The 55,074-nt window shown below is 73.6% G+C and carries 55 protein-coding genes and 5 tRNA genes (2 of these 60 only partly in view); 38 read left to right on the forward strand and 22 right to left on the reverse strand.

Going from position 1 to position 55,074, the window contains the following annotated elements; translation table 11 throughout:
• Positions 1–487, forward strand: partial view of an MBL fold metallo-hydrolase gene (locus MJ876_RS11560; protein WP_240236442.1) — the 3' portion only. The gene continues 290 nt to the left of window position 1, outside the view; only the last 487 of its 777 coding nucleotides appear in the window; its start codon lies beyond the left edge, outside the window; it ends in the stop codon at positions 485–487.
• Between the two features lie 78 nt (positions 488–565).
• Positions 566–1,012: a hypothetical protein gene (locus MJ876_RS11565; protein ID WP_240236443.1), complete on the forward strand. Its 447-nt coding sequence runs from the start codon at positions 566–568 to the stop codon at positions 1,010–1,012.
• Positions 1,013–1,081: 69 nt separating this feature from the next.
• On the opposite strand, the gene MJ876_RS11570 is transcribed toward MJ876_RS11565, so the two are convergent.
• Together MJ876_RS11570 and MJ876_RS11575 are read right to left on the reverse strand one after the other, a co-directional pair.
• Complete coding sequence (locus tag MJ876_RS11570) at positions 1,082–1,777, reverse strand: response regulator transcription factor (protein ID WP_308192597.1); 696 nt, start codon at positions 1,775–1,777, stop codon at positions 1,082–1,084.
• The gene (locus MJ876_RS11575; RefSeq protein ID WP_240236444.1) at positions 1,774–2,952 is read right to left on the reverse strand and encodes a sensor histidine kinase; all 1,179 of its coding nucleotides are present in this window, start codon (positions 2,950–2,952) and stop codon (positions 1,774–1,776) included. Before MJ876_RS11575 ends, MJ876_RS11570 begins: the two co-directional genes overlap by 4 nt.
• Before the next feature lie 142 nt (positions 2,953–3,094).
• On the opposite strand from MJ876_RS11575, the gene MJ876_RS11580 reads away from it, so the two are divergent.
• The 4 genes from MJ876_RS11580 to MJ876_RS11595 are packed head-to-tail and all read left to right on the forward strand — an operon-like array spanning position 3,095 to position 6,262.
• The gene (locus MJ876_RS11580; RefSeq protein ID WP_240236445.1) at positions 3,095–4,030 is read left to right on the forward strand and encodes an ABC transporter ATP-binding protein; all 936 of its coding nucleotides are present in this window, start codon (positions 3,095–3,097) and stop codon (positions 4,028–4,030) included.
• Positions 4,027–4,878, forward strand: a complete 852-nt coding sequence (locus tag MJ876_RS11585) for an ABC transporter permease (protein WP_240236446.1) — start codon at positions 4,027–4,029, stop codon at positions 4,876–4,878. The genes MJ876_RS11580 and MJ876_RS11585 overlap by 4 nt, the downstream gene beginning before the upstream one ends.
• A gap of 23 nt (positions 4,879–4,901) precedes the next feature.
• Entirely contained in the window at positions 4,902–5,642 is a 741-nt protein-coding gene (gene rph / locus MJ876_RS11590) for a ribonuclease PH (RefSeq protein ID WP_240236447.1), read from the forward strand.
• Positions 5,639–6,262 (forward strand): non-canonical purine NTP pyrophosphatase, encoded by a 624-nt coding sequence (locus tag MJ876_RS11595; RefSeq protein WP_240236448.1) that lies wholly within the window; start codon positions 5,639–5,641, stop codon positions 6,260–6,262. The genes rph and MJ876_RS11595 overlap by 4 nt, the downstream gene beginning before the upstream one ends.
• 52 nt (positions 6,263–6,314) lie before the next feature.
• On the opposite strand, the gene MJ876_RS11600 is transcribed toward MJ876_RS11595, so the two are convergent.
• Positions 6,315–6,725, reverse strand: a complete 411-nt coding sequence (locus MJ876_RS11600) for a GNAT family N-acetyltransferase (RefSeq protein WP_240236449.1) — start codon at positions 6,723–6,725, stop codon at positions 6,315–6,317.
• Between the two features lie 56 nt (positions 6,726–6,781).
• On the opposite strand from MJ876_RS11600, the gene MJ876_RS11605 reads away from it, so the two are divergent.
• Together MJ876_RS11605 and MJ876_RS11610 are read left to right on the forward strand one after the other, a co-directional pair.
• Positions 6,782–7,168, forward strand: a complete 387-nt coding sequence (locus tag MJ876_RS11605) for a pyridoxamine 5'-phosphate oxidase family protein (protein ID WP_240236450.1) — start codon at positions 6,782–6,784, stop codon at positions 7,166–7,168.
• A 12-nt stretch (positions 7,169–7,180) separates the two neighbouring features.
• Positions 7,181–7,262, forward strand: a tRNA-Leu gene (locus MJ876_RS11610).
• 24 nt (positions 7,263–7,286) lie between these two features.
• Here MJ876_RS11610 and bcp read toward each other — a convergent pair.
• Positions 7,287–7,757, reverse strand: coding sequence for a thioredoxin-dependent thiol peroxidase (gene bcp / locus MJ876_RS11615; protein WP_240236451.1), 471 nt, complete (start codon positions 7,755–7,757; stop codon positions 7,287–7,289).
• Positions 7,758–7,817: 60 nt separating this feature from the next.
• Between bcp and MJ876_RS11620 the strand changes: the two genes are divergently transcribed.
• The 11 genes from MJ876_RS11620 to MJ876_RS11670 all read left to right on the forward strand — a co-directional run bounded on the left by MJ876_RS11620 (position 7,818) and on the right by MJ876_RS11670 (position 18,576).
• The gene (locus MJ876_RS11620) at positions 7,818–8,525 is read left to right on the forward strand and encodes an energy-coupling factor ABC transporter permease (protein ID WP_240236452.1); all 708 of its coding nucleotides are present in this window, start codon (positions 7,818–7,820) and stop codon (positions 8,523–8,525) included.
• Positions 8,522–8,857, forward strand: coding sequence for a PDGLE domain-containing protein (locus tag MJ876_RS11625; RefSeq protein WP_240236453.1), 336 nt, complete (start codon positions 8,522–8,524; stop codon positions 8,855–8,857). Before MJ876_RS11620 ends, MJ876_RS11625 begins: the two co-directional genes overlap by 4 nt.
• Complete coding sequence (cbiQ, locus tag MJ876_RS11630) at positions 8,854–9,534, forward strand: cobalt ECF transporter T component CbiQ (protein ID WP_240236454.1); 681 nt, start codon at positions 8,854–8,856, stop codon at positions 9,532–9,534. Before MJ876_RS11625 ends, cbiQ begins: the two co-directional genes overlap by 4 nt.
• On the forward strand, positions 9,531–10,310 hold the full coding sequence (locus tag MJ876_RS11635) for an energy-coupling factor ABC transporter ATP-binding protein (RefSeq protein ID WP_240236455.1): 780 nt from the start codon (positions 9,531–9,533) through the stop codon (positions 10,308–10,310). Before cbiQ ends, MJ876_RS11635 begins: the two co-directional genes overlap by 4 nt.
• Positions 10,311–10,360: 50 nt before the next feature.
• Entirely contained in the window at positions 10,361–10,609 is a 249-nt protein-coding gene (locus MJ876_RS11640; RefSeq protein ID WP_240236456.1) for a DUF3618 domain-containing protein, read from the forward strand.
• Between the two features lie 32 nt (positions 10,610–10,641).
• On the forward strand, positions 10,642–10,944 hold the full coding sequence (locus tag MJ876_RS11645; protein WP_240236647.1) for a co-chaperone GroES: 303 nt from the start codon (positions 10,642–10,644) through the stop codon (positions 10,942–10,944).
• A 68-nt stretch (positions 10,945–11,012) separates the two neighbouring features.
• Complete coding sequence (locus MJ876_RS11650) at positions 11,013–14,213, forward strand: M14 family metallopeptidase (protein ID WP_240236457.1); 3,201 nt, start codon at positions 11,013–11,015, stop codon at positions 14,211–14,213.
• 150 nt (positions 14,214–14,363) lie between these two features.
• Positions 14,364–15,140 carry a DUF427 domain-containing protein gene (locus MJ876_RS11655; RefSeq protein WP_240236458.1) on the forward strand — a complete coding sequence of 259 codons (777 nt, stop codon included), beginning with the start codon at positions 14,364–14,366 and terminating at the stop codon, positions 15,138–15,140.
• Positions 15,141–15,164: 24 nt separating this feature from the next.
• Positions 15,165–16,610, forward strand: coding sequence for a glucose-6-phosphate dehydrogenase (zwf, locus tag MJ876_RS11660; RefSeq protein WP_240236459.1), 1,446 nt, complete (start codon positions 15,165–15,167; stop codon positions 16,608–16,610).
• Positions 16,607–18,442 (forward strand): glycoside hydrolase family 15 protein, encoded by a 1,836-nt coding sequence (locus tag MJ876_RS11665; protein WP_240236460.1) that lies wholly within the window; start codon positions 16,607–16,609, stop codon positions 18,440–18,442. The genes zwf and MJ876_RS11665 overlap by 4 nt, the downstream gene beginning before the upstream one ends.
• A gap of 61 nt (positions 18,443–18,503) precedes the next feature.
• Positions 18,504–18,576: transfer RNA gene (locus MJ876_RS11670), tRNA-Lys, on the forward strand.
• Between the two features lie 52 nt (positions 18,577–18,628).
• Here MJ876_RS11670 and MJ876_RS11675 read toward each other — a convergent pair.
• The 4 genes from MJ876_RS11675 to orn form a co-directional block, all read right to left on the reverse strand.
• The gene (locus tag MJ876_RS11675) at positions 18,629–18,901 is read right to left on the reverse strand and encodes a hypothetical protein (protein ID WP_240236461.1); all 273 of its coding nucleotides are present in this window, start codon (positions 18,899–18,901) and stop codon (positions 18,629–18,631) included.
• 174 nt (positions 18,902–19,075) lie between these two features.
• On the reverse strand, positions 19,076–20,674 hold the full coding sequence (locus MJ876_RS11680) for an NAD(P)/FAD-dependent oxidoreductase (protein WP_240236462.1): 1,599 nt from the start codon (positions 20,672–20,674) through the stop codon (positions 19,076–19,078).
• 73 nt (positions 20,675–20,747) lie between these two features.
• Positions 20,748–20,820, reverse strand: a tRNA-His gene (locus MJ876_RS11685).
• Positions 20,821–20,871: 51 nt separating this feature from the next.
• On the reverse strand, positions 20,872–21,540 hold the full coding sequence (gene orn / locus MJ876_RS11690; RefSeq protein ID WP_240236463.1) for an oligoribonuclease: 669 nt from the start codon (positions 21,538–21,540) through the stop codon (positions 20,872–20,874).
• A 77-nt stretch (positions 21,541–21,617) separates the two neighbouring features.
• On the opposite strand from orn, the gene MJ876_RS11695 reads away from it, so the two are divergent.
• From MJ876_RS11695 to MJ876_RS11710, 4 genes are all read left to right on the forward strand, one after another.
• Complete coding sequence (locus MJ876_RS11695; RefSeq protein WP_240236464.1) at positions 21,618–22,370, forward strand: DsbA family protein; 753 nt, start codon at positions 21,618–21,620, stop codon at positions 22,368–22,370.
• 56 nt (positions 22,371–22,426) lie between these two features.
• A complete protein-coding gene (gene gndA / locus MJ876_RS11700; RefSeq protein ID WP_240236465.1) occupies positions 22,427–23,893 on the forward strand; it encodes an NADP-dependent phosphogluconate dehydrogenase in 1,467 nt (488 codons plus the stop codon).
• A gap of 73 nt (positions 23,894–23,966) precedes the next feature.
• Positions 23,967–24,452, forward strand: coding sequence for a PGPGW domain-containing protein (locus MJ876_RS11705; protein WP_240236466.1), 486 nt, complete (start codon positions 23,967–23,969; stop codon positions 24,450–24,452).
• A 187-nt stretch (positions 24,453–24,639) separates the two neighbouring features.
• Complete coding sequence (locus MJ876_RS11710) at positions 24,640–25,332, forward strand: hypothetical protein (RefSeq protein ID WP_240236467.1); 693 nt, start codon at positions 24,640–24,642, stop codon at positions 25,330–25,332.
• A gap of 4 nt (positions 25,333–25,336) precedes the next feature.
• Here the strand turns inward: MJ876_RS11710 and MJ876_RS11715 are convergent, their stop codons facing one another.
• Together MJ876_RS11715 and MJ876_RS11720 are read right to left on the reverse strand one after the other, a co-directional pair.
• Positions 25,337–27,124 (reverse strand): pilus assembly protein TadG-related protein, encoded by a 1,788-nt coding sequence (locus MJ876_RS11715; RefSeq protein ID WP_240236468.1) that lies wholly within the window; start codon positions 27,122–27,124, stop codon positions 25,337–25,339.
• A complete protein-coding gene (locus MJ876_RS11720) occupies positions 27,121–27,744 on the reverse strand; it encodes a TadE/TadG family type IV pilus assembly protein (RefSeq protein ID WP_240236469.1) in 624 nt (207 codons plus the stop codon). Before MJ876_RS11720 ends, MJ876_RS11715 begins: the two co-directional genes overlap by 4 nt.
• A gap of 175 nt (positions 27,745–27,919) precedes the next feature.
• Here MJ876_RS11720 and MJ876_RS11725 point away from each other — a divergent pair, with 175 nt between their 5' ends.
• Complete coding sequence (locus tag MJ876_RS11725; protein WP_240236470.1) at positions 27,920–28,861, forward strand: hypothetical protein; 942 nt, start codon at positions 27,920–27,922, stop codon at positions 28,859–28,861.
• Positions 28,862–29,016: 155 nt separating this feature from the next.
• On the opposite strand, the gene MJ876_RS11730 is transcribed toward MJ876_RS11725, so the two are convergent.
• Both MJ876_RS11730 and MJ876_RS11735 read right to left on the reverse strand, forming a co-directional pair.
• Positions 29,017–29,613, reverse strand: a complete 597-nt coding sequence (locus MJ876_RS11730) for a hypothetical protein (RefSeq protein ID WP_240236471.1) — start codon at positions 29,611–29,613, stop codon at positions 29,017–29,019.
• Positions 29,614–29,649: 36 nt separating this feature from the next.
• Entirely contained in the window at positions 29,650–29,931 is a 282-nt protein-coding gene (locus MJ876_RS11735) for a hypothetical protein (RefSeq protein ID WP_240236472.1), read from the reverse strand.
• A gap of 102 nt (positions 29,932–30,033) precedes the next feature.
• On the opposite strand from MJ876_RS11735, the gene MJ876_RS11740 reads away from it, so the two are divergent.
• Positions 30,034–30,723, forward strand: coding sequence for a response regulator transcription factor (locus MJ876_RS11740; RefSeq protein WP_240236473.1), 690 nt, complete (start codon positions 30,034–30,036; stop codon positions 30,721–30,723).
• Positions 30,720–32,123, forward strand: coding sequence for a HAMP domain-containing sensor histidine kinase (locus MJ876_RS11745; protein WP_240236474.1), 1,404 nt, complete (start codon positions 30,720–30,722; stop codon positions 32,121–32,123). Before MJ876_RS11740 ends, MJ876_RS11745 begins: the two co-directional genes overlap by 4 nt.
• 18 nt (positions 32,124–32,141) lie before the next feature.
• Here the strand turns inward: MJ876_RS11745 and MJ876_RS11750 are convergent, their stop codons facing one another.
• The 3 genes from MJ876_RS11750 to MJ876_RS11760 all read right to left on the reverse strand — a co-directional run bounded on the left by MJ876_RS11750 (position 32,142) and on the right by MJ876_RS11760 (position 34,499).
• A complete protein-coding gene (locus tag MJ876_RS11750) occupies positions 32,142–32,798 on the reverse strand; it encodes a LysE family translocator (protein WP_240236475.1) in 657 nt (218 codons plus the stop codon).
• A gap of 41 nt (positions 32,799–32,839) precedes the next feature.
• Positions 32,840–32,913, reverse strand: a tRNA-Arg gene (locus tag MJ876_RS11755).
• Between the two features lie 119 nt (positions 32,914–33,032).
• Positions 33,033–34,499: an aminopeptidase P family protein gene (locus MJ876_RS11760; RefSeq protein ID WP_308192598.1), complete on the reverse strand. Its 1,467-nt coding sequence runs from the start codon at positions 34,497–34,499 to the stop codon at positions 33,033–33,035.
• Positions 34,500–34,579: 80 nt separating this feature from the next.
• Here MJ876_RS11760 and MJ876_RS11765 point away from each other — a divergent pair, with 80 nt between their 5' ends.
• The 3 genes from MJ876_RS11765 (at position 34,580) to ettA (ending at position 39,881) form a co-directional block, all read left to right on the forward strand.
• Entirely contained in the window at positions 34,580–36,388 is a 1,809-nt protein-coding gene (locus MJ876_RS11765; protein ID WP_240236476.1) for a dynamin family protein, read from the forward strand.
• Positions 36,389–36,485: 97 nt separating this feature from the next.
• Positions 36,486–38,150, forward strand: coding sequence for a GTPase (locus MJ876_RS11770; protein WP_240236477.1), 1,665 nt, complete (start codon positions 36,486–36,488; stop codon positions 38,148–38,150).
• A 48-nt stretch (positions 38,151–38,198) separates the two neighbouring features.
• Positions 38,199–39,881 carry an energy-dependent translational throttle protein EttA gene (gene ettA / locus MJ876_RS11775; protein ID WP_240236478.1) on the forward strand — a complete coding sequence of 561 codons (1,683 nt, stop codon included), beginning with the start codon at positions 38,199–38,201 and terminating at the stop codon, positions 39,879–39,881.
• 64 nt (positions 39,882–39,945) lie between these two features.
• On the opposite strand, the gene MJ876_RS11780 is transcribed toward ettA, so the two are convergent.
• The 3 genes from MJ876_RS11780 to MJ876_RS11790 all read right to left on the reverse strand — a co-directional run bounded on the left by MJ876_RS11780 (position 39,946) and on the right by MJ876_RS11790 (position 42,657).
• Positions 39,946–40,635: a DUF1097 domain-containing protein gene (locus MJ876_RS11780; protein WP_240236479.1), complete on the reverse strand. Its 690-nt coding sequence runs from the start codon at positions 40,633–40,635 to the stop codon at positions 39,946–39,948.
• Positions 40,636–40,887: 252 nt separating this feature from the next.
• Positions 40,888–41,388, reverse strand: a complete 501-nt coding sequence (locus MJ876_RS11785; RefSeq protein ID WP_240236480.1) for a MarR family winged helix-turn-helix transcriptional regulator — start codon at positions 41,386–41,388, stop codon at positions 40,888–40,890.
• A gap of 51 nt (positions 41,389–41,439) precedes the next feature.
• Positions 41,440–42,657 carry an acetyl-CoA C-acetyltransferase gene (locus tag MJ876_RS11790; protein WP_240236481.1) on the reverse strand — a complete coding sequence of 406 codons (1,218 nt, stop codon included), beginning with the start codon at positions 42,655–42,657 and terminating at the stop codon, positions 41,440–41,442.
• 74 nt (positions 42,658–42,731) lie between these two features.
• Between MJ876_RS11790 and MJ876_RS11795 the strand changes: the two genes are divergently transcribed.
• Positions 42,732–43,643, forward strand: a complete 912-nt coding sequence (locus tag MJ876_RS11795) for a thioesterase family protein (protein WP_240236482.1) — start codon at positions 42,732–42,734, stop codon at positions 43,641–43,643.
• A gap of 9 nt (positions 43,644–43,652) precedes the next feature.
• Here the strand turns inward: MJ876_RS11795 and MJ876_RS11800 are convergent, their stop codons facing one another.
• Together MJ876_RS11800 and MJ876_RS11805 are read right to left on the reverse strand one after the other, a co-directional pair.
• On the reverse strand, positions 43,653–44,054 hold the full coding sequence (locus MJ876_RS11800) for a globin (protein WP_240236483.1): 402 nt from the start codon (positions 44,052–44,054) through the stop codon (positions 43,653–43,655).
• Entirely contained in the window at positions 44,051–45,064 is a 1,014-nt protein-coding gene (locus tag MJ876_RS11805) for a mechanosensitive ion channel family protein (RefSeq protein ID WP_240236484.1), read from the reverse strand. Before MJ876_RS11805 ends, MJ876_RS11800 begins: the two co-directional genes overlap by 4 nt.
• An 88-nt stretch (positions 45,065–45,152) precedes the next feature.
• On the opposite strand from MJ876_RS11805, the gene MJ876_RS11810 reads away from it, so the two are divergent.
• Both MJ876_RS11810 and MJ876_RS11815 read left to right on the forward strand, forming a co-directional pair.
• Positions 45,153–45,491: a hypothetical protein gene (locus MJ876_RS11810; RefSeq protein ID WP_240236485.1), complete on the forward strand. Its 339-nt coding sequence runs from the start codon at positions 45,153–45,155 to the stop codon at positions 45,489–45,491.
• A complete protein-coding gene (locus tag MJ876_RS11815) occupies positions 45,481–45,843 on the forward strand; it encodes a DUF5130 family protein (protein ID WP_240236486.1) in 363 nt (120 codons plus the stop codon). Before MJ876_RS11810 ends, MJ876_RS11815 begins: the two co-directional genes overlap by 11 nt.
• A 562-nt stretch (positions 45,844–46,405) precedes the next feature.
• Here the strand turns inward: MJ876_RS11815 and pepN are convergent.
• Positions 46,406–48,958, reverse strand: coding sequence for an aminopeptidase N (pepN, locus tag MJ876_RS11820; RefSeq protein WP_240236487.1), 2,553 nt, complete (start codon positions 48,956–48,958; stop codon positions 46,406–46,408).
• 59 nt (positions 48,959–49,017) lie between these two features.
• Here pepN and MJ876_RS11825 point away from each other — a divergent pair, with 59 nt between their 5' ends.
• The 6 genes from MJ876_RS11825 (at position 49,018) to MJ876_RS11850 (ending at position 54,538) form a co-directional block, all read left to right on the forward strand.
• Complete coding sequence (locus MJ876_RS11825) at positions 49,018–49,620, forward strand: DsbA family protein (protein ID WP_240236488.1); 603 nt, start codon at positions 49,018–49,020, stop codon at positions 49,618–49,620.
• 234 nt (positions 49,621–49,854) lie between these two features.
• Complete coding sequence (locus MJ876_RS21750; protein ID WP_275694849.1) at positions 49,855–51,060, forward strand: N-acetylmuramoyl-L-alanine amidase; 1,206 nt, start codon at positions 49,855–49,857, stop codon at positions 51,058–51,060.
• A gap of 79 nt (positions 51,061–51,139) precedes the next feature.
• A complete protein-coding gene (gene metG, locus MJ876_RS11835) occupies positions 51,140–52,972 on the forward strand; it encodes a methionine--tRNA ligase (protein WP_240236489.1) in 1,833 nt (610 codons plus the stop codon).
• Positions 52,972–53,847: an alpha/beta hydrolase gene (locus MJ876_RS11840; RefSeq protein ID WP_240236490.1), complete on the forward strand. Its 876-nt coding sequence runs from the start codon at positions 52,972–52,974 to the stop codon at positions 53,845–53,847. The genes metG and MJ876_RS11840 overlap by 1 nt, the downstream gene beginning before the upstream one ends.
• Positions 53,848–53,926: 79 nt before the next feature.
• Positions 53,927–54,412 (forward strand): ribose-5-phosphate isomerase, encoded by a 486-nt coding sequence (locus MJ876_RS11845; protein WP_240236491.1) that lies wholly within the window; start codon positions 53,927–53,929, stop codon positions 54,410–54,412.
• 55 nt (positions 54,413–54,467) lie between these two features.
• Positions 54,468–54,538, forward strand: a tRNA-Gly gene (locus MJ876_RS11850).
• On the opposite strand, the gene MJ876_RS11855 is transcribed toward MJ876_RS11850, so the two are convergent.
• Positions 54,538–55,074 carry the 3' end of an efflux RND transporter permease subunit gene (locus MJ876_RS11855; RefSeq protein WP_240236492.1) on the reverse strand. Its footprint extends 1,557 nt past the window's final position, so only the last 537 of its 2,094 coding nucleotides appear in the window; the start codon falls outside the window, past its right edge; the stop codon is at positions 54,538–54,540. The two genes, MJ876_RS11850 and MJ876_RS11855, sit on opposite strands and share 1 nt — an antisense overlap.

Here is a 55,074-nt window from a genome sequence, read left to right on the forward strand (position 1 = left end):
GGGGCCCGCGGGCGTCGCCGACCGGATCGCGCGCGGCTACGACCTCGACCCCGACCCGGGCATGCACGAGGACTTCGCCTTCGCCGAGTACGACGCCGCCGGCCACGACCTCGAGATCGGCCCGTTCGCCGTCCGGGCCGAGCCGGTGCTGCACCCGGTCACGGCCTTCGCGCTGCGGGTCACGGCCGGTGGCCGGACCCTGGCCTACTCCGGCGACACCGCCCCCTGCGACGGCCTCGACCGCGCCGCGGCGGGCGTGGACCTGCTGCTCGCCGAGGCCTCGTTCCGACACGCCGACGACAACCCGCCGGGCATCCACCTCACGGGGCGTGAGTGCGGGGAGCTGGCCGACCGCGCCGGAGTGCCTCGTCTGGTGATCACGCACGTCCCGCCGTGGTACTCGGGTCCCGCCGCCCGGGACGAGGCCCTTACGGTGTACGCCGGTGACGTCCAGGTGGCGGCCGTCGGCCAGGTGCACGACATCTGAACATCCCGGTGAACAAGCGTTTCGTGCCCTACCTTTTCTCCTAGGACCCACCCGGGTCCACTTCCCCAAGGAGGAAAGATGTCCTCGTACGCCCCCGGCAGGGCCTCCCGGCCGAAGTCCGTCCAGACCGCTGTGATGCTCATCTGGGCGAGCATCGTGCTCGGCCTGATCAGCGCCGTCATCACCTTCCTCAACCTCGACGACTCGGCCACGTCCGCCGCAGGCAGCGCGATCGACCAGCAGGACGCGGGAGGCGCCGTCCTCGTCGGTGGCCTGATCGGCCTGCTGATCGGCGTCGGCATCCCGATCATCCTCGCCATCTTCATCGGCCGGGGTCACAACTGGGCGCGCATCGTCTACACGGTGCTCGCGGCCATCGGCATCCTGTTCGGGCTGTTCGGCCTCATCGGTGCGGCCGCCCTCGGGACGGTCACGCTCATCGTGCAGATCATCAGCCTGGTGCTGTCGATCGCCATCCTGTTCTTCCTGTTCCGCCCCGACGCGAACGCCTACTTCAAGAGCTGACGCTCCACCCCGCGACGGCGCGGGCCCGCCCTCGGGCGGCCCGCGCCGTCGTGCGTCCCGGCGGTGCGGCTACAGCAGCCCCGCGTCGTGGACGACCATCGCGATCTGCACGCGGTTGGTGGCGCCGAGCTTGTCGAACAGCCGCGACACGTGGGCCTTGACCGTGGGCACCGACAGGAACAGCTCCGCGCCGATCTCGGCGTTGGACAACCCCCGGCCGACGGCGACCGCGACCTCCCGCTCCCGCTCGGTCAGCCCGGCGAGGGCGGCCTCGGCCTCCGCCTGGCGGTTCGGGCCCTGGGCGGCGGCCTCCTCGCGCACGCGGCGCACGAGCGTGGCCGTGGCGGAGGGCGACATCATCGGCTCGCCCGCGGCCACCCGTCGTACGGCGGCGATCAGGTCGGTCGGGGCGGTGTCCTTCATCAGGAAGCCGTCGGCGCCGGCGGCGACCGCGCCGACGACGTACTCGTCGGCGTCGAAGGTCGTCAGGACGACGACCCGTGGTGGCGGGACCGCCCGGTCGTCGGCGTGCAGCGCGCGCGTCGCCTCGAGCCCGTCCATGACGGGCATCCGGATGTCCATCAGCACGACCTGCGGCCGCAGGTCGCGGACCCTGGCCAGGGCCTCGCGCCCGTTCTCCGCCTCGCCGACGACCCGCAGGTCCGGCTGGCCGCCGAGCATGAGGGCGAGCGCCTGGCGCACCAGCGGGTCGTCGTCGACCAGCAGGACGGAGACCTCCCCGCCCTCGCGCGCACCGTCGCTCACCCCGGCCACGGCACCCACCCTCGCAGGACGAACCTCTCGCCGTCGCCGCGGTGCGTCAGCCGTCCGCCGCGCAGCGCGGTGCGCTCCGAGAGGCCGAGCAGCCCCAGGCCCGAGCCCGGCGGCCGCGGCCCGGCCGGACGCCCCACCGGCCGCGGGTTGCAGACCTCCACGGTCACCCCGTCCTCCGGGCCCCCGGTGACGGTGACGGTGACCGTGGTGCCGGGCGAGTGCTTCGCCGCGTTCGTCAGGCCCTCCTGGACGATCCGGTAGACCGTGCGGCCGACGCCCCCCGGCACGGCCGCGGGCTCCGCGACCCGGTCGTCCAGGTCGACCCGCAACCCGTCCTGTCGTGCCCGGCTGACCAGCTCGCCCAGGTCGGCGTACGTCGGCTGCGGGCGGCCGGTGAGCTCCCCGGACTCGGCGTCACGCAGCACGCCGAGGACGTCGCGCAGGTCGGTGAGCGCCTCGTTGGCGCGCTCGCGGATGGTCGCGGCGCCGTCGCGGAGCTCGTCGGCGCCGAGGTCGTCACGGATGGCGAGGGCGCCGGCGTGCATGGAGATCTGGGAGATGCGGTGCGCGAGCACGTCGTGCATCTCCCGGGCGATCTGGGTGCGCTCGCCGACGCGGGCGCGGGAGACCCGCAGCTCCTGCTCCGCCTCCGCCCGTTCGGCGCGCTGCCGCAGGGTCCAGAGCAGCTCGCGGCGCGACCCGATGTACATGCCCCAGCCGAGGATCGCGGCCGTCGCGACCAGGTTGGCCGAGCTGGTCAGCCACTGCGGCTCGTCACCGGCGGGGGTGAGCAGCGCGTAGACCTCGGCGGAACCGAGCGCGACCACGGCGACCACCACGAGCTCGCGGGGGATGCGCCGGGTGGCCACCGACACCGTGGCCAGGACCGCCGGGCCGGCCGCGATCCCGGAGACCATCGCCAGCACGTTGGTGAGGACCGCCACCGTCATCGGGGCCCGTCGTCGCCAGAACACCGCGACGTACGCCGCGACGCCGGCGGTCACCTCGGCCAGGACGGTCCACAGGGTGGCCCGGTCGCCCTCGGCGACGGCGCCGCCCAGCGCGACCGCGCTGATGGCCAGCACCCCGAGCGCGCGGCCCGCGTGGCCCCACGCCGAGATCGGCGGCGGGGGTGGCGGCACGCGCGCCTCGGGCTGGGTCTCCATCGCAGGTCACGGTAGCCGCGGCCACGCCTCCGGCGATGCCGTCCGCGGTCGCGCGGCACCCCCTACTTTGGTCGCGCGCGGCGCCCCCAGGTGCAGACCCCGGACCGATGCCGGGCGGCGCCCGGGCCGACAGGCTGGAGCCATGATCACAGTCGACCACCTCACGAAGTCCTACGGCGGGTTCACCGCCGTCGACGACGTCAGCTTCACGGCCCAGGCCGGCCGGGTCACCGGCTTCCTCGGCCCCAACGGCGCCGGCAAGACGACGACCATGCGCGTCATGACGGGCCTCACCCCGCCCACCGGTGGCTCGGTCACCATCGGCGGCCACCGCTACCGCGACATCCCCAACCCGGGCCGCCACGTCGGCGTCCTGCTCGACGCCTCCGCGCAGCACGCGGGCCGCACGGGCCGCGAAGTGCTCACGCTCGGCGCGCGGACGATGGGTCTGCCCTCCTCCCGCGTCGACGAGATGCTCGAGCTGGTGAGCCTCGACGACAAGGAGGCGAAGCGGCGCATCAAGAACTACTCGCTCGGCATGCGCCAGCGCCTCGGCATCGCCCACGCCCTGCTCGGCGACCCGGAGGTGCTGATCCTCGACGAGCCCGCCAACGGCCTCGACCCCGCCGGCATCCGCTGGATGCGCGGCCTGCTCAAGTCGTACGCCGACCGCGGCGGCGCCGTCCTGCTGTCCAGCCACCTGCTGCACGAGGTCGAGCAGATCGCCGACGAGATGATCCTCATCGGCCGCGGCCGCATCGTGGCCCAGGGCAACAAGGCCCAGCTGCTCGCCGCCCAGGGCGACGGCGGCACGCTCGTGCAGGCGTCCGACAACGACCTGCTCGGCAAGGCTCTCGCCGCCGCCGGGCACGAGGTCGCCGTCGCCGGGGCCGGTCTGCGCGTCGGCGCCCCGCCCGCCGTCGTCGGCCAGGTCGCCCTCGAGGCGCAGGTCGCGCTCGTCGACCTGCGCGCCACCGAGGGCCGCGGGCTCGAGGACCTCTTCCTCGAGCTCACCGCCGACACCCAGCGCGAGGCCGTCCCGGCCGGCGCCGCCACCACCCAGGGAGGCCCCCGATGAGCACCGTCACCCCCGACGCCGCGCCGCGCGGCGTCCGCACGCTCGACGTCTCGAGCACCCCGAAGGTCCCGTTCAGCCGCACCGTCCGCGTCGAGCTGCGCAAGATGGTCGACACGCGGGCCGGCTTCTGGCTGCTGCTGGTCAGCGGACTGCTGCTGCTGGCGATCACCGCCATCGTCATGGTCGTCGTCCTCGCCAACGACATCGGCATCACCGCCAACGGCTGGGTGCAGGTGATGACCGTCCCGCTGTCGCTGTTGCTGCCGATCTTCGCGATCCTCTCGGTCACGGCCGAGTGGAGCCAGCGCACCGGCCTCGTGTCGTTCACCCTCGAGCCGCACCGCCTCAAGATCATCGGCGCGAAGCTCGCCGCGGTCGTCCTGCTCGTGATCGGCACGATGGTGCTCGCCGCCGCGCTCGGCGCCGTGGCGAACGTCGTGTACGGCGGGCTCAGCGGCAACGAGGTGACCTGGAACGTCGACGGCTCCGAGTTCTTCTGGACCGTCGTCAGCCAGCTGCTGTACTTCCTGATGGCCTTCGGCCTGGCCATGCTGATCCTCAGCACCCCGGCCTCGATCGCGGTCTTCTACGTCGTCTCGCTGCTGCTGCCGTTCATGGTCTACGGCCCGGTCTACGCCCTGGTCTCCTGGGGCCCGGACGTCCTGCCGTGGATCGACCTGAACTACGCCATGGCGCCGCTCCTCGGCGGCGGCGGTGCCGGCCCGGGTGTCCCGGCGCTGGAGGTCACCGGGACGACGTACGCCCAGCTGGCCGTCGCGACCCTGATCTGGGTCGTGCTCCCGATGGTGCTGGGCGGGCGCCGCGTCGCCCGCGCCGAGATCAAGTAGCAGCGGGACCTAGGGTCGTCGGCATGACTGTCACGCGAGCAGACGGACGTGCCGACGACCAGCTGCGCGAGGTGCGCCTCACCCGGGGCTGGCTGGACCACGCGGCGGGCTCCGTGCTCGTCGAGTTCGGCCGGACCCGGGTGCTGTGCGCCGCCTCCGCCTCCGAGGGCGTGCCCCGCTGGCGCAAGGGCTCGGGCCTCGGCTGGGTCACCGCCGAGTACGCGATGCTCCCCGCCTCGACGAACACCCGCAGCGATCGCGAGTCGGTCAAGGGCCGCATCGGCGGCCGCACCCACGAGATCTCCCGCCTGATCGGCCGCAGCCTGCGCGCCGTCGTCGACTACAAGGCGCTGGGGGAGAACACCATCCAGCTCGACTGCGACGTCCTCCAGGCCGATGGCGGCACCCGCACCGCGGCCATCACCGGGGCGTACGTCGCCCTCGCCGACGCCGTGTCCCACCTCCGATCGACGGGCGCGCTGACCGGCGAGCCGCTCACCGGGTCGGTGGCCGCGATCAGCGTCGGCATCATCGACGGCGTCCCGCGCCTGGACCTGCCGTACTCCGAGGACGTGCGCGCCGACACCGACATGAACGTCGTGATGACCGGCGACGGCGGCTTCGTCGAGGTGCAGGGCACCGCGGAGGGCGCGGCGTTCTCGCGTGCCGAGCTGGACAGCCTGCTCGCCCTCGCGGAGAAGGGCTGCGGCGACCTCACCCGGCTGCAGCGCGAGGCGCTCGCCGGCGAGCCCGGCGGCCGATGAGCCGCGTCCTGCTCGCGTCGGGCAACGCGAAGAAGCTCGAGGAGCTGCGCCGCATCGTCGTCCCGCTCGTGCCGGGCGTGGAGGTGCTCGGTCTCGCCGACCTGCCCGACCCCGACGCCTGGAGCGAGCCGGTCGAGGACGGCGCGACGTTCGCGGAGAACGCCCTGATCAAGGCCCGCGCCGCCCACGCCCTGACCGGCTGGCCGTCGCTCGCCGACGACTCCGGACTCTGCGTCGACGCCCTCAACGGGATGCCCGGGGTGCTCTCGGCGCGCTGGAGCGGCCCTCCGAAGGACGACGCCCGCAACAACCGCCTGCTGCTCGACCAGCTCGCCGACGTCCCCGACGAGCGCCGCGGCGGGCACTTCGCGTGCGCGATGGCCCTGGTGCACGGGCCCGTCGACCAGCCGGTCGAGGAGGTCGTGGAGGGGCGGATGGACGGCCGCGTCGAGCGGGAGGTCCGCGGCTCCGGCGGCTTCGGGTACGACGTCCTCTTCACGGCCGACGACCGGCCCGGCCTCACCACGGCCGAGCTCTCCCGCGACGACAAGGACGCCATCAGCCACCGGGGCCACGCCCTGCGCGCGATGACCCCGATCCTCGCGAGGGTGCTCACCTGACCCGGTCCGGGTGGTCGCTCCCTCGCGGGGGCCCGGTCAGCGCTCTACCGCCTCAGGTCGCCTCCGCGCCGCCGGGGTAGAGCCGGTAGCCCTCGAGGCGCGTGTGGGGGAGCCGGACGTAGAAGCCGGCGGCCGCGCCGTCGGTGACGAGGTCGACCCGCTTGGCGCCGGTGGCCTGGAAGGTCGCCACGGTCAGCAGCATCCCGATCCCCCGCCGGCGGTGGTCGGGGAGGACGGCGAGGAAGCTCAGGTGCGCCTGCAGCTCCCCGTCGGTCAGCGCCTGCGCCCACCCCACGAGGCCGTGGGAGGCGTCGAGGGCGACGTACGAGACCGCCCCCGGGGCGGTGCAGACCCGGGTGACGACGTCGGGGTCGGTGAGGCTCGGCCACTGCACCGCCGTGGCGAGGCGTGCGACGGCGGGCGCGTGCTCGTCCTCGAAGGGCACCACCTCGACCGTCGCCATGGCGGCGACGCTAGCGCCCTTGACCTCGAGCGCGGTCGAGCTCCTAGCGTCGTGGCGTGAGCCTCGTCCTCGACCCGGCGGTCAGTGCCCTCTTCTCGACGCCCCGCGTCGGCACGTTGGGCGTGGTGCGGGCCGACGGCAGCCCCCACCTCACGCCGGTGAGGTCGGTGCTGCACGTCGACGAGGACGGGGCGCGCGTGCTCGTGCTGACCCGCCCGGACACGGTCAAGGCGCGGGTGGTGCGACGCACCGGCAGGGCGAGCGTCGCCGAGCACACCCCGCACGCCGCGTGGGCGACGCTCGAGGGCACGGCCTGGGTGCCGGACGACCCGGAGGTGCTGGCGCGCGCCCGGGCGTCGTACGACGCCCGCTACGGCGAGCCCGACGGATGGGGCACCTGCGTGCTGGTCGTCGCCGTCGAGCGGGTGCTCACCGGCTCGTAGGATCCCGTCCGGGCCGGAGTGGTGGAACTGGCAGACACGCAGGATTTAGGTTCCTGTGCCTTCGGGTGTGCGGGTTCGAGTCCCGCCTCCGGCACCGAGCGGCGAGGTCGGGCCGACGTCAGTCGAGACCGAGGTCGCGGCGCAGCTTGGCGACGTGGCCGGTGGCCTTGACGTTGTACTGCGCGAGCTCGACCGTCCCCTGCTCGTCCACCACGACCGTGGACCGGATGACGCCCTCCACGACCTTGCCGTAGAGCTTCTTCTCGCCGAACGCGCCGTAGGTCTGCATGACCGACCTGTCGGGGTCGGAGAGCAGCGTGATGCCGAGGCCGTCGCGCTCGCGGAACTTCGCGAGCTTCTCCGGCTTGTCGGGGGAGATGCCGAGCACCTCGTAGCCCTCGCCGCGCAACGACTCCAGGGAGTCGCTGAAGTCGCAGGCCTGCTTCGTGCAGCCCGGGGTCATCGCGGCCGGGTAGAAGTACACGATGACCTTCCGCCCGCGCAGGTCGGAGAGCGTCGTGGTGGCCCCGGCGTCGTCGCCCAGCGTGAAGTCGGGTGCCGGGTCGCCGGGGGAGAGGCGGTCGCTCACAGGATCTCCTAGCCAGTCGGGGGGTATTGCGAACTATGGGCAACAACCTAGTTTGGGCTCATGCACGTCCCTGACGGATTCCTCGACGCTCCGACGTCCGTGGCCACCGGAGCCGTCGCGGCCGCCGGCATCGCCCTCGCGCTCCGCGGCGCCCGCCGCGAGCTGGACGACCGTACCGCCCCCATGGCCGGCCTCGTGGCGACGTTCGTGTTCGCCGCCCAGATGGTCAACTTCCCGGTCGGGGCGGGCACCAGCGGGCACCTCCTGGGCGGCGCGCTCGCCGCGGTGCTCGTCGGGCCCTGGACCGGCACGCTGTGCCTGTCGGTGGTCCTCGGCGTCCAGGCCCTGCTGATGGCGGACGGCGGCATCACGGCGCTGGGCACGAACATCACGCTGATGGGCCTGGTGGGGGTGTGGGTCGGCTGGTTCGCCTTCCGCGGCGCCGCCGCGGTGCTCCCGAAGCGGCCGGCGTCCGTCGCGCCGGCGGCGGCGGTGGGCGCGTTCCTGAGCGTCCCGGCCGCCGCCCTGGTCTTCACCGGGCTGTTCGCGGTCGGGGGCACCGTCCCCGTGTCGCTCGGCGCCGTCGCGGCCGCGATGCTCACCTGGCACGCGGTCATCGGCGTCGGCGAGGCCGTGGTCACGGCCCTCGTGGTCGCCGCCGTGGTCGCCGTCCGGCCGGACCTGGTCCACGGCGCGCGCGCCGTGCTGCCCGCCCCGGAGCTCGAGATCCGCACCGGCGCCGCGGCCCGCCCCGGGGCCCCGGCATGAGCGCGCCGGCACCGGCCGAGGAGCGCAGGGGGCGCCGCCTGAGCGGTCGCACCGCCTGGGTGCTCGGGCTGCTGGTGTGCGTCCTCGTCGCCGGGGGCATCAGCTGGTTCGCCAGCGGCCACCCCGACGGGCTCGAGTTCGTCGCCGGGCAGACCGGTTTCGCCGACGCCGGCCGCGACAGCGCCACCGCAGGCGGCCCGCTGTCGGACTACCGGACCGAGGGCGTGGACAACTCCTGGCTCTCGGGCGCCGTCGCCGGGGTCGTCGGGTGCGCCGTGGTGCTGCTCCTCATGACCGCCGTCGCCCTCGTCGTCCGCCGTCGCCGCCGGTGAGCGGCGCGCACGGCCACCTCTGGCACCACCCCGGCGACGGGCCGCTGCACCGGACCCCGGCGCACCTCAAGCTCGTCGCGCTGGTCGCCGTCATGCTCGCCGTGGTCGCGATCCCGCGCGAGCAGCTCGCCTGGCACGTCGTCCCCGCGGTCGCGGTGGCCGCGGTGGTGCTGGTCTCGCGGGTGCCGCCGCGCCACATCGCACCCCGCATGCTGGTCGAGACGCCCTTCGTGGTGTTCGCCCTGCTCGTGCCCTTCGTGGCGACCGGCCCGCGCGTCGACGTCCTCGGGCTGGCGCTGTCGGAGCCGGGCCTCGTCGCGGCCGGGGCGTTCCTCGCCAAGGCCACCATCGGCGTCGTCGCCTCGCTCACCCTCGCCGCCACCACCACCGCGCAGGAGCTCGTCGACGGGTTGACCCGCCTCCGGGTGCCCGCGCTGCTGGTCCAGATCACCGGCTTCATGCTCCGCTACCTCGAGGTCGTCACCGGTGAGATGGGACGGATGACGGTCGCCATGCGCGCCCGCGGCCTCGAGCCGCGCCGCCCGCGCCACTGGCCCGTGCTCGCCCGGTCGCTGGGGGCGCTCTTCATCCGCTCCTACGAGCGGGGCGAGCGCGTCCACCTCGCGATGCTGGCCCGCGGCCACGTGCCGGGCCGGGCTCCCGGAGGGTCCCGGTGACCCCGCCCTCGACCCCAGGCCCGCCGGTCCTCGACGTCCGCGGCCTCGCCCACGCCTATCCCGACGGCCACCAGGCGCTGTACGGCGTCGACCTGCGGGTGGGGAGCGGCGAGCGGGTGGCGCTCCTCGGCCCGAACGGTGCCGGCAAGACGACCCTGGTCCTCCACCTGAACGGGATCCTCACCCCGGGTGCGGGAAGCGTCCACGTCAGCGGCCTGCCCGTCACCGGCGACCACGTCGCCGAGGTCCGGCGCCGGGTCGGGGTCGTCTTCCAGGACCCCGACGACCAGCTCTTCATGGGCACCGTCCGCGCGGACGTCGAGTTCGGGCCCCGCAACCTCGGCCTGCGCGGCGCCGAGCTCGACCAGCGGGTCGCCGAGTCGCTCGCGGCGGTCGGCATGGCGGACGTCGTCGACCGCACCCCGCACCACCTGTCCTTCGGCCAGCGCCGACGGGTCGCCGTCGCGACCGTGCTCGCCATGCGGCCCGACGTCCTGGTGCTCGACGAGCCGTCGTCCAACCTCGACCCGGCCTCGCGGCGGGAGCTCGCCGACGTCCTGCGGGGTCTGGACGTGACGGTCCTGATGGTGACCCACGACCTGCCGTACGCCCTCGAGCTGTGCGACCGCTCGGTCGTGCTGGACGGCGGTGTCGTCGTCGCCGACGGCCCCACGGTCGACGTCCTCGACGACGGCGAGCTGATGCGGAGGCACCGGCTGGAGCTCCCCTTCGGGTTCGACCCCCGGCGGGCCGCCGAGGGGCCCCGGGCCCGCTGATAGCGTGCCCGGGACACTGGGGTCCGAGCGGCCAGGCGAGAGGTGCACACGTGAGCAAGGAGCTGTCCGGTCTCGAGACCGAGATCGAGAACACGCGCGACCGGCTGGCGGCCAACATCGACCAGCTGCTCTACCGGGCCCACCCGAAGACCATCGCCCAGCGCGAGGTCGCCAGCATCAAGGGCTTCTTCGTCGACGCGCGCACCGGTGAGCCCCGCACCGACAACATCCTGAAGGTCGTCGGCGGCGTCGCCGGCGTCGTGGGGTTCTTCGCGCTGGTCCGCTACGTGACGAAGTGAGCGCCTCCGGCGTGGAGAAGACCCCGATCGAGATGCTGCACGACCGGCTCCTCGTCGAGGTCGACAAGGACGCCGGCGAGCGGACGTCGTCCGGCGGCATCGTCATCCCGGCGACCGCGGCGATGGGCAGCGCCCGCCGCCTGGCGTGGTCCCGCGTCGTCGCCTGCGGGCCGCAGGCGCGCACCGTCCAGACCGGGGACCGCGTCCTCTACGACCCCGTCGACAAGGCCGAGGTCGAGATCCACGGCGAGACGTACGTCGTGATGCGCGAGCGTGACGTCCACGGGGTGGCGGCCGACCGCCTCGGCGCGTCCGACACCGGCCTGTACCTGTGACTGCTTGACAGGACCCAGCAACGAGAAGAGTGTGGCCCAGGATCTCACTCTGACCCCCGGAGGTCCTCGTGCGTCCTGCACCCCGTCTCGCCGGTCTCGCCACGATGGGCGCGCTGCTCGCCGCGCTGCTCGCAGGGGTCCCCGCCACCTCCACCGCCGAGGAGGGCGAGGCGGAGGAGCGGTCGGCCCGCAGCAGCGGGTCGGACCGCCTCGAGGTGTACGTCGGCCAGGTCCGACCCGACCAGCTCACGGACCTCGTCGCGACCGGCGTCGACCGCCACGAGCTGCTGCTCTCGCCCGTCGAGGGCTCCGGGCAGGACGACGAGGACGCGCCGGTCGGCGTCGAGCTCGTCCTGACCGGTGCGCAGGCCGCCCGCCTGGCCGCCGACGGCATCGAGCTGGAGCCGAAGACCACCGGGGGCATGACCGCCTCGGAGCGGGCGGACGCCGAGGGCGCCGCCGGGTACGACGTCTGGCAGCGGTACTCGGGCAGGGGCGGGCTCCGCGCCGAGGTCCGCGCGCTCGCCGCCCGCTTCCCCGGCTACACGAAGCCGGTCACGATCGGTCGCACCCTCCGGGGCAAGCCGATCGACGCGATCAAGGTGACGGCCGGCGCCGACCGCGTCGCCGACGGCAGCCGACCCGCGGTGCTGTACCTGTCGGCGCAGCACGCCCGCGAGTGGATCACGCCGGAGATGACCACGCGGCTGCTCGCCCACGTCCTGCGCGAGGCGCGCTCGAAGCCGGCGATGCGTCAGCTGCTCGCCCGGAACGAGCTGTGGTTCCTCCCGGTCGCCAACCCCGACGGCTACGACTACACCTTCACCGAGGGCAACCGGCTGTGGCGCAAGAACCTCCGCGACAACAACGCCGACGGTGAGATCGCGCCCGGCGACGGCGTCGACCTGAACCGCAACTGGCCCGCGAAGTGGGGCTACGACAACGAGGGCTCGTCGCCGAACCCGTCGAGCGAGACCTACCGCGGCGCCTCCCCGGCGTCCGAGCCCGAGACGCAGGCCCTCGACCGCTTCGCGGGCCGCGTCGGCTTCGAGTTCGTCGTCAACTACCACTCGGCCGCCGAGCTGCTGCTCTACGGCACCGGGTGGCAGGTCGCCACGCCGAGCCCGGACGACGTCATCTACGAGGCGCTCGCCGGCGACGACGCCGACCCGGCGGTCCCCGGCTACGACCCGGACCTGTCCGCCGAGCTCTACACCACCAACGGCGACACGGACTCCGGCATCACCGAGGCCTACGACTCCCTGGGGTTCACGCCCGAGATGTCCACCTGCGAGGCGGCGTCCGAGGTGGACCCGGACGACGAGTGGGAGGCCGAGGACTGCAACAGCGGCTTCGAGTTCCCCGACGACGAGGACCTCGTGCAGGGCGAGTTCGAGAAGAACATCCCCTTCGCGATGTCGGTCGCGCGCTCGGCCGCGGACCCGGACGACCCGCGGACGGTCACCGGCCGCCGGGCCGCCGACTTCGTCACCGACCCCTTCGAGACCTCGCTCGGCGGTCGCCAGCCCGTGGCGGTCACCGCCAAGCGGGCGCTGCGCGACCACCGGATGCGCTACCGCATCGGCTCGGGGCCCGTGCGCACCGTGCCCGCCCGCGAGTGGAGGGGCGGCGAGCGCTACGGCACCGACAACCGGGTCTACTACGCGGAGTACCGCGGCGTCGTCACCGGCGCCCGGCCCGGCGACGAGGTGACGGTCTGGTTCGCCGGCGACAAGGGCCGCGGTGGGAACGCCCGCACGGTGGCCAGCGAGCGGTTCACCTACACGGTGAGGTCGAGCACCGGGGCCGACGTCCTGGTGATCGCCGACGAGGACTACACCGGCGTCAACCCGACGTACCCGGAGGGCACCGACGAGCCGAAGTACGACGAGGCCCACGTGCAGGCGGTCGAGGACGCCGGCTACACCGCCGACGTCTGGGACGTCGACGCCGACGGGATCCCGCACCACCTCGGCGCGCTGTCGCACTACGACGCGGTCCTCTGGTACCTGGGCGACAACCGGATCACCCAGGACCCCGACGACGAGGTCACCGAGACCCCGCTCGGCGACTTCGAGGACCTGTCCGTGGCGGAGCGGGAGCAGTACCTGACGCTCGCGGTGCGCGACTTCGTCAACGAGGGCGGCAAGCTCGTCCACGCCGGCGAGACCGCCCAGTTCGAAGGGGTGCCCGGCATCTCCGACGCCGTGGGCGGCCTGTACTACGGCCTCAACGGGGACCCGACCGCCGACTGCGTCGTGTCGAGCAGCTTCTTCGACGACTGCCTGATCCTGGCCGACGACTTCCGTCAGTACTACCTCGGTGCGTTCCAGCGGACGTCGACGTCGGGGCCGTCCGGATTCGAGGGCACCGGGTCGCCGTTCCTGGGCACGAGCACGGTGCTGGGCGGTCCGGTCGTCGAGGGCGACAACCCGCTGGACGAGGCGGGGGTCTTCCTCCCGACGAGCCAGGTCCTGCCGCCCGCGCAGTTCCCGCAGTTCCGGAGCCGCGGTGCCGGTCTCTACGAGGTCGAGGGCGGCCCGTTCGCGCCGGCAGAGGGGGAGCGGTACGCCGGCGTCCTGCACGCCGACGAGGCCTACGCCCGCCTCACCCGGACGGTGGACGTCCCGGCGGGCACGACCGCGGCCAGCCTCGAGTTCCTCGGGTCGTGGAGCACCGAGCCGGAGTACGACTTCCTGGTCGTCGAGGCCCGCACCGCGGGTGGTGACGACTGGACGACGCTGCCGGAGGCCGGGGGCGCGACGAGCACCGACAGCCCGGCGGAGTGCGAGGACGCGGACGCGTTCCTCTTCGAGAGCCACCCGTTCCTCACGACCTACCTCGGGGACGACTGCTCCAACCCGGAGGGACGGTGGAACGCGTTGACGGGCGACAGCGAGGGCTACCAGGACCTGGCCTACGACCTGTCGGCGTACGCCGGGTCCGAGGTGGAGCTCTCGATCACCTACGTCTCCGACCCGGCGTCGGGTGGCGTGGGTGCCTTCGTCGACGACACCCGCGTCGTGATCGACGGCGCGGAGGACGCCGACGGGTTCGAGGGCGCGACCAGCGACTGGGCCCCCGGCACCCCGCCGGCCTCCAGCCCGCCGCAGACCACCGCGTGGGAGATCGGCGGGAGCCTCATCGAGAACATCGGGTCCACCGTCACGGAGGACACGGTGCTGCTCGGCTTCGGCCTGGAGCAGGTGGAGCGCGCCCCCCAGCGCGCCCAGCTGGTCCAGCGCTCGTTGGACGAGCTGCTCGACTGACCGGCGACCGTCGGTCCTCACAGCGTGTCGTCCGTGACGTGAGGGGTGAGTCACGGACGACACGCTCCTGGTGGCCCCGACGCGCGTTCGTCGCCCAGGGGCTCCTCACTGCCCGACCTCCCGTGGGCGGCGCGGGCTAGCGTCGGAGGCATGGCGACGACGATCAGCGGGGTGCTCGAGCAGGCACGGGCGGAGCTGCGGCACCAGGCGACGCCGGTGCGGGTGCGGGCGGAGTGGGGCGGCGAGGTCGTCGTGGACACCACCGGGGCGCACCTGGTGTGGGAGCCGCGGCGCCTGCTCTGCGTGTACGCCGTCCCCGAGGCCGACCTGCGTGGGGTGGTGCTCGAGCCCGCGGGCGGCGAGGCCCCCACCGCGCCCGAGGACGGCGTCCTGTTCCCCGACGTGCCGTTCGCGGCGCACACGGCCGAGGGCGAGTCCCTCGACCTGGTACGCGGGGAGCAGCGGGCCGCGCGTGCCGCCCTCCGGCCCGCCGACCCCGACCTGGCGGGGCTCGTCGTCCTCGACCCCGAGGCCCTCGACGCGTGGTGGCACGAGGGCGAGCGCATCGTCGGGCATCCGCGCGACCCGTTCCACCGGGTCGACGCCCTGCCGGGCAGCCGTCGGGTGACGGTCAGCAGGGACGGCGAGGTGCTCGCCCGCACCGACCGGGCGGTCGCGGTCAACGAGACCGGCTTCCCGCTGCGCTGGTACGTCCCCCGCGACGACCTCCTCGTCGAGGTGACCCGGACGGCGACCCGCACCGAGTGCCCCTACAAGGGGGAGGCGTCGTACTGGACCGCCGCCGGCGTCACCGACGTCGCCTGGTCCTACGAGGAGCCGCTGACCGAGGTCGTGCCCGCCGGGGGTCACCTCTGCTTCGACGACACCCGCTGCGAGGTCGAGGTGGAGATCGCCGCAGGGCGCTGAGGGTCGATGCGGTAGCAATGAGGTATGGCCCACCAGGAGAGCACCACTCCGCCGCCCCACGTCCTCCTCCTCTTCGGCGCGACCGGCGACCTCGCCAAGCGCAAGCTCTTCCCCGGGCTGTACAAGCTCGCCGCGGCCGGGCGGCTCCCCGAGCAGTACGTCGTCATCGGGTCAGGGCGCCACTCGCCGGGCACCGACGACGAGTTCCGCGAGCAGGTCCGTGGCGGGCTGCGCGACTCGGTGGACGACATCGACGACACGGTCCTCGAGGAGCTGCTGGGTCGCATCAGCTTCCAGACCTCCAACGCCGACGACGGCTCGGAGCTCGCGGCGGCCGTCCGCCGCGCCGAGGACACCTTCTCCGACGACGGCCACGGCGAGTCCAAGCGCCTCGTCTACCTGTCCGTCCCGCCCGCGGCCATGGACGGGATGATCGGCATGCTCGGCCGTGAGGGCCTGACCGACCGCGCGCGGCTGGTCATCGAGAAGCCGTTCGGCCTCGACCTCGAGTCGTCGCGCGAGCTGGACGCCTCGCTGAAGGAGGTCGTCGACGAGGACCAGGTCTTCCGCATCGACCACTTCATCGGCAAGGAGGCGGTGCAGAACATCCTCGCGCTCCGCTTCGCCAACGGCCTGTTCGAGCCGGCGTGGAACGCCTCGTCCATCGAGTCGGTGCAGATCGACGTCCCGGAGACCCTCAGGATGGAGGGCCGCGGCAGCTTCTACGAGTCCACCGGGTGCCTGCGCGACATGATCTCCACCCACCTGTGCCAGCTCCTCGGGTTCGTGGCGCTGGAGGACCCGGGCGAGTTCGAGGAGAAGAAGCTCCGCGACGCCAAGGCCGACCTGTTCGCGAAGCTGCGGCCGCTGAACCCCGAGCGCGTGGTCTTCGGCCAGTACGACGGCTACCGCGAGGAGGAGGACGTCGCCGAGGACTCCGACGTCGAGACCTTCGTCGCCCTCGAGGCGTACGTCGACTCCTACCGCTGGCGCGACGTGCCGTTCTACCTGCGCACGGGCAAGGCGCTCGCGGAGAGCCGCCGGACCATCACCCTTCGGTTCCGGACGCCGCACTCCCACATCTTCGAGGACGGCGCCGACGGCGATCGCCCCGCGGGCTGCAACGAGCTGGTGCTGGAGCTGACCGACGAGCCGGAGATCTCCGTCGACGTCCGCGCGAAGCGTCCCGGCCCCGTCATGGAGCTCGCCGACGCGACCCTCCGTCTCGACATGGGCGAGGCGCTGCCCGACGACAAGCCCCTCGAGGCCTACGAGCGTCTGCTGCTCGACGTGCTGCGCGGCGACCGCACCCTGTTCACCCGCTCCGACGAGGTGGACCGGTTGTGGCAGGTGTGCGAGCCGGTGCTGCAGAACCGCCCCGAGGTCCACCCCTACGAGCCCGGGTCGTGGGGCCCGCAGGCCGCGATCGACCTGCCGCGCGCGGGCTGGCGCCTGGGCCGCGGGGAGTGAGCCCACGGCGTACGACGGGCAACGAGCAGCCGTGGACGCCGATCAGCGACCACGGCCTCGTCGGTGACCTGCGCACCTGCGCGCTGGTCGACACCGAGGGCACCGTCGACTGGTTCTGCGCGCCGCGCTTCGACTCCCCGAGCGTGTTCGGGTCCGTCCTCGACCCCGACGTGGCGGGCTCGTGGAGCCTGCGCCCGGCCGAGGGGACGCCGACGACCCAGCAGTACTACTTCCCCGACTCCGCCATCCTCGTCACCCGCTTCCTCACCGAGGAGGGCGTGGCGGAGGTCCACGACTTCATGCCCCTGCTGGCCTCCCACGACGCCCAGCACCGGCAGCGTCTCGTCCGCCGGGTGGTCGCCGTCCGCGGGACCGCCCGGATGGCCATGCGGCTCGCCGCGCGACCGGACTACGGGCGCGTCGAGCCGACCCCGGACCGCCGCGACAACGGCGTCCTGATCGAGGACGGCGAGCTGTCGCTCGGCCTGTCCGCCAGCGTCGACCTCGAGGTCGACGGCGCGGACGTCGTCGCCGACGTGACGCTGAGGACGGGGGAGCAGGCGCTGTTCGTGCTCGAGGTGCTCGAGCCGGGCGACGAGATGCGCGGCACCGACGACGAGGACGTCGCCGACCTGTTCGACGCCACCGCCGGGTTCTGGCGCTCGTGGCTGTCGACGTCGACGTACACCGGGCGCTGGCGCGAGATGGTCGAGCGGTCCGCCATCACCCTGAAGCTGCTGACCCACGAGCCCACGGGCGCGATCGTGGCGGCGCCGACGACCAGCCTCCCCGAGCACGTCGGGGGCAGCCGCAACTGGGACTACCGCTACGTGTGGATGCGCGACGCCGCGTTCAGCCTGTACGCCCTGCTCCGGCTCGGGTTCACCGACGAGGCGGGTGCCTTCGTGGAGTGGCTGTCGCAGCGGCTGGGGGAGCGCGGCACCGACGACGAGGAGCTCGGCCCCCTGCGGGTGCTCTACACGATCGACGGGGAGGTGCCCACCGAGGAGCACGAGCTGGACCACCTCGCCGGCTACCGCGACTCCCGTCCCGTGCGGGTGGGCAACGCCGCGGTGGCGCAGCTGCAGCTGGACATCTACGGCGAGCTGATCGACTCGATCTACCTCTACAACAAGTACGGCCCCGGCATCAGCCACGACGCCTGGAGCGACCTGCTCGTCATCGTCGAGTGGCTGATGGAGCACTGGGACGACGACGACGCGGGCATGTGGGAGATCCGCGACGACCCGAAGCCGCACACGACGTCGCGCCTCATGGCCTGGGTGGCCATCGAGCGCATGATCCGCGTCGCGCGGCAGCGCGGCCTGCCCGGCGACGTCCCCCGGTGGTCGCAGGTCCGCGACGAGATCTACCACCGCATCCAGGCGGAGAGCTGGAACGACGAGGTCGGCGCCTACATGCAGTACGAGGACTCCGACGTCCTCGACGCCGGGGTCCTGCTGATGCCGATGGTGAAGTTCCTCGCCCCGAACGACCCGCGCTTCGTCTCCACGCTGGCGGTCATCGAGGACAGGCTCGTCTCCGACAGCCTCGTGTTCCGCTACGACCTCGACCACGCCACCGACGGCCTCGACGGGGAGGAGGGCACCTTCTCCCTCTGCTCCTTCTGGTACGTCGAGGCGCTGACGCGGGTGGGACGGCTCGACGAGGCGCGCCTGGCGCTGGAGAAGATGTTCACCTACGCCAACCACCTCGGGCTGTACGCCGAGCAGGTCGGCCTCACCGGCGAGCAGCTCGGGAACTTCCCCCAGGCGTTCACGCACCTGTCCCTCATCAGCGCCGCGATCAACCTGGACCGCGCCCTGGGCTGAGCAGTCGATTACGGCCCGCGGCGGCCCCGCTGCTAGAGTTCAGGACGGCTCGACGAGCCATGCGCCACTAGCTCAATTGGCAGAGCAGCTGACTCTTAATCAGCGGGTTGTAGGTTCAAGTCCTACGTGGCGTACCGATCTTCACCCGTCACGCCGTCCACGGCGTGACCCGCACCGCCTCGGCGGTCAGGGACGCAGCAGCCGCCACCAGCGGCCCGAGGGCTGCTCGACGCGGGCCCGCTCGGCGCGCTCCGCGCACAGCGCCGACGCCGTGTGCCCGACCGCGTGGGCCCGGGCGGTCGTCGCCGCCTCGTCGAGGCGGGGGGCGATGCCGACGGTCCGCCACCCGCAGCTGCAGCGGGCGTGCACCTCGTGCAGCATGCCGGAGCGCAGCGGCGCCGACGTCTCGACCGTGTGCGCCCCGCTGCCGATCCTGCTCATCGCCACGCCGACCGCCATCCTCGTCTCCCCCCAGAAACGTCCTCGCGTCGTGCGAGTGCTCCGACGGTAGGGAAGACCACCGACAGCCCGTCACGGCTAGCAGAGCCGTTGCGGATTCCTTGCGGATTCCTTGAGGCGGCTCGCCTCGAGCGCCCCGCCGCCCGACGAGCTCACCGACGGGTGGCCGGGCACCTAGCGCTGCTCGAGCACCGCCATCGCGGCGTCGTGGCCGCCGAGGCCGGACACCGCGCCGCCGCGGCGCGCCCCCGACCCGCACAGCAGGACGGCGTCCGCGTCGGTCTGCACGCCCCACCGCTGCGCCGGCGTGTCCAGGGCGGCGCGGGACGACGCCCACGGCCACTCGAGGTCGCCGTGGAAGATGTGGCCGCCCGGCAGCGCGAGCTCGTGCTCGAGGTCGACCGGCGTGCGGACCTCGACGCAGGGCCGGCCGTCGGCGTCGCGGGCGAGGCAGTCCTCCAGCGGCTCGGCCAGGTGCTGCTGCAGCCCGGCCAGCGCACGCCGGGTGGCCTCGGCGCGGACCTGCTCGCCGTCCGGGCCCTCGAAGAGCGTCGAGGGGGTGTGGAGGCCGAAGTAGGTCAGCGTGTGCTGGCCCGCGGGCGCGTCCGGACCCAGGATCGAGGGGTCGGTCAGCGAGTGGCAGTAGACCTCGCCCGGGATGCGCTCGGGCAGCCGGCCGGCGGCCGCGTCGGCGTACGCCGCCTCCAGCGCAACGTACCCCTCGTCGAGGTGCAGCGTGCCCGCGTAGGCGACCTCCGGGTCGACGCCGGAGGCCAGCCGCGGGAGGCGGTCGAGCAGGAGGTTGATCTTGAGCTGGGCGCCGACCGGCTTGGTGGACGGGTCGGCGGCGCCACCCCGCAGGATCTCGAGCACCCAGGGCGCGACGTTGGCGAGGACGTGGCCCGCCGGGACGGTGTGGCTGCCGGAGGCGTCGTCCCAGGTGACCTCGGCGCCGCCGCCGACGGCGCCGCGGTCGGCGGCGATCCGGGAGACCCCGGCGCCCGTCAGGACGGTCGCCCCGAGCTGCTCGGCCCGCGCGCGCAGGGCGCCGGTGACCGCGCCCATGCCGCCGACCGGCACGCGCCACTCCCCGGTGCCGTTGCCGACGACGTGGTAGAGGAAGCAGCGGTTCGCCACCAGGCTCGGGTCGTCCAGGGAGACCGAGGTGCCGATCAGGCCGTCGGTGGCGACGGTGCCGCGCAGCAGGTCGTCGTCGAGGCGCTCGCGCACGGTCACGCCGAGCGGCGTCGCCACCAGCTCGCGCCACACCCGCTCATCGACCGCCGCCCGGACGTCGGCCTCGCGGGGCAGCGGCTGCATCAGGGTCGGGGCGACGGCCGCGGCCAGGGCCTCGGCGTCCGCGCCGAACGCCTGCCACTGCGCGTAGGCGTCGTCGCTGCCGGTGACCTCCGCGAACGAGCGCCGGGTCGCCTCGCCCTCCGGGCGCTCGACCAGCAGCCCGGTGGCCCGTCCGTCACGGACCAGCGGCGTGTACGACGCCGTGCGTCGTGACTCCAGCCTCAGGTCGAGGCCGAGGTCGGCCACCATCGCGTCGGGGAGCACGCTGACGAGGTAGCTGTAGCGCGACAGCCGCGCGGCGTGGCCGCTGAACGCCTGCGCCGACACCGCGGCGCCGCCGGTGTGCCCCAGTCGCTCGAGCACCAGGACCGACAGGCCGGCCCGGGCGAGGTAGCACGCGGCGACGAGGCCGTTGTGGCCGCCGCCGACGACCACGACGTCGTGGTGGTCGGTGGGGGCGAGGGGAGCGGACATGGTCGTCAACCTAGGGGACCGGCCCCGGGACGCGTGTGGCCCCGTCCGGGATCGGACGGGGCCACACGAACGGGGTGAACGACGGGACTTGAACCCGCGACATCCGCGACCACAACGCGGCGCTCTACCAGCTGAGCTACGCCCACCATGGCGGCACGCGGACCAGCCGCGAACCGGGAGAGATCATAGCGGTCGCCTCAGGACGGGGCCGAACCGGCAGCCTCCTCGCCGGGCGCCTCACCCGGGGCGTCGGGCTCGCCGAGCCCGGTCAGCGCGCCGCCGTGGCGCTCCGCGATCGCCCGCGCCGTCGCGCTGTCCGGCCCCGGGGTGGGCACGAAGACGGCCTCCCGGTAGTACCGGAGCTCCTCGATGCTCTCGCGGATGTCGGCGAGGGCCCGGTGGTTGCCGCGCTTGGCCGGCGCCTGGAAGTAGGCGCGGGGGAACCAGCGGCGGGACAGCTCCTTGATCGAGGAGACGTCGATGATCCGGTAGTGCAGGGCCTTCTCCAGGTCCGGCATGTCCCGCGCGATGAACGCCCGGTCGGTGCCGACCGAGTTCCCGGCCAGGGGAGGGCGCGAGCCCTCGGGGCAGTGCTCGCGGACGTACGCCAGCACCTGCGCCTCCGCGTCCGCCAACGTCGTCCCCGCCTCGAGCTCCTCGAGCAGACCGGAGCTGCGGTGCATCTCGGTGACGTACTCGCCCATCTGCTCGAGCGCCTCGTCGGGCGGGCGGACGACGACGTCGACACCCTCACCCAGCACGGTGAGGTCGTAGTCCGTCACGAGCGCCGCGACCTCGACCAGCGCGTCGGCCCCCAGGTCGAGACCCGTCATCTCGCAGTCGATCCACACCAGTCGCTCGTTCACGGTCGTTCACCCTACGCACCGTGGAGGTTCCGGGGTCCTCAGGACGGGTTCAGGATCCGTGTCTACCGTTCTGTCCCATGGCGAACCGACCCAGCACGAAGCCGTCCCCGAAGGGCTCCGGGAAGGGCGCCGCGGCCCGCGCGGCCGCCGTCCGGGAGGAGCAGCAGAAGCGGGAGAGGCGCCGTGTGCTCGTCATGGGCGGCAGCGTCGCGGCAGTCGTGATCGCGTTGATCGTCGCCGCCGTCCTGGTCGTCAACAGCTCCGGGGTGGACACCGACGAGGTCCAGGCCGGGTCCAGCGACTACGGCCTGACGATCGGTCCCGAGGACGCCCCGACCGAGATCGTCATCTACGAGGACTTCCTGTGCCCCGCCTGCGGCGCCTTCGAGGCCGAGGCCAACGACGACCTCGCCCAGGCCGCGGCGGACGGCGACGCCCGGGTCGAGTACCGGCCCTTCGTGCTCCTCGACGGGTTCGACGACTACTCGCCCCGCGCCGTGAACGCCTTCGCCGTCGTCCTCGAGGAGTCCGGCCCCGAGGTCGCGAAGCGCTTCCACGACGAGCTGTACGCCGACCAGCCGTCCGAGTCCGACGCCACGTTCCCGGACGCCGACTGGCTGGTCGAGAAGGCCGTCGCGGCCGGCGCCGACGAGGCCGCCGTCCGCCCGGGCATCGAGGACATGGCGCAGCAGGACTTCGTCGAGCAGGCCACCTCCGAGGCGCAGTCGGCGGGCGTCAACAGCACCCCGACCGTGATCGTCGACGGCGAGGTGGTCGGTGGGCAGACCATCGACGAGGTCGTCCAGAACACCCTCGACCAGGTCGGCTGAGCCCCCCGGGGGCCGAGGCCGGGAATGCCCACGGCCCGTCGTGGTTGGCTGCTGACATGAGTGACGCCTCCTCCACCGACCCCCGCGCGACCATCGGCCTCACGGGCCTGGCGACGATGGGCCGCAACCTGGCCCGCAACATGGCCCGCAACGGCTTCACCGTCGCGGTCCACAACCGGACCGCGGCCAAGACGACCGCGCTGGTCGACGAGTTCGGCGACGAGGGCGACTTCGTGGCCTCCGAGAGCCTCGAGGACTTCGTCGCCTCGATCCAGCGGCCGCGCGCCATCGTGATCATGGTCAAGGCCGGCCAGGCGACGGACGCGGTGATCGACGACCTGCTGCCCCTGCTCGACGCCGACGACATCGTGGTCGACGGCGGCAACGCGCACTACGAGGACACCCGTCGGCGCGAGAAGGCCCTGGCCGAGAAGGACATCCACTTCGTCGGCATGGGCGTCTCGGGCGGCGAGGTCGGCGCCCTCGAGGGCCCCTCGATCATGGTGGGCGGCTCCGAGCACGCCTACGAGACGCTGGGCCCGGTCGTCGAGCGGATCGCCGCCCAGGTCGACGGCACGCCCTGCGCGACCCACGTCGGCCCCGACGGCGCCGGCCACTTCGTGAAGATGGTCCACAACGGCATCGAGTACGCCGACATGCAGCTCATCGCCGAGTCGTACGACCTGCTGCGCAACGTCCTCGGCATGGAGCCCGCCGAGATCGGTGAGGTCTTCGAGTCCTGGAACTCCGGCGACCTCGAGTCGTTCCTCATCGAGATGACCGCCGACGTCCTCCAGCACACCGACGCCGAGACCGGCAAGCCCTTCGTGGACGTCGTCGCCGACGAGGCGGAGCAGAAGGGGACGGGCCGGTGGACGGTGCAGACCGGGCTCGAGCTCGGCGTCCCCATCACCGGCATCGCCGAGGCCACGTTCGCGCGCAGCCTGTCCGGTCACGTCGAGCAGCGCGCGGCGGCCCGGTCGATGTTCGCCGAGGACCCCGAGGAGACCCCCGGTGACGCCATCGACGACCGGGAGCGCTTCGTCGAGGAGGTCCGCCTCGCCCTGTACGCCTCCAAGATCGTCGCCTACGCCCAGGGCTTCGACATGATCCGCGCGGGCGCGGAGCAGTTCGACTGGGACATCGACCTCGGGTCCATGGCCACCATCTGGCGCGGCGGCTGCATCATCCGCGCGCGGTTCCTGGACCGCATCCGCGAGGCGTTCGCCGACGAGCCCGACCTGACCACCCTGATGACGAACGGCTTCTTCGCCGACGCCCTGCACGAGGGCGTCGACGCCTGGCGCCACGTCGTCGCGACGGCCGCGCGGACCGGCGTCCCGGTGCCGGCGTTCGGGTCCTCCCTTTCGTACTTCGACGGGCTGCGCCGCGACCGGCTGCCCGCCTCGCTGATCCAGGGGCTGCGCGACAACTTCGGCGCCCACACCTACCGCCGGGTCGACCGCGAGGGCACCTTCCACACGCTGTGGGCGGGCGACCGGTCCGAGCAGGAGCAGGAGTGAGGGTCGTTCCGGGGGTCCGGCTACGGCAGGTCTGGCAACCTGGGGGCATGGTCGGCGCGCGCAGGTCCCGCTCATGAAGCAGACGGCGAAGGAGTACACCTTCAAGATCGTCGGCTGGGTGCTGCTGGTCGTCGGCGTGCTGGCGATCCCGCTGCCCGGCCCCGGGGCGCTCATCATCCTGCTCGCCGTCCTCGTGCTCGCCCAGCAGTACGAGTGGGCCGAGCGGCGCCTCGAGTCCGTCAAGCGGTGGGCCTTCAAGAGCGCAGCGGACGGCGTCCAGACCTGGCCCCGGATCATCGCGTCCGCCTTCGGCGTGGTCTGGCTGATCGGCGTGGGCGTCTTCTGGATCGTCTCGCCCCCGGAGCCCTCCTGGTGGCCGTCGCAGCTCCCGGCCTGGACCTGGCTCCCCGGCGGTGCCGTCGCCGGCGGGACCCTGATCTTCTCCGGCGTCGTCGCGCTGGGGATCCTCGTCTACTCCTTCGTCAAGTTCCGCGGCGCCGACCACCCCGAGGCCGAGGCCGAGCAGAAGGTCGCGTCGGACACGACCCCTCCCGCGTAACGGTTCCGCAGGACCGCGTCTGCCGATACCATCGGTGGCCAGTCATCAACTTCCGCCGGCGACGGCGGACTCGCTGGCCACTGCCGATGAACGTCGGGGGGACGGTGGCCTGAGGCCTGGGGGGGGCAGCGTGGCAAGGGCACTGAGCCATGCCCGCGGGACGACCGCGGACGTGGTGCATAGGACCGTGGAGGCACTGGGCGCCGCGCTCGGCGGGACGGCCGGCGTGCACGACGCCGACGGCACCGGGGGATCCCCCGGCGACGTCCGGCTCGCCGTCGACCGCGACCGACCGCTCGACGACGTCGAACGGCAGCTCGTGGAGGCGGCCGCCGAGCTCGTGCGCAACGCGTTGCGCGCCGACCGTGAGGCGGCGCTCGCCGACGCGCTGGCCGACCTCGTCGACCGGACGCTGCCGGAGCTGGACGCCATGATCGGCGCGACCGTCGAGGAGCGGCTCGTGAAGGTCGCCCGCGACGTCGGCGAGGTCATGGACGTGAAGGGTTGGTCCGTCCGGATCCTCAGCGAGTCGGAGTGGACGATGGTCGCCGACGAGAACCGTCGCGGACGCGTGCCCGACTCGATGACCGCCTGGCGCCCCTTCGACCCGCGGACCCTCGAGCTCGAGGAGGGCTCCGTGGTGGTCCGGCCCGGCGACGGCACCCCCGTCGCCGAGTCGCTGAGCCACTGCGGCCTCACCACGCTCCTGGGTGCCACCGGCTACGACCCCGACGCCGTCTCGTGGACCGTGTGCATGGTCGGCGACGACGTGTCGGGCGACCTCGGCCCCGGTCGTACGGCGCTCGGCGCCCTGGTCCCGGCCGCCCTGGGCTTCCCGCTGCCACCGCGCAGCGGCGGGCTGCTGCGCTCGACGGGCTGACGCGCTACTCGATCAGGCGGACCGGGTCGCCCTCCAGCGAGGCGTCCCAGGTGGTGAAGTCCGTGATGTTGCCGTTCTGCTTGACCTCGACCTTGAACCAGCACCCGGTGAGGACGGTCTCGTCACAGTCGTAGTCGGCCGGGATCGGGATCCTCATGCGCTGCACCTGACCGTCGTGGGTCGAGTGGGCGATGCGCGCCGCGCACCCCGTGAGGGCGGTGAAGTCCTGGTCGTTGATCGCACCCGTGCAGCCGGTCAACCCGGACCGGACCGACCCGGTCGCGTCGGCCGGCGGCTGCACCGTGGCCGAGCCCGTCGCGCTGGCGCCGTCCGCGACGTCGAAGAACTCGAACGCGATGCTCTGACCGGCGGCCGCGGGCAGCACCCTCAGCAGGTTGAAGGAGGCCGTGCTGTCCGGGGTGTTCTGGAGCATGGGCATGCGCGACCAGCCCGACACCGAGATCCCGGCCGCGGCGCTGCTGACGGCGCGGATGCCGAACGAGTTCGCGCCGAGCCCGAGGGCGGTCGTGTTGCCGCTCGTCGGTGCCGCCGTGACGAGGGAGTTGCCGGCGTAGACGATGGGCGGCCGGTTGTTGTTCGGCTCCGGCGTGCCGCCGAGCGCCACGTTCGTGCGCACCTGCAGGTAGTAGTCGCCCGTGCGGTTGGGGGTGAAGGTGCACAGCGGGTACCACTGGTGGAACGTCTTGGCCGTGTCGGGGTTGTACGACACCTGCGGCGTCCCGGTGTAGGTCGTGCCCGTGCCGCTGTTGTAGCGCAGGTTGTCCATGCTCGGCACGCCGTGGATGCCCCGGAACTGCTTCGTGCACCCGGAGATCGCGGCCCCCGCGGTGGGATCCTGCTGCTCGTTCTGCTCCCGGAGCGCGAACGACGTGGTCACCGGGTTCGAGGTCGAGCTGGAGCCCGGATTGAGGTCGCCGCTGCAGTACACCGAGCTGCCCGTCGCGTACCGGGCGATCGCGTCCGTGGTCGTGTACGGGTTGATGCTGTTGCGGGGTGCCGCGGCCGGCATGGTCCCGCACGTCGCGCCGGTCGCGTAGTAGGCCGGGTCGAAGAGCTGCAGCGTGACCGGCACACCGACGGCCTCCGTCCCGATCTTGACCGCGAAGAAGTAGCCGTCCGGGTAGGTGGCCTCGGTGTTGCGGGACGTGCTCGTGTTGCAGCCGTACGTGCCGGTGCACGGCTGGGTGCTGTAGCGGTCGCCCTGTTGCTTGTTCGTCTGCGGGCCCTCGATGGCCGCCCAGAAGTACGGCCGGCTGCTGCAGACCGAGCGGTAGGCGCTGGGGATCACCGAGGTGGACGGGCCGGAGGTGGAGGACCCGCCGGGTGGCTCGTTCCCGAAGGTGTTGCACGGGCTGCCCATGGGAGCCGGGCTCGTGTAGTCGGCCACCGCCGAACGGGTGATCGTGGCGGTGTCGACGTCGATGGCCGCGCCGAACTGGTTGTCCACCGCGGTCGTGACGGTCACCCTCAGCTGACTGCGTCGCTCCCCGAACTCGACGGTCACCGTGGCGTTGCCCAGGTGCTCGTACCCGTTCAGCTCCGCACTGCGCCGGGCGGTCTCGGTCGCCCGGGGGAGGTTGTCGGGCAGGAAGATGACGCCAGCCAGGGCCGCGGCGTCCGCGGCGGTCTGCACCCGCTCGGCCTCCACGTACCATCGGGCGACGTCGACACCGATGGCCGCGACGGCCATCAGGACCGACGAGATGAGGAGGGCCGCGACGATGGCGACGTACCCGTCCTCGCCCCGGTTCCGCCGGACGGACGCCCTCATCCGCAGTTGTCCTCGAACGTCAGGGGCTCGAACGCCATGACCGCGTGGTCGTCGACCGCGAGGTCGTCCGGGAAGCCGGGCCACAGGTCGAGGCCCACCACCCACTCGTGCGTGGTGAGCAGTCGGACGCCGACGCGTGCCCCCTCGGTCGCGCAGACGGTGGTGGCGACCTCGTTCCAGTCACCACCGCCGTAGCGGAAGGCCAGCCGGGACGGGGACCAGACGAAGCGCACGCACTGGGCGTTGCAGGTCGCGCCCTCGAAGCTGGACCCGGTGCCGAGGAAGCCGCGGTCGTTGGCGTTGTAGATCCAGATCTCGTCGATCTGGTCGGTGGGGATCGCGGACCCGTTCGCCTGCATGGCGTCCGCGGCCAGTTGCGCGAAGCGGGGTGTCGACCCCGGCGCGCACGGGACCTCCCCGTCGCAGAGCGCCGGCCCGGCGTTGGGGGCGGCGGAGGCGATCCGGGCGCCCACCCGCGTCGCTGAGGCGACGGCGACGTTGTCCTTCATCAGGAACGCCATCTCGATCATGCCGAAGACCAGCACCAGCAGGACCGGCATGATCAGGGCAGCCTCGACCGCCGCCGCGCCCCGCTCGTCGCGGCGCCTGTGACCACGCATCGTCGCTCGCCCTCGTCCTCGCACCTGACCTGCGAGAACCGTAGGTCCGCGAGGGCCCCGGCGAGGGCGGAATGGCGAATGTGGGGAGTACGGCAGGGTTGTGGCTGGGTCCGACCGGGGAACGGGGGGCCAGGCGGGGCCTCCGGGTCCCGGACGAGACCGAGGAGGAGTGGCGATGACCGGAGCCGTACGACGGGGACTGCTGGCCGGAGCGGCGGGCACGACCGCGCTGAACGCCGTGACCTACCTCGACATGGCCCTGAGGGGTCGCCCGGGGAGCGACCTGCCGGATCAGACGGTCGAGGGACTGATCGAGGCGGCCGGCGGGTCGATCTCCGGCTCGGGCTCGACGTACGAGGCCCGCCGGACCGCGTGGGGTGCCGTCGGCGGCATCGGCGCGGGGCTGGCGACCGGGGTGGTGGCGAGCGTCGCCCGCGGTGCCGGGGTCCGGCTGCCGTTCCTCGCGGCCGCCGCCGGGACCGGAGCGGTCGCGATGGCCGCCTCCGACGTCCCGGCCGCCCTCGTGGGGGCCACCGACCCGCGGCAGTGGGAGGTGGCCGACTGGGTGGCAGACGCCGTCCCCCACCTCGTCATGGGGGCCGTGACGGTGGCCGCCGTCCGTGCCCAGGACCCCGATCCGGCCCCCGAGGTGCACGTCGTCGACCTGACCAGGCCCGGCCGCGCCGGGCTCGGCCTGCTGACCCGGTCGTTCGCGCTCGGGACCGCCGCCGGCGCCCGCACGTCGCTCGGTGTCGCCGGCCCGGTGCTGACCGGCAACCCGGGCCGTGCCGCCGGGACCGCGACGGTGCTCATGACCGTCGGCGAGATGGCCGCGGACAAGTCGCCGGTGGTGCCGAGCCGCCTCGACGACGGCGCGTTCTACGGGCGCGTCGGTGCCGGCGCGGCCGGCGCGCGCATGCTCGCCCGTCGCGAGGACGCCCGGACGCTGGGCCCCGTCGTCGCCGGGGGCCTCGGCGCGGCCGTCGGGTCGTTCGCCGGAGCCGGGTGGCGGTCCCGGGCGAGTGCCACCATGCCCAACTGGGCCGCCGGGCTCGTGGAGGACGCCGTCGCGGTCGGCCTGACCGCGCTCGCGTGCCGCAGGCGTCCGCGGCGCTGACCAGACGGCCCGGATCGAGCACGACGGAGGCGAGGACCTGGCCCCCGGCACCCCTATGGGCCCCCGTGGGGGTTGGCGGGGGCCCGGCCCCCGGGGGCGCCACAACCTTCCGCACCCCCATTGGTCTCGCCTCCGTTGCTGTTGCCGGGTGCCCGTCAGGTCTGGCGCGCGCCCGACGGCGACGCGTCGTCCTGCGGCGACTGCGGCGACTGCGGCGACTGCGGCGTCTCGGGGGCGTCCTCCGGCGCCTCCGGTGCGCCCTCGGGAGGCTCGGGCCTCTCGCCCCCGTCGTCCGGCGCGTCGTCCGGCGCGCCGTCCGGTGCGGCGTCCGGTGCGCCGGGACCACCCGGACCGATGCCGGGGCCACCGGGACCGCCGGGGCCATGCCCGCCGGGACCGCCGGGACCGCCGGGACCGCACGGGGCGTCACCCTCCTCGCCGCCCGGGGCGGCGGGGCCGGTCTCGGAGCTGTCGACGCCACGACCGGCGGCGCCGTCGTCGTCGGCCCGGTCGGCCAGGGCGGGCCCGCCGAGGCCGATCGCGAGACCGGCGAGGGCGCCGACCCCGACCCCGGCGGCGAGGCCGCTGCGCCAGGTCCGGCCCGGTCGGGAGGGGCGCCAGGAGCGCCAGGAGCGGCGTCCGGCGGACGCCGGGGCCGGGGTCTCGCCGGCGTCCGCCTCGAGGCGGGTCGTCTCCGCCTCGTCGCGCGGCAGGCGCTCGGTCGGGTGGTCGTCGGGGCGTTCGGTGCTCATGGTTCTCCTCTGGTGGGGACGGGACGGGCGGGAGGGTCAGCGCGAGGCGCTGTCGACCAGGTCCTCGGCCTCGCGCTGGGCGCGGGCGGGCACCGGGGCGACGTCGAGCAGGGCGGTGTCGCGGGCGACGCGGTCGGTCGGGCCGGGACCCCAGGTGGCGGTCGCGGCGACGGCCACCCAGGCGACGACGAGGGCGGCGACCGCTGCGCCGGCTCCGGCGAGGACGCCGCCGCCCCGTCGGAGCGCGCCCGCGAAGGCGAGCACGACGACGGCGACGACGAGCAGGTCGACCAGGGTGAGGTCAGCGGGAAGGTCCATGGCTCCGACGGTGGCGGCCGGATCTGAAGGCGACCTCAAGACCACGCGCCGGCGCCCCGGTCTTCAGGTCCTCTTCAGCCCCGTCTCGGCACACTGGTGCCCGTGCCCAGCCCCCGCCGCGCCGACGGACCGCGCCTGCTGCTCGTCGAGGACGACGCCGCGATCCGGGAGTCCCTGGGCGCGGCGCTGCGGGCCGCCGGCTACGAGGTGCGCGCCCTGCCCGACGGCGAGGACCTCGAGACGGAGCTGGACGCCTGGCGGCCGGCGCTCGTCGTCCTCGACTGGATGCTGCCCGGCCGGGACGGACCGGCCCTGGTCGGCGTCGTCCACGCCCGCTCTGCCGCGGGCGTGGTCATGCTGACGGCGCGGGAGGCGGTCAGCGACCGGCTGCGGGGCTTCGACGCCGGGGTCGACGACTACGTCTCGAAGCCGTTCGCGACGGAGGAGCTCATCGCCCGGATCCGCGCCGTCCTGCGGCGCCTGGGTGCGCTGCCGAGCACGGTGACGGTGGGTGACCTCGTGGTCGACCCGGACGGCGGCCGCGCGGACCGCGCCGGGCACCGCCTGCCGCTCACGGCGACGGAGTTCCGGCTCCTCTGCTTCCTGGCCGAGAACCGCGACCGCGTCCTGTCGCCCGCGCAGATCCTCACCCAGGTGTGGGGCTACGACGAGTACGCCGACAACCTCGTCCAGGTCCACGTCAGCGCTCTGCGCCGCAAGATCGAGGCCCACGGACCGCGCCTGCTGCACACCGAGCGGGGCCTCGGGTACGTGCTGCGGGCCGCCGGATGAGGACCCGCCGGGGAGGCGAGGGCCTGCGCACCCCCTCCCTGCGGCGCCGGGTCGTCGCGGTCGTGCTCCTGGCGCTCGCCGTGCTCCTCGTCGTCCTCGTCGTCGCGACCGACCAGGCGCTCTCCGCCCGCCTCGAGTCGCAGCTGCGTGACCGCCTGGTCGACCGCGCGGGCTTCGCCGCCGTCCTCGCCGAGGACTACGAGGACGAGGAGCTCGCCCGACGGCTCGAGGGCAACGGCATCTCCGTGGTCGTCACCGACGACGACGGCGAGACCTACACCGCGGGACCGGAGGTGCCGGAGGGCGACAGCAGCGGACCCGGGCCCGGCGGCCCCGGGCCGCGCGGACCGTACGGCCCACCCGGGGGAGAGCCCCTCGACCCCGGGGACGTCGTCACCCGCGGCGACGTGCTGGCCGTGAGCGTCGACCTGGACGGCGACGGGACCGCGACCCTGACCGCGGACGCGTCGTCGGTGTCCGCCACGGTCACGCAGGTCCGGGTGGTGCTGGTCGCGACGGCGCTCCTGGTCCTGCTCCTGGCCGCGCTCGCCGTCCCCCTCGTGGTCGCGCGGGCGCTGCGCCCGCTCGACCGGATCACCGAGGTCGCACGCTCGATCACCCGCGGCGACCGGGGCCGCCGCCTCGACCCGACGACGCCGACGTCGGAGCTGGGCCGCACGGCCACCGCGTTCGACGAGATGCTCGACGAGGTCGTCGGCGCCGAGCAGCGGGCCGTGGCCTCGGAGCAGCGGCTGCGCACGTTCCTCTCGGACGCCGCGCACGACCTGCGGACCCCGATCACGGGGGTGCAGGCGGCGGCCGAGCACGTGCTGCGCGACGACCCTCCCCGCGACGAGCGCGAGCGGGTCCTGACCACCCTGATCCGGGAGTCCAGGCGGGCCGGCCGCCTCGTCGACGACATGCTGCTGATCACCACCATCGACGCGGGTCTGAGCCTGCGCCGCGAGCCCGTCGACCTGCTCGCCCTGGCCCGCGACGTCGTCGCCGCCCGGGAGCTGTCCCACCCCGGTCTCGACCTGCGCGCCGAGGGGGAGCCGGTGGTCGTCACCGGCGACCGCGACCGGCTGGCCCGCGCCCTCGGCAACCTCGTCGACAACGCCCTTGGGGTCGCCCGGGACGCGGTGGTGGTGCGGGTCCGCTCCGGCGCCGGCCGAGCGGGTCTCGACGTGGTCGACGACGGCCCCGGGGTCCCGCCCGCCGAGCGGGAGCGGATCTTCGACCGCATGGTCCGCCTCGACGCCGCCCGCCGCAGCGGCGGCGCCGGGCTCGGCCTGCCCATCGCCCGGGGCATCGCCCGCGCGCACGGCGGGGACGTGACGTGCAGCGAGGCCCCCGGTGGCCCGGGCGCGCAGTTCTCCCTGGTGCTGCCCGTGGCCTGAGCGGAACCGACGCGGCGGTCAGGGTGCCGGACGCAGGACCACCAGGCCACCGAGCCCGAGCAGGACGCCGCCCGTCGTGGCCTCGGCCCGCCGCGCGACGACCGGGGAGGACAGGACCCGACCCAGTCGGCCCAGGACGGTGAGGACCCCGACGTACCAGCACAGGCACAACAGCCAGAACGCAGCGGCCAGCACGAGGTGCGACGTCGTCGGCGGCAGCGCCGTCACCTCGAACTGCGGGAACAGGGCGAGGTAGAAGGCGGCCGCCTTTGGGTTCAGGACGTTGCACAGCAGGCCCTGGCGAAACGCGGCGCGCCGCGCCAGGTTCCGGCTGGCATGCCCGGGCCACGACGCCTCGCTGGCACCTGGTCCGGCCGTGCCGCCCCGGAGCCGGGCCCACGCGAGGAGGGCACGGGAGCCGAGGTACATCAGGTAGAGGCCGCCGACGATCCGCAGGACCTCGAAGACCGTTCCCGAGGCGAGCAGCACGGCGGTCAGGCCGAGGGCGGCGGCGGCGCACAGCACGGCGTTGCCGGTCATGATGCCCGCGACCGTGGCCGCGGCAACCGCTCGTCCGCCGGTGGCCGCGTTCTTGAGCAGCAGCATCATGTCCGGCCCGGGCAGCAGGATGACCGCGACGGAGGCGACGAGGAAGGCGACGAGGGTGCCGGTCATGACGGGATCGTCGTGCACCCCCGCCAGCCCGGCAACCACGGCGCCCCCGACAGGACTCGAACCTGTGACCGGCGGATTAGAAGGCCGCTGCTCTATCCAGCTGAGCTACGGAGGCAGTGCGCCCAGTATGGCGGGCGTCGGCGGGTCGGCCGGATCCACGGGGTGGGCGGTGCCGACGTCCCCGCTCACCCCGGGAGACCGCCCAGAGTGTGGCCCGCCACCCAAGCCGGCGACTCACCCCCGGTGGGAGGCCATCCACTCGACGATCTCGTCGGGGTCGCGGGGGAGGGCGGCGGAGAGGTTCTCGCTGCCGTCGGCGGTGACGAGGATGTCGTCCTCGATCCGGATGCCGATGCCGCGCAGCTCCTCGGGGACGAGCAGGTCGTCGGGCTGGAAGTACAGCCCCGGCTCGACCGTGAGGCACATGCCCTCGGCGAGGTCGCCACGCGGATAGACGTCGAGCGACGCGTTCGCGCAGTCGTGGACGTCCATGCCGAGCATGTGGCTCGTGCCGTGCAGGGTCCAGCGGGCGTAGACCTTGCTCGCGGGGTCCAAGGCCTCCTCGGCGGACACGGGGAGCAGGCCGAGGTCCTCCAGGCCGTGGGCGAGGACCTCCATGGCCGCGTGGTGGGCGGCGAGGAACGCCGCACCGGGCCGGACGGCCTCGATCCCGGCGGTCTGGGCGGCGAGGACCAGGGAGTAGAGGTCGCGCTGCACCGTCGTCCAGGTCCCGCTGACCGGGAGGGTGCGGGTGACGTCGGCGGTGTACAGGTTGTGGCCCTCGACGCCCATGTCGAGCAGGATCAGCTCGCCCGGGACGACGGCGCCGGAGTTCTCGATCCAGTGCAGCGTGGTGGCGTGGGCGCCGTTGCCGACGATCGCGTCGTACCCCAGGTCGTTGCCCATCGCCCGGGCCCGGCGGAAGAAGGTGCCCTCGATCCACCGCTCGCCGTGCTCGAGCACCCGGTCCCACTCGCGGACGGAGTCCTCGAAGCCGAGCGTGGTGATGTCGCAGGCCTCCCGCAGCTCGCCGACCTCCCACTCGTCCTTGACCAGCCGCATCTCCGACAGCACGCGGGCGAGCTCGCCGTCGCGGCCCTCGTCGCCGGCGAGGGTCGCGTCGACGCGGGCGTCGACCCCGCGGTGCACGCGGGTCTTCGCGGACGTCGCCAGGGCACCCTCGAGGTCGTTGACGTGGCGGACCTCGAGACCCAGCGAGTCCGACATCTCCTTCAGCGACGGGCGGCGGCCGGCCCACAGGTCGCCGTACTGGCGGTCGCGGAAAAACTCGTCGGTCTCGCGGTCGGAGCCGGGGCGGGCGTAGAGCACGGCCTCGCCGTCCTCGACGACGAGGGCGGCGTCCGAGGTCTGGTTGCCCGACAGCCACGTGTGGGCGGTGTCGGGGCGGAACCGGTAGTCGGTGTCGTTGCTGCGGACCTTGAAGGTGCCCGCGGGGACGACGAGCCGCTCCCCGGGGAACGCCTCCGCCAGCGCCGTACGGCGCCGCGCGGCCCAGTCCGCCACCGGGTGCGGGGGCAGCTCGGTCTCCCGGGTGCCCCAGCCGGTGCGCATGAAGGCGGCGTACGCCTCGGGCACGGCCGGGTCGTGGGACTCGGTGCGCAGCTCCTCGCCGACCTGGTCGGTCTCCGCGCCCGCGTCCGTGCGCTGGCTGTCCTCGGTGCTCTGCTGGGCGTCGCTCACGCCCACCCACACTACGCCGCACCGCGCCCGTCCTGCCCGGCGTGAGGTGTGACAGGAGTGGCCTCCGTTACGCTGCGCCCATGGTGAGCCCAGGTGGAGCCGAGCCGCCGTCGGCCCCCTCGGGCACCGGCGCCGCGGGGTCCGACGCGGGCAGCCGCGTGGGCGGGACCCGCATGCTCACCGCCCTGGTGCGTCTGCACGGCGTCGTCGGCGACCTCGCCCTCCCGCTCGAGGTGGACGACGCCCCGGCCGCCCGCGACGACCGCGTCGAGCTGGTGTCCCAGCTCGAGGACTACCTCATCCCGCGGGTCACCACGATGGAGGGCCCGCTGCTCGCCGTCGTCGGCGGCTCCACCGGCGCCGGCAAGTCCACCCTCGTGAGCTCGCTCGTGGGCGCCCCGGTGACGCAGTCGGGCGTCCTGCGCCCGACGACACGCTCGCCCGTGCTGGTCCACCACCCCGACGACTCCGGGTGGTTCGACCAGGACCGCCTGCTGCCCGAGCTCACCCGCGTCGACCGGCCCACGAACGACCCGGAGGCCATCCAGCTCGTCGTCAGCGACGCGGTCCCCGCCGGGATCGCCGTCCTCGACGCGCCGGACGTCGACTCGGTCGAGGCCGCCAACCGCAACCTCGCCGCGGAGCTGCTGGCCGCCGGCGACCTGTGGGTCTTCGTCACCTCCGCGGCCCGCTACTCCGACCAGGTGCCGTGGGAGCTCCTGCGCCGGGCGGCCGAGCGGGCGACGTCCGTCGCGATCGTGCTCGACCGGACCTCCGCGGAGGACGCCGGCACCGTCGCGACCCACCTCGCGCGGATGCTCGCGAGCCGCGGCCTCAAGGACTGCCCGCTGTTCACCGTCCCCGAGTCGCAGCTCGACGAGCAGGGTCTGCTGCCCGAGCGCGCCGTGCGGGGCATCCGGGACTGGATGCAGGCCCTCGCCGACGACACCGACGCCCGCGCCGCCGTCGCCGCCCGCACCGTCGGCGGCGCCATCCGCACGCTCGGCGCCCGCTCCCACGCCCTGGCCGGTGCCTACGAGCGGCAGCTGGCCGCCGCGACCGAGCTGCGCGAGGAGGCGCAGGCGGCGTACGCCGCGGGCGTCGTCGCCGCCCGGGAGGCCACCGCCGACGGCACCATGCTGCGGGGCGAGGTGCTCGCGCAGTGGCAGGAGCTGGTGGGCACCGGGGACCTGATCCGCTCCTTCGAGGACCGCGTCGGGCGCCTGCGCGAGCGGGTCGTGAACGCGGTCCGTGGACGGCCCCAGTCCGCCGAGCGCGTCACCACCGCCATCGAGGTCGGGCTGGTCGCCGTCCTGGTCGAGCACGCGGAGAGGGCCGCGCAGCAGGCGGTCGCCGCGTGGCGCGGCCACGGCGCGGGCACGCGCCTCGTGGAGTCGACCCCGGCCGACCTGGGCCGGGCCACGCCCGACGTCCGCTCCCGCGCCGGCCGGCTCGCCGCCGAGTGGCGCGACGGCCTGGGCCGCATGATCAAGGCGGAGGTCTCCGACACCCGCGCCACCGCCCGCTACCTGGAGCTCGGGGCCGACGGACTGACGGCGGCGCTGATGATCGTCGTCCTCAGCCAGTCGCAGGGCACCCTCAGCGTGGCCCCGGGGGAGGCCGGCAGCAGCGCCCGCCTCGGGGAGCGGCTGCTCGCCGCGGTGTTCGGCGAGCAGGCCGTCCGGTCCCTGGCGTCACGCGCCCGCTCCGACCTCGACCGTCGCGTGGCCTCGTTGCTGGCCGCCGAGGGAGCCCGCCACCTCGAGGTCCTGGACGCCCTCCGGCTCGACCCGGGGCTGCCCGAGCGGGTCCGCGAGGCGGCACGCCGGGTGGACGACGTGCGCTTCCGTTCTTCCCGTCCTGCCGTCGACGACGCAGGCACACCCTAGGCTGTGCCCAGGGTCGGCAACCGTGCCGACGCCTCCCGGACGCCTGGCACCGGCCCGTCCGGCAGCCACGACCGACGAGTGCCTGCGAGGAAGCCACATGACGTCCCTGCTCGAGGGGGCCCGACCGCGGCCCGGTGAGGAGCCGCCCCGCGGCTCGGGCACCGGCGACCGTGTCGAGGCGCTCGTCGCCGCCGTCGACCTGGCGCGCGACCGCGTCGACGCCGACGCCGTCGAGCAGGCGGACGCCACCGCGGACCGCGCCGCGGGCCGGATGCGGCTCTCGCCCGACCACACCGTGGTCGCGATCGCCGGCGCCACCGGCTCCGGCAAGTCCTCCACGTTCAACGCCCTCACCGGGCTCGAGCTGGCCGCCACCGGCGTCCGTCGTCCCACCACCTCGTGGGCGGCCGCCTGCGTGTGGGGCTCGCGCGACGCCTCGGAGGTCCTCGACTGGCTCGGCATCCCGCCGCGGCACCAGACCAGCCGCGGCTCGATGCTCGACCCCAGCCGCGAGGACGCCGCGGACATGGACGGCGTCGTCCTGCTCGACCTGCCCGACCACGACTCCACCGAGGTGTCCCACCACCTCGAGGTCGACCGCCTCGTGGAGAAGGCCGACCTGATGGTGTGGGTGCTCGACCCCCAGAAGTACGCCGACGCCGCCGTGCACGACCGCTACCTGCGGCCGCTGGCGGCGCACGCCGACTCGATCGTCGTCGTCCTGAACCACCTGGACGCCGTCCCCGAGGCCCGGCGCGACTCGATGCTCGAGGACGTCCGTCGGCTCCTGGTCGCCGACGGCCTCGCCGAGGTGCCCCTCGTCGGGCTGTCCGCCCGGGAGGGCTGGGGCGTCGACGAGCTCCGCGCCCAGATCTCCCGTCGGGTCGCCGACAAGGCGCTGGCCCGCGGCCGGGTCGACGTCGACGTGCGCGCCGCCGCCGAGCGGCTGGCCTCCGCCGCCGGTGCCGCCGCCGGGACGCCGCAGCGCACGCTGTCCGAGGAGCGGCTCTCCGCGTTCGAGGACGCCCTCGGTGAGGCGGCCGGCCTCCCCGTCGTGACCCGGGCCGTCGAGGGCTCGGTCCGCCGCCGCGCCCGCCGCGCCACGGTGTGGCCCCTGCTGGCGTGGCTCCCGGGGCTGCGCCGCACCGACCACGTCGCGGCCAGCGGGCTCCAGCTCGGCGACGAGGCCGCCGGGCAGCAGCTCGGGGGCCGCTCCCACCTGCCGACGGTGGCGCCGGTCGAGCGTCCCCGCGTCGAGGCGGCGACCCGCGACCTCGCCGACGAGCACTCCGCCGGGCTGCCGCCGGCCTGGGCCGACGCCCTCCGCCGCGTCACCACCGAGCGCTCCGGCGACCTCGCCGACCGCATCGACGGCTCGCTCGCCGCCTCCGACCTCGGCGTCGCCCGGCTGCCCGCGTGGGTCCGCCTCGTGCAGGCGCTGCAGTGGCTGCTGCTCCTCGCCGCCCTCGCCGGAGGCGTGTGGTGGGGCCTCGCCGAGGCCGGCGTCGTGCGCGGGCTCGCCGTCGGACCGGTCGAGCTCGGCCTCGTCGTGCTCGTCGGCGGGCTCCTCGCCGGGCTGGTGCTCATGGTGGTGGCCTGGTCGTCGGTCGGGCGGACGGCACGGTTCCGGGCCGACGTCGCCGGACGGATGCTCCGCACGGCGGTCCACGACGCCGCCGACGAGCTCGTCGCGACCCCGCTGCGCTCCGAGCTGGCCGCCCACGCGCGCCTCTCGGCCGCCATCGACCGCGCCCGCGGCTGACGGGCACCGACCGGGGCGGCCCGGGCGCGCGCCACTAGGGTTGAGGCCATGGCCGACTACGTGTTCACCCTGCGCAAGGTGCGCAAGTCCCACGGCGACAAGGTCGTGCTGGACGACGTCACCCTCTCGTTCCTCCACGGCGCCAAGATCGGCGTCGTGGGGCCGAACGGCGCCGGCAAGTCCTCGCTCCTCAAGATCATGGCCGGCCTGGACCAGCCCAACAACGGCGATGCGTTCCTCGACCCCGAGGCCACCGTCGGGATGCTCCAGCAGGAGCCGCCCCTGACGGAGGGCAGGACGGTCCTGGAGAACGTCCAGGAGGCCGTCGGCGACATCACCACCAAGATGGCGCGCTACAACGAGATCTCCGAGGCGATGGCCGACCCGGACGCCGACTTCGACGCCCTGATGGCCGAGATGGGCGACCTGCAGACCGACCTCGACAACGCCAACGCCTGGGACATCGACTCCCGGCTCGACCAGGCGATGGACGCCCTGCGCTGCCCGCCGCCGGACGCGATCGTCGACAACCTCTCCGGTGGTGAGCGGCGCCGCGTCGCCCTGTGCAAGCTGCTGCTCCAGCAGCCCGACCTGCTGCTGCTCGACGAGCCCACCAACCACCTGGACGCCGAGTCCGTGCAGTGGCTCGAGGGCCACCTCAAGAGCTACCCGGGCGCCGTCCTCGCCGTCACCCACGACCGGTACTTCCTCGACAACGTCGCCGAGTGGATCGCCGAGGTCGACCGCGGCCGCATCCACGGCTACGAGGGCAACTACTCGACGTACCTGGAGACGAAGAAGGAGCGCCTGAAGATCGAGGGCGCCAAGGACGCGAAGCGCGCCAAGATGCTCGAGAAGGAGCTGGAGTGGGTCCGCTCCAACGCCAAGGCCCGCCAGACCAAGAGCCGCTCGCGCCTCGCGCGCTACGAGGAGATGGCGGCCGAGGCCGACCGCGCGCGCAAGATCGACACCTCGGAGATCAACATCCCCGCCGGTCCGCGCCTCGGTGACGTCGTCCTCGACTCCCGCGACCTGACCAAGGGCTTCGAGGGCAGGATCCTCATCGACGACCTGTCGTTCACGCTGCCGCGCGCCGGCATCGTCGGCGTCATCGGCCCCAACGGCGTCGGCAAGACCACGCTCTTCCGGATGATCACCGGCGGCGAGGAGCCCGACGACGGCGTCCTGAACGTGGGCCAGACCGTGAAGATCTCGTACGTCGACCAGAGCCGCGGCGGCCTCGACCCGGAGAAGAACGTCTGGGAGGTCGTGTCCGACGGGCTCGACTTCATCAAGGTCGCGAACTTCGAGATGAACTCCCGCGCGTACGTCGCGTCGTTCGGGTTCAAGGGCCCCGACCAGCAGAAGAAGGCCGGCGTCCTGTCCGGCGGCGAGCGCAACCGGCTCAACCTCGCGCTGACCCTGAAGATGGGCGGCAACCTGCTGCTGCTCGACGAGCCCACCAACGACCTCGACGTGGAGACGCTGTCCTCGCTGGAGGACGCGCTGCTCGACTTCCCCGGCTGCGCCGTGGTGACCTCCCACGACCGGTGGTTCCTCGACCGCGTGGCCACCCACATCCTGGCGTGGGAGGGCGACTCAGAGAACCCGGCGAAGTGGTTCTGGTTCGAGGGCAACTTCGCGGCGTACGAGGAGAACAAGGTCCAGCGCCTCGGCGCCGAGGCCGCCCGTCCGCACCGCGTGACGCACCGCCGCCTCACGCGCGACTGACGCCTCCGCGCGCCCGCGCGTCGCGACCCCGGCCTGCCCTGCAGCAGGCCGGGGTCGCGCGCGCTCAGGCCTGCGCGGCCTCCCGGGAGGCGGGCTCCTCGGCCGGGGCGGCGGGGCTGACCAGCGCGGTGAGCCTCAGGGAGGCGAGGCCGAGCAGGCAGCCGCAGAGCAGGCTGACGGTGACGTTGACGAAGACCATCTCCAACGGGGTCGAGATGACACCGCCGAAGGCGCCCGCCCCCGCGGTGAGCGGGTCGGCCAGCGCCTGCACGCTGTTGCCGACGCCGCCGCCGTCGGGCGCCCACGTGTCCAGCCCCGTCGCGGTCCACCAGAAGAACACCGAGGCGAACGCGCCGAAGGTGGCGGGCACGTAGTGCCAGTCCCCGAGCGCGCTCATGAGGACCAGGATGATGGCGAAGACGGCGACCGCGAGCGCGATGCCCCAGAAGTCGGGCAGCGGGGCGATCGCCGACGAGGTGAGCATGGCGGCCAGGCCGGCCACCCCGCCCACCACGCTGGCCACGGTCACCTTCACGACCGCGGCGGTGTCGGCGCCCGCGGCGAAGATGAAGCCCCACGAGATGAAGGCGGCGGGGACCACGAGGTGGAAGTTGCTCGGCAGCGCGAGGCCGTTGCCGAGGTCGCCGTCGGTGACCCAGTGGAAGGTGAAGTTGAGGGCGATCTCGCACCACGCGAAGGCGAGGACGCCGATGACGAGGGCGAGGGGGACGGAGGACTTGAGACGGGTGAGCATGACGGGACTCGTTTCTGACGCGCACCGGTGACCCGGTCGACGAGGGGCGTCTCCGGGGCGGTCCGGGCGTCGGGAGGGGCGGAGGGGGGCGGGAGCGCGTCCCGCATGGGGTGACCCGGGTCGGGTACCGCTCAGGGCTGTGACGGTGGTCACGAACGCGACGACGGTAAGTCGTCCCGGCCCTCCTGCACCCGCCGTCCGCGTCTCAATCTGACACGGCGAGGGCCCGCCGCCGGCGGCGAGAAGCGGACGTCAGCGGATCTCGGCGTCCGGGTTCTGCCGGACCAGGTCGTCGGAGACGGCGTTCATGACCCGGCCCATCGCGTCGAAGTCGGAGGGCTCGACCAGGTCGACGAGGTGCTCGCGCACGGCCGCGACGTGGGAGGGGGAGGCCGCGCGCAGCTTCGCCGCCCCGCCGTCCGTCATGACGGCGACGACGCCGCGGCCGTCGAGCTGGCTGGCGCGCCGCTCGACGAGCCCCGCGGCCTCCATGCGGGCCACGGTGTGGGTGATCCGGCTACGGCTGAGGCACAGCGAGTCGGCCAGCGCCGCCATCCGCATCTCGCGGTTCGGGGACTCGGAGAGCCGGACGAGGATCTCGTACTCCGTCAGCGACAGGCCGAAGCCCCGCCGCAGCTCGTCGTCCAGGCGATGGGTGAGGAGCGTCATGCCCAGCACGAGGGCGCGCCACGAGCGCTGCTGCCCCGCGTCGAGCCACGCGGGCTCCGTGGCGCTCTGACCCCCGACCTCCACCGCCCAAGGCTAATGCCTCGCCGTGGCGCAGGTCAGGGGGCCGACCCGTGCTCAGGCCATCCGCTCCAGGACGAGCGCCATGCCCTGCCCGCCGCCGACGCACATGGTGACGAGGCCCGTGGACTTGTCGTGCCAGTCCAGCGAGTTCAGCATCGTCGCGGTCAGGCGGGCGCCCGTCATGCCGAAGGGGTGGCCGACGGCGATCGCGCCGCCGTTGACGTTGAGGCGGTCCAGGTCGATGCCCAGGTCCTGGTACGACGGGACGACCTGCGCGGCGAAGGCCTCGTTGATCTCGACGAGGTCGATGTCGCCGATGCTCATCCCGGCGCGGGCGAGGGCCTGCGTGCTGGCCTCGACGGGGCCCAGGCCCATGATCTCGGGGGACAGCCCGGAGACGCCGGTCGACACGATGCGGGCCAGCGGGGTCAGGCCCAGCTCGGCGGCGCGGGTGTCGGACATGATCACGACCGCGGCCGCGCCGTCGTTGAGCGGGCAGCAGTTGCCGGCGGTCACCACGCCGTCGGGGCGGAACACCGGCTGCAGCTGCGAGACCTGCTCGTAGGTGACGCCGGCCCGGGGGCCGTCGTCGGTGTCGACGACCGTGCCGTCGGGCAGGGTGACGGGGGTGATCTCGCGGGCCCAGAAGCCGTCGGCGATCGCCTTCTCGGCCAGGTTCTGCGACCGGACGCCGAACTCGTCGAGCTCGGTGCGGTCGAGCCCGCGCAGCTTCGCGACGTTCTCCGCGGTGTAGCCCATCGCGATGTAGGCGTCGGGGAGGATGCCGTCCTCGCGGGGGTCGTGCCAGCCCTCGCCGTTCTCGGCTGTCGCCTTGGTGCGGGCGCGGGCGTCGGCGAACAGCGGGTTCTGGGTGTCGGGGATGTGGTCCGAGGTGCCCTTCGCGAACCGCGACACGGTCTCGACGCCCGCCGAGACGAACACGTCGCCCTCGCCGGCCTTGATGGCGTGGAACGCCATCCGGGTGGTCTGCACGGACGACGAGCAGTAGCGGGTCACCGTCGCGCCGGGCACGGTGTCCATGCCGTTGATGACGTTGACGACGCGCGCCATGTTGAAGCCGGACTCGCCGCCGGGCAGTCCGCAGCCGAGGTAGAGGTCGTCGACGTCGGCGCGGTCCAGCGCCGGCACCTTGTCCAGCGCCGCGGCGACCATCGAGGCCGCGAGGTCGTCGGGGCGCAGGTCCTTCAGCGACCCCTTGTTGGCCCGACCGATCGGGGAGCGGGCGGTGGAGACGATGACTGCCTCGGGCATGGGGGTCCTTCCGGGTCGTCCAGGTGCGGGTTACCCCACAGTAATGACCCGCCCTCTCTGCCAGGATCCACCCCGTGCGTCACGTCTACGAGTGCCCGATGCGGTGGGCCGACCTGGACCTGCTGGGTCACGTCAACAACGTCGCCCACGTCGACGTCCTCCAGGAGGCGCGGATCGACATGCTGCGGCGCCGAGGGGGCAGCCACGACGCGACGCCCGACGGTCCGGCGCCGCTGACGAGCGGGTCGGTCGTCGTCCGGCTCGAGGTCTCCTACGTGGCCCCGCTGCGGCTGCGCCGCCACGTCCGGGTCGAGATGTGGACCAGCGAGGTCCGCGCCGGGGCGTTCACGCTGGACTACGAGGTGACGGCGGGCCGCTCGTCGTCCGACGACACCGAGCGGGACGTCGTCCTGCGGGCCCGGACGCTGCTCGCGCCGTACGACTTCGACGCCGACCGCCCCCGTCGCCTGACCGACGCCGAGCGGGAGGGCCTGTCCGCCTTCCTGGAGCCGGGGGAGCCCGTGCGACGCGCGCGACCGGAGCCGGGGCGGTCGCGGTGGACGGAGGTCCCGATCGCGGTCCGCTTCTCCGACGTCGACGTCTTCGGCCACGTCAACAACGTCGCCTACGTGGAGCTGTTCCAGGAGGCGCGGATCAAGACGTTCGGCGAGCTGATGGCCGGGGTGCCGGAGGGCACGCCGCCGATGTCGGTGGTCGTCGCCCGCACCGACGTCGACTACCTGCGACCCGTGCTGTTCCGCGGGGACCCGTACGTGATCCGCACCCGTGTCGAGGAGGTCCGCCGGACGTCGTTCGTGCTGGTCTCGGACCTCGTCGACCCGCTCGAGCCGGTGCCGGACGGCGCGGAGCCCTCCGCGCTGGCCCGGGCCCGGGTGGTCGTGGTCGGGTTCGACCCCGCCACGCAGCGCGCCGCGGCCCCGGCGGCGCCGTACCTCGACGTCCTCCGGGGCCGTCTGACGCCCTGAGCCCCGCTGCTACTCGAGGGTGTTGACCATGAAGTCGGCGGCGTAGGTGACGTAGTTCCACAGCCGCTCGTCCTGCGCCTCGGTGAGGTCGGCGCCGTCCATGGCCGACCGGAAGTTGCGCAGCCAGGCGTCGCGGGCCTCCGGCGTCACCCGGAACGGGGCGTGACGCATCCGCAGGCGCGGGTGGCCGCGGGTCTCGGAGTAGGTCTTCGGCCCGCCCCAGTACTGCACCAGGAAAAGGGTGAACCGCTCCTGCGCGGGGGCGAGGTCCTCCTCGGGGTACATCGGCCGCAGCACCGGGTCGGTCGCCACGCCCTCGTAGAACCGCGCCACGATGCCGGCGAGGACGTCGTACCCGCCGATCTCGTCGTAGAAGGTGCGCTCGGGCGCGTCGTCCCCCCTCGTCGTCACGCGCCGGCCCCCGCGGCGGCGTCGACGTCCGCCGAGGACCGGGGGTCGCGGGACCACACGACGCGCTGGGGGAGCGGGATCTCGATGCCCTCGCGGTCGAAGCGGTTCTTGATCCGGCGGCGCATCTCGCGCGAGACGGCCCACTGCTCGCCCGGCGCGGTCTTGATGGACAGGCGGACCATGACGCCGTCGACGGCGAGGTCCTGGATGCCGAGCACGGTGGGCTCCTCGAGGATCTGGCCCCGGTAGTCCTCGTCCTCCCACATGTCGTGGGCGGCCTCCTCGAGGATGCGGGTGACGCGGTCGAGGTCCTCGCCGTACCCGACGCTGATGTCGAGCACGGACTTGGACCAGTTCTGGCTCTGGTTGCCGACGCGGACGATCTCGCCGTTGCGGACGTACCAGACGACGCCGTGGATGTCGCGGACCCGGGTCACGCGCAGGCTGACCGCCTCGACGGTGCCGATCGCCTCGCCCAGGTCGACCTCGTCGCCCACGCCGTACTGGTCCTCGACGAGCATGAACACGCCGCTGATGACGTCGGACACGAGGCTCTGGGCGCCGAAGCCGAGGGCGACGCCGACGATGCCGGCGCTGGCGATGAGCGGCGCGACGTTCACGCCGATCTCCGAGAGCGCCATGATCGCGACGATGGCGATGATCACGCCGGTGGCCACGCTCTTGAGCAGGGAGCCGAGCGTGCGGGTGCGCTGCTTGCGGCGGTGGCTGACCGGGGCGGCCGCGACGTGGTCCTCCGCCGCCGGGATGCCCAGGCTCGGCTTCTTGCCGCCCATGCTGTGCTCCGCGCGCCGGATCACCCGGTCGATGAGCCGGTGGATGACCCACCGGCCCAGCACTCCCAGGAGGATGATCCCCAGCACGGCCGCGGGCTTGCCCAGCAGCAGCTCGGCCAGCGTGGCCGCGGTGTCGTTGCCCGTGAGCTCGCGGGTGATGCGGCAGGACCAGGCCTGGTCCGGCTCGCAGGCCGCGAAGGTGTCGATCGCAAGCATCAGGCCAGTATCGGGGCCGCGTGGTGAGGCCGTCGAAACGCGGGAGTCCCCGGCCCCCGGCCCGCACGGGACCGTTACCCTCCTCCGTGTGGACGCGCTTCGCCGAGCCTCGCTGCTCACCGCCCTCGTCGGCGGTCTCCTCGTCGCCCTCGCCGGTCCTGCCGCCGCCGTGCCCGCCGGCTGGAGCGACCCGCCGGCCATCAGCGGCCTGACGGTGCTGTGGATGCTCGTCGGGATCCCGGTCGGGCTCTTCGCCCTCGTGGTCCTGATGGTCTACCTGCCGCCGCTCGCCCGGGGCGAGCGCATCGCGCCCGGGTCCGGCCAGCTCGAGGACCAGTGGATCGGCGGCCCGCGCCACGGCACCAAGGAGCTCGCCGCTCCCGACTCCGCGGACTCCGAGGCCGGGGGCGCACGTGGTGCGTGGTGAGACGTTCGGCCCCGCCGAGCGTCAGACCATCGACGTCGCCCTCCGCAAGGCGGAGGAGCGCACGCGCCTCGAGTTCTCGGTGTTCGCCGGCGAGAGCCAGGGTGACACCCGCGAGTACGCCACCCGCCTGCACAACTCGCTCGTCTCGCCGTCCCACAGCGTCCTGATCATGCTCGACCCGGTCCGCCGGGTCGTCGAGGTCGTCACCGGCGCCGAGGTGCGCCGCCGTCTCCCCGACACCCGCGTCCACTTCGCGGTGCTGCAGATGGAGACCGCCTTCGCCCAGGGTGACTTCGTGGGCGGCCTCACCTCGGGCATCGCGATGATGGCCGACACCGCCGCGGAGTCCTGACCCGCGGGGCTCCGCGCTCCACGTCAGGTGGTCGAGCAGCTGAGCCGCGCCAGCGGCTCCGCGTCGTCGAGGCCACCGAGCACCCTCACGATTCCTGACGTTCCGACCCGTCTACGGCCCAGACGACGGTCGGAACGTCAAGAACGGGACGGCGGTCTCGACGCGTTCCCTCGCCGAGGGCCCGGTCACTGCTCGGTCACTGCTCGACCACCTGAGGCGTTCAGGTGGTCGAGCAGCCGAGCCGCGCCAGCAGCGGCTCCGCGTCGTCGAGACCACCGAGCACCCTCACGATTTCTGACGTTCCGACCCGTCCACGGCCCAGACGACGGTCGGAGCGTCAAGAACGGGACGGCGGTCTCGACGCGTTCCCTCGCCGAGGGCCCGGTCACTGCTCGGTCACTGCTCGACCACCTGAGGCGTTCAGGTGGTCGAGCAGCAGAGCCGCGCCAGCGGCTCCGCGTCGTCGAGACCACCGGCACCATGCCCTGGGTCCGTCGCCGTGGTCCCGACGACGCGCGCTCGCTGCGCTCGCGTGCTGCTCGACCACCTCGGAGGCGGTGGCTCAGCCCTCCGCGTCACGCTCCTGGGCGGCGAGGGCGCGGGCCATGTCGGAGCGGCCCTCCCGGACGTAGCGCACGGCGGCCGGGTTGGCCGAGGTGCCGGCCAGCCACTCGTCGAGGCGCGCGAGGGTGGCCCGTGATGCCAGCGGCATCGGGAACATGGCCTCGAGCACGGTCGACGCGCGCTGCACGCCCTTGTCCTCCCAGATGGTCTCGGCCGCGTCGAGGTACTTCTCGAGGTAGGGCTCGAGCAGCTCGGCCTGGCCGGGGGTGGCGAAGGCGATCGCGACCTGGCGCTGGGTCTCGTTGGCGACGTCGTCGCGCTCGACCGCGTCGCGCCACGCCTCGGCCTTGGCCTCGGCGGTGGGCCGGACGGTGCGCGCCATCGCGGCCCGCTCCTGGCCGGAGATGGTGTTGTCGCGGCGTGCCTCCTCGGCGATCTCCGCCTCGCCGGCGCGACCGTTGCGGGCCAGCGAGGTGAGCAGGGCCCAGCGCAGCTCGGTGTCGACGACCAGGCCGGGGACCTCCGCGGTGCCGTCCAGCAGGCCGGCCACCAGGGTGACCGCGTCGTCGCTGTGCGCGGCCGAGGCGAAGGCGCGGGCGAAGGCCAGCTGACGGTCCGAGCCCGCCTCGGCGGTGGTCAGCAGCTCGTGGAGACCGACCTCGGCGACCCGGCGCACCTGGTCGCGGTTCTCCGGCGCCGCGTAGCTCTCGACGGCGGTGCGCAGGTACATCGGCAGCCGACCGACGGCGGTCATGTCCGTCTCCGTCGCGAGACCGCGCAGCACGAGGGCGACGAAGTCGGTGGCCCGCATCTCGGCGTCCCGGGTCATGTCCCAGGCGGCGCCCCACAGCAGGGCGCGGGCGAGCGAGTCGTCCAGGCTGTCCACGTGGGCGATGGCCGTGGCCAGCGACCGCTCGTCGAGGCGGATCTTGGCGTAGGTCAGGTCGCCCTCGTTGAGCAGCAGCAGGTCGGGGCGACGCTGGCCCACGAGCTCGGTCAGCTCGGTGCGCTCGTCGCGGACGTCGGTCTCGAACGCGCTGCGGCGGCGCAGTCCGTCCTCGGTGAGGTCGTACAGCCCGACGCCGATGCGGTGCCGGCGCAGCGTCGGGTGGTCGGGGTGGGCGCTCTGGAGCACCGCCGCCGCGGTGACCACGCCGGCGTCGTCGGTCTCGATCTCGGGGGTCAGCGTGTTGACGCCCGTGGTCTGCAGCCACTCCTTCGCCCAGCCCGACAGCTCCCGGCCGGAGGTCTCCTCCAGGGCCCGCAGCAGGTCGGAGAACTCGGAGTTCGAGAACGCGTGGGCCTGGAAGTAGGCGCGCAGCCCGACGAGGAACTCCTCGATGCCGACCCAGGCCACCAGCTGCTTGAGCGTGGAGGCGCCCTTGGCGTAGGTGATGCCGTCGAAGTTGACCTCCACGGCCTCGAGGTCGTGGTTGTCCGCCGCGATGGGGTGGGTGGAGGGCAGCTGGTCCTGGCGGTAGGCCCAGTTCTTGCGGGCGTTCGTGAAGCCCGTCCACGCCTCGGTGTAGCGGGTGGCCTCGACGAGCGCGTGGTGGGAGGCCCACTCGGCGAACGACTCGTTCAGCCAGAGGTCGTCCCACCACTTCATCGTCACGAGGTCGCCGAACCACATGTGGGCCATCTCGTGCAGGACCGTGTTCGCCCGCTGCTCGTAGAACGAGTGGGTCTGGCGGGAGCGGGGGAGGTACTCGTCGCGGTAGGTGACGCAGCCCGCGTTCTCCATCGCGCCCATGTTGTACTCCGGCACGTACAGCTGGTCGTACTTGCCGAACGGGTAGGGGAACTGGAACGCCTCCTCGTAGAAGGCGAAGCCCTGCTTGGTCAGCTCGACCAGCTCGTCGTCGTCCAGGTGCTCCTTCACCGACTGCCGGCAGTAGTGGCCCAGGTCGACGGTGCCGTGCTCGCCCTCGTAGACGTCGCGGACCTCGTGGTACTCCCCGGCGACCAGCGCGGTGATGTACGTCGACATGCGCTCGGTGGTCGGGAACGACCAGGTCGCGACGGGGCGGCCGTCGGCGTCGCGGACCGGCTCCGGGGTCGGGGCGTTCGACACGACCTTCCAGTGCTCCGGCGCGGTCACCGTGAAGGTGAACACCGACTTCAGGTCGGGCTGCTCGAAGGTCGTGTACACGCGGCGGGCGTCCGGCACCTCGAACTGCGTGTACAGGTAGACGCGGTCGTCCGCCGGGTCCACGAAGCGGTGCAGGCCCTCGCCGGTGCGGCTGTAGGGCAGCGCGCAGTCGACGACGAGGGTGTTCTCGGCCTCGAGGGAGTCGAGCGCGATCCGGTTGTCGGCGTACGCCGCGTCGGCGTCGAGCTCGCGCCCGTTCAGCGTCACCCGCAGGTCACGGGCGTTGACGAGGTCGGCGAAGGTCGACGCGCCCGGCTCGGTGCAGGTGAAGCGCAGCGTCGTCCGGCTGCCGAAGACCTCCTCGCCGCGGGTGAGGTCCAGCTCGACGTCGTAGGCGGTCACGTCCACGAGGGAGGACCGGGTCGCGGCCTCGTCGCGGGTCAGGTTGGTGCCAGGCATGCGTCGATCATGGCACCGGGGCCGGGAATCGACGTGACGGGTGTCGCGTTGGCGCTGCCATGACCGACACCGCTGAGTTCTGGTTCGACCCCCGCTGCCCGTTCGCCTGGATCAGCTCCCGCTTCATGCTCGAGGTCGAGCAGGTGCGCGACGTGAAGGTGACCTGGCGGATCATGAGCCTGGCCTACCTGAACCAGGACAAGGACATCCCGCAGGAGTACCGTGACATGCTCGCGAACGCCTGGGAGCTCGTCCGCGTCGCCATGGCCGTCGAGCAGCAGCACGGCCAGGACAAGGTCCTCGCGCTCTACACGGCGCTGGGCACCCGCCTGCACAACGAGGGCCGCGAGCAGTCCCGCGAGCTGACCGAGGAGGCGCTCGAGGAGGCGGGGCTGCCGCGCGAGCTCGCCGACGCCGCCCAGGACCCGTCGTACGACGAGGCGATCAAGAAGTCGCACCACGACGGCATGGACCAGGTGGGCGACGACGTCGGCACCCCGACCATCTCCGTCAACGGCACCGCCTTCTTCGGGCCCATCCTCGGGTCGATCCCGCGCGGCGAGACGGCCGGGAAGGTCTGGGACGGCGCGGTGGCCATGGCCGCCTACCCCGAGTTCTACGAGCTGAAGCGCAGCCGCAGCGGGGACCTCGACTTCAGCTGAGGTCCGACGCCGCCGGCTCCGTCGGGGCCGGCGGTGCCCGCTCGCCGCTCACCACGCTGGCGCGGCGAGCCCCGGGGTAGCGCGGCGGGCTCACCGCGCCAGGCTGCGGGTCGCCCACCTGGCGTGGTGAGCCGGGGGCACGGAGCCCCTCGCGGGGTCACAATCGTCACACGCGCCACGCCCGTCACAGGGGTTACGCCGCTCGGCCACCGGCGACCCGCATGATGGAGCACCATGACTTCCCCCTCCGAGCCGATCCGCCTCACCCGGAGGCGCACGGCCCTGCTCGCCGTGCCCGCCGCGGCGGCCGCGGCGACCGCTGCCACCGCCCTCCGCTCCGAGCCCGCCGAGGCCCGGCCCCCCGCCGGGCGTGTCCGGCTGCGGCGCGACCCCGGTTCCGTGGTGCGGGCCGCCGAGGTCGACGTGGCGACCGACCCCGGCCCGATGGCCCGCGGCGGCACCCTCGTCGCGAGCCTCGCGTCGGACCGGTTCGGGCTCGTCGCGCTGACGTGGCGGAAGGGCGAGGCCGCCCCGGACCTGCAGCTGCGGGTGCGTCGTGGCGGCGACTGGCGGCCCTGGCAGAAGGTCCACGTCCTCCACGACGGCCCCAACAGCGGCAACCGCGAGGCGGACGGCGACCGCGAGGGCAGCGACCTGGTCTGGGCGCGCGACGCCGACGCCGTGCAGGTACGACGGGCCTCGGGTCGCGTGCCGGCCGGGCTGCGCGTCGTCCTCATCGACCCGGGCATGCGCGACGCCGACGACGCCCCCGACTCGCCGTCGCTCACGCGGGCGGCCCGCCGCAACGCGAAGGGACGGCCCACGAAGCCGCCGCTGCGGGGCCGCAGGCTCTGGGGCGCGGACGAGCGGCTGACCTCCGGCCGACCGAGCTACTGCAACCGCCTCCAGCAGGTGCACCTGCACCACACGGTGAACGCCAACGACTACGGCAAGAAGGACGTCCCCGGCCTGATCCGCGGGATGTACCGCTACCACACCCAGTCGCTGGGCTGGTCCGACATCGGCTACAACTTCCTCGTCGACCGCTTCGGGCGCATCTGGGTGGGCCGCAAGGGCGGACCGACCAAGCTGGTGCGCGGTGCGCACACGCTGGGCTTCAACCACACCTCCGTCGGCATCGCGGTCATCGGCAACATGGAGGCCGGGCGCCCGAGCGACCGGACCGTCACCGCGATCGTCATGCTCGCCGCCTGGAAGCTGCGGAAGGCGGGCAAGTCGCCGATCGGCCGTTCCAAGGTGCGCTCCGAGGGCAGCGACCGCTTCGCACCCGGCCGCGTCGTCTGGCTGCCGCGGATCGACGGCCACCGCGACACCAACGAGACGGCGTGCCCGGGCATCAAGCTCTACAACCGGCTGCCCGAGATCCGTCGTCGCGCCCAGCGGCGCTGGAAGCGCGGGGTGAAGCAGAACCGGGGCTGACGAGCGCCCGGGGGACCGCCGGTGGACCGCGCGAGAACCGGCGTGAGGAGGGCGGTGCCGCGCTCCTAGGCTGGACCCCATGACCAGCACCCCCTCCGCCCGCCGGCGGGTCCTCGCGGCCGTGGCCTGGCCGTACGCCAACGGACCCCGCCACATCGGCCACGTGGCCGGCTTCGGCGTCCCCAGCGACGTCTTCAGCCGCTACCAGCGGATGGTGGGCAACGAGGTGCTCATGGTGTCCGGCTCCGACGAGCACGGCACCCCCATCCTCATCGCCGCCGACGAGGCGGGGCTGAGCCCGCAGGAGCTCGCCGACCGCAACCACCGGCTGATCGCCGAGGACCTCGTCGCGCTCGGGCTGAGCTACGACCTCTACACCCGGACGACGACCCGCAACCACCACGCCGTGGTGCAGGAGCTGTTCACCGGCGTCCACGCGAACGGCTACTTCGTCGAGCAGACGACGTACGGCGCCATCTCGCCGTCCACGGGCCGCACGCTGCCCGACCGCTACATCGAGGGCACCTGCCCCATCTGCGGCACGCCGGGCGCCCGCGGCGACCAGTGCGACGCCTGCGGCAACCAGCTCGACCCGGCCGACCTCGTCGACCCCGTCTCGCGCATCAACGGCGAGACGCCGCAGTTCGTCGAGACCCAGCACTTCTTCCTCGACCTGCCCTCCCTCGCGAAGGCGCTGGGGGAGTGGCTCGACGAGCGGGAGGCCAGCGGCACCTGGCGGCCCAACGTCATCCGCTTCAGCCAGAACATCCTCGCCGAGATCCGCCCCCGCGCCATGACCCGCGACATCGACTGGGGCATCGCCGTCCCCCTCGACGGGTGGCGGGAGAACCCGACCAAGAAGCTCTACGTCTGGTTCGACGCCGTGATCGGCTACCTGTCCGCGTCCATCGAGTGGGCGCGCCGCACCGGGGACCCCGAGCGCTGGCGCGAGTGGTGGAACCCGGCGGCCGAGGGTGGGCAGGAGGCCCTGTCGTACTACTTCATGGGTAAGGACAACATCACGTTCCACTCCCAGATCTGGCCCGCCGAGCTGCTCGCGTACGCCGGCCGGGGCGACCGCGGCGGCGAGCCCGGGCAGTACGGCGAGCTCAACCTGCCGACCGAGGTCGTGAGCTCGGAGTTCCTCACGATGGAGGGGCGGAAGTTCTCCTCCTCGAAGCGGGTCGTCATCTACGTCCGGGACCTGCTCGAGCGCTACCAGCCGGACGCCTTCCGCTACTTCGTCGCCGCCGCGGGGCCGGAGAACCAGGACTCCGACTTCACCTGGTCGGAGTTCGTGCGCCGCACCAACGACGAGCTCGTCGCGGGCTGGGGCAACCTGGTCAACCGCACCGCGAGCATGGTCGCGAAGAACTTCGGGGAGGTCCCGGCGCCGGTCTCGGTGACCGAGGCGGACCAGGCCGTGCTCGACCTCGTCGAGGCCACCTTCGGCACGGTCGGCGACCTGCTCGGGCGCCACCGGATGCGGCAGGCCATCGGCGAGGCGATGCGCGCCGTCGGGGAGGTCAACCGCTACGTCTCCGACCAGGCGCCGTGGACGCTGAAGTCCGAGGAGCAGCGCGACCGCCTCGCCACCGTGCTGCACACGCTCACCCAGTGCGTGGCCGACCTCAACGTCGTCCTCTCGCCGTTCCTGCCGTTCTCCGCCAACGCGGTCGACCGCGTGCTGGGCGGCGACGGGACCGTGCAGCCGATGCCGGAGCTCGTCGAGGCCGACGACCTCGACGGGGGCGCGCCGTACCCGATCATCACGGGCGACTACACCGGCGCCCGGGCCTGGGAGCGTCGTCCGGTGGTCGTCGGGACGCCGGTCGCGAAGCCGACGCCGGTGTTCACCAAGCTCGACCCCGAGCTGGTCGACACGGAGCTCGCCCGGCTCGAGGAGGGCTGATGCTGCACCCCCAGGCGCGCGCGGCGCTGGAGCGCACCGCCGCCGAGACCCCGGTCCACCACCCGGACTTCGACGTCGCCGCCGAGCGTGCCGCCGCCCGCGAGGCGGCGCTCGCCGAGCCGCGCGAGGACGTCGCCTCCGCGACCGACGAGGTCGTCGGCGGGGTGCCGTGCCGCCGGTACGTGCCCCTGGGCGACCCGTCGGTGCTGCCCGGCGTCGTAGTGCACCTGCACGGCGGCGGGTTCGTCATGAACGACGTCGAGGTGCACGACGCGGTCAGCCGCATGCTCGCGAACCGGTCCGGCCTCGAGGTGCTGAGCGTCGACTACCGCCGACCGCCGGAGGACCGCTTCCCGGCCGCCGTCGAGGACGTGCTCGCCGTCGTCGCGGCCCTCCCGCCCGAGGTCCCGCTGTTCCTCCACGGCGACAGCGCGGGCGCGAACCTGGCCCTGGTCGCGGCGCTGCGGAACCCGGGCCGCGCCACGGCGCTCGGCCTGGTCTACCCGTTCCTCGACCCGCGCGGCGACCGTCCGTCGTACGACGAGCCCGAGGTGGCCGGCTCGCGCGCGGTGATGGAGTGGTACTGGCAGCAGTACGCCGCCACCGACGCCGACCGCGAGCACCCGGACATGGCGCCGCTGCTCTCCGACGCGCTCGGGACCCTGCCGCCGACGCTGGTCGTCACCGCCGAGCACGACCCGTTGCGCGACGAGGGGGAGGAGCTCGTGGTCCGCCTCGCCGACGCTGGGGTGTCCGTCGTCGGCACGCGCTACCAGGGCCAGGTGCACGGCTTCTGGCGCCACCCCTCGGTCTTCGACGCCGCCGAGCCGCTCACCGGTCAGATGGGCGCCTTCCTGCGCCAGCACGCGCGGTAGCCGGTGGCGGTCCCGGGCTCCTCGCCGGGCCCCGACCACCGGTGGTCACGGCGGCGACGGCCGGTGGGACGATCGAGCCATGCGCGTCCACCTCGGATCCGACCACGCCGGCCTCGAGCTGAAGGACCACCTGGTGGGCTGGCTGACCGAGCACGGGCACGAGCCCGTCGACCACGGCCCCCACCACTACGACGCCGAGGACGACTACCCGGCGTTCTGCCTGCGCGCGGGGGAGGGCGTCGTCGCCGACCAGGACGCCGGGGTCGAGGCGCTGGCGGTGGTGATCGGCGGGTCGGGCAACGGCGAGCAGATCGCCGCGAACAAGGTCCGCGGGGTGCGGGCCGCGCTCGCGTGGTCCGACGAGACCGCCCGGCTGGCCCGCGAGCACAACGACGCCAACGTCCTGTCGGTCGGCGGTCGCCTCCACCCGCTGGAGGACATGACCCGCTTCGTCGGGATCTTCCTCGACACGCCGTTCAGCGGCGCCGAGCGCCACGTACGCCGCATCGGGCAGCTCGCGACGTACGAGAGCGGCGGGGGCCTGCCGCCGGTGCCCGGGGCCTGAGGCCCGGCCCCGTTGTGGGACGATGGCGCCGCCGTCGGCCACGAGGCCGGCGCACGCGGGTGTAGCTCAATGGTAGAGCCCCAGTCTTCCAAACTGGCTACGCGGGTTCGATTCCCGTCACCCGCTCAGACGCCCGCCCGGTGCGCCCCCGGGCGGTGCTGACCGGGCTCCTCCGCGGCGACCCCGGCCGCGGCGGGGACCACCCGGCCGGGCCACCAGAACCGCTCCTCGAGGAGCACGGCCAACGACGGCACGACGACCGTGCGGACCAGCAGGGTGTCGAGCAGGACGCCGATGCAGATCACCGTGCCGAGCTGGGCGAGCACGACGAGGGGCAGGACGCCGAGCACCGCGAACACCGCGGCCAGCAGGATGCCGGCGCTGGTGATCACCCCGCCCGTCGCGGCCAGGGCGCGCAGCATGCCCGACGCGGTGCCAGCCGACCGCGCCTCCTCCCGGGCCCGGGTCACGAGGAAGATGCTGTAGTCCACGCCGAGGGCGACGAGGAACAGGAAGGCGAACAGCGGGACGGTCGAGTCGACGGCCGAGAACCCCAGCACGCCGGCGAAGACCCACCACGAGACCCCGAGCGCCGCGGCGTACGTCGCCACCACGGCCGCGACGAGCAGGAGCGGGGCCACCAGGGCGCGCAGCAGCAGCAC

Origin of the sequence: Nocardioides sp. CFH 31398, assembly GCF_022436705.1 — a bacterium.
Taxonomy (GTDB): domain Bacteria; phylum Actinomycetota; class Actinomycetes; order Propionibacteriales; family Nocardioidaceae; genus Nocardioides.

What these genes read in the sequence shown, in the direction of transcription:
- MJ876_RS11565 (WP_240236443.1), top strand. Translation starts at nt 566, where the DNA reads ATGTCCTCGTACGCCCCCGGCAGGGCCTCCCGGCCGAAGTCCGTCCAG.
- MJ876_RS11575 (WP_240236444.1), bottom strand. Translation starts at nt 2,952, where the DNA reads ATGGAGACCCAGCCCGAGGCGCGCGTGCCGCCACCCCCGCCGCCGATC.
- MJ876_RS11580 (WP_240236445.1), top strand. Translation starts at nt 3,095, where the DNA reads ATGATCACAGTCGACCACCTCACGAAGTCCTACGGCGGGTTCACCGCC.
- MJ876_RS11585 (WP_240236446.1), top strand. Translation starts at nt 4,027, where the DNA reads ATGAGCACCGTCACCCCCGACGCCGCGCCGCGCGGCGTCCGCACGCTC.
- rph (WP_240236447.1), top strand. Translation starts at nt 4,902, where the DNA reads ATGACTGTCACGCGAGCAGACGGACGTGCCGACGACCAGCTGCGCGAG.
- MJ876_RS11595 (WP_240236448.1), top strand. Translation starts at nt 5,639, where the DNA reads ATGAGCCGCGTCCTGCTCGCGTCGGGCAACGCGAAGAAGCTCGAGGAG.
- MJ876_RS11600 (WP_240236449.1), bottom strand. Translation starts at nt 6,725, where the DNA reads ATGGCGACGGTCGAGGTGGTGCCCTTCGAGGACGAGCACGCGCCCGCC.
- MJ876_RS11620 (WP_240236452.1), top strand. Translation starts at nt 7,818, where the DNA reads ATGCACGTCCCTGACGGATTCCTCGACGCTCCGACGTCCGTGGCCACC.
- MJ876_RS11625 (WP_240236453.1), top strand. Translation starts at nt 8,522, where the DNA reads ATGAGCGCGCCGGCACCGGCCGAGGAGCGCAGGGGGCGCCGCCTGAGC.
- MJ876_RS11645 (WP_240236647.1), top strand. Translation starts at nt 10,642, where the DNA reads ATGCTGCACGACCGGCTCCTCGTCGAGGTCGACAAGGACGCCGGCGAG.
- MJ876_RS11655 (WP_240236458.1), top strand. Translation starts at nt 14,364, where the DNA reads ATGGCGACGACGATCAGCGGGGTGCTCGAGCAGGCACGGGCGGAGCTG.
- zwf (WP_240236459.1), top strand. Translation starts at nt 15,165, where the DNA reads ATGGCCCACCAGGAGAGCACCACTCCGCCGCCCCACGTCCTCCTCCTC.
- MJ876_RS11675 (WP_240236461.1), bottom strand. Translation starts at nt 18,901, where the DNA reads ATGGCGGTCGGCGTGGCGATGAGCAGGATCGGCAGCGGGGCGCACACG.
- MJ876_RS11680 (WP_240236462.1), bottom strand. Translation starts at nt 20,674, where the DNA reads ATGTCCGCTCCCCTCGCCCCCACCGACCACCACGACGTCGTGGTCGTC.
- MJ876_RS11695 (WP_240236464.1), top strand. Translation starts at nt 21,618, where the DNA reads ATGGCGAACCGACCCAGCACGAAGCCGTCCCCGAAGGGCTCCGGGAAG.
- gndA (WP_240236465.1), top strand. Translation starts at nt 22,427, where the DNA reads ATGAGTGACGCCTCCTCCACCGACCCCCGCGCGACCATCGGCCTCACG.
- MJ876_RS11705 (WP_240236466.1), top strand. Translation starts at nt 23,967, where the DNA reads ATGAAGCAGACGGCGAAGGAGTACACCTTCAAGATCGTCGGCTGGGTG.
- MJ876_RS11715 (WP_240236468.1), bottom strand. Translation starts at nt 27,124, where the DNA reads ATGAGGGCGTCCGTCCGGCGGAACCGGGGCGAGGACGGGTACGTCGCC.
- MJ876_RS11720 (WP_240236469.1), bottom strand. Translation starts at nt 27,744, where the DNA reads ATGCGTGGTCACAGGCGCCGCGACGAGCGGGGCGCGGCGGCGGTCGAG.
- MJ876_RS11725 (WP_240236470.1), top strand. Translation starts at nt 27,920, where the DNA reads ATGACCGGAGCCGTACGACGGGGACTGCTGGCCGGAGCGGCGGGCACG.
- MJ876_RS11730 (WP_240236471.1), bottom strand. Translation starts at nt 29,613, where the DNA reads ATGAGCACCGAACGCCCCGACGACCACCCGACCGAGCGCCTGCCGCGC.
- MJ876_RS11735 (WP_240236472.1), bottom strand. Translation starts at nt 29,931, where the DNA reads ATGGACCTTCCCGCTGACCTCACCCTGGTCGACCTGCTCGTCGTCGCC.
- MJ876_RS11745 (WP_240236474.1), top strand. Translation starts at nt 30,720, where the DNA reads ATGAGGACCCGCCGGGGAGGCGAGGGCCTGCGCACCCCCTCCCTGCGG.
- MJ876_RS11750 (WP_240236475.1), bottom strand. Translation starts at nt 32,798, where the DNA reads ATGACCGGCACCCTCGTCGCCTTCCTCGTCGCCTCCGTCGCGGTCATC.
- MJ876_RS11765 (WP_240236476.1), top strand. Translation starts at nt 34,580, where the DNA reads ATGGTGAGCCCAGGTGGAGCCGAGCCGCCGTCGGCCCCCTCGGGCACC.
- MJ876_RS11770 (WP_240236477.1), top strand. Translation starts at nt 36,486, where the DNA reads ATGACGTCCCTGCTCGAGGGGGCCCGACCGCGGCCCGGTGAGGAGCCG.
- ettA (WP_240236478.1), top strand. Translation starts at nt 38,199, where the DNA reads ATGGCCGACTACGTGTTCACCCTGCGCAAGGTGCGCAAGTCCCACGGC.
- MJ876_RS11780 (WP_240236479.1), bottom strand. Translation starts at nt 40,635, where the DNA reads ATGCTCACCCGTCTCAAGTCCTCCGTCCCCCTCGCCCTCGTCATCGGC.
- MJ876_RS11790 (WP_240236481.1), bottom strand. Translation starts at nt 42,657, where the DNA reads ATGCCCGAGGCAGTCATCGTCTCCACCGCCCGCTCCCCGATCGGTCGG.
- MJ876_RS11805 (WP_240236484.1), bottom strand. Translation starts at nt 45,064, where the DNA reads ATGCTTGCGATCGACACCTTCGCGGCCTGCGAGCCGGACCAGGCCTGG.
- pepN (WP_240236487.1), bottom strand. Translation starts at nt 48,958, where the DNA reads ATGCCTGGCACCAACCTGACCCGCGACGAGGCCGCGACCCGGTCCTCC.
- MJ876_RS11825 (WP_240236488.1), top strand. Translation starts at nt 49,018, where the DNA reads ATGACCGACACCGCTGAGTTCTGGTTCGACCCCCGCTGCCCGTTCGCC.
- MJ876_RS21750 (WP_275694849.1), top strand. Translation starts at nt 49,855, where the DNA reads ATGACTTCCCCCTCCGAGCCGATCCGCCTCACCCGGAGGCGCACGGCC.
- metG (WP_240236489.1), top strand. Translation starts at nt 51,140, where the DNA reads ATGACCAGCACCCCCTCCGCCCGCCGGCGGGTCCTCGCGGCCGTGGCC.
- MJ876_RS11840 (WP_240236490.1), top strand. Translation starts at nt 52,972, where the DNA reads ATGCTGCACCCCCAGGCGCGCGCGGCGCTGGAGCGCACCGCCGCCGAG.
- MJ876_RS11845 (WP_240236491.1), top strand. Translation starts at nt 53,927, where the DNA reads ATGCGCGTCCACCTCGGATCCGACCACGCCGGCCTCGAGCTGAAGGAC.